At 71.4% G+C, this 55,831-nt stretch carries 55 protein-coding genes and 1 pseudogene (1 of these 56 cut by a window edge); 28 read left to right on the top strand and 28 right to left on the bottom strand.

Features of this window, described 5'->3' with window-relative positions; genetic code table 11:
- From EUA06_RS23440 to EUA06_RS04375, 4 genes and pseudogenes are all read right to left on the bottom strand, one after another.
- A pseudogene (locus EUA06_RS23440) lies at positions 1 to 52 on the bottom strand (DUF402 domain-containing protein); it reaches 472 nt to the left of the window's first position.
- Between the two features lie 28 nt (positions 53 to 80).
- Positions 81 to 1,349, bottom strand: coding sequence for a phosphoribosylamine--glycine ligase (gene purD / locus EUA06_RS04385; protein ID WP_129473822.1), 1,269 nt, complete (start codon positions 1,347 to 1,349; stop codon positions 81 to 83).
- An 11-nt stretch (positions 1,350 to 1,360) separates the two neighbouring features.
- On the bottom strand, positions 1,361 to 2,095 hold the full coding sequence (locus tag EUA06_RS04380; RefSeq protein WP_129473821.1) for a YoaK family protein: 735 nt from the start codon (positions 2,093 to 2,095) through the stop codon (positions 1,361 to 1,363).
- A 19-nt stretch (positions 2,096 to 2,114) separates the two neighbouring features.
- Entirely contained in the window at positions 2,115 to 3,401 is a 1,287-nt protein-coding gene (locus EUA06_RS04375; protein WP_129473820.1) for an adenylosuccinate synthase, read from the bottom strand.
- Positions 3,402 to 3,545: 144 nt separating this feature from the next.
- Here EUA06_RS04375 and EUA06_RS04370 point away from each other — a divergent pair, with 144 nt between their 5' ends.
- On the top strand, positions 3,546 to 4,460 hold the full coding sequence (locus EUA06_RS04370; protein WP_129473819.1) for a diacylglycerol/lipid kinase family protein: 915 nt from the start codon (positions 3,546 to 3,548) through the stop codon (positions 4,458 to 4,460).
- Here EUA06_RS04370 and EUA06_RS04365 read toward each other — a convergent pair.
- Positions 4,455 to 5,444 (bottom strand): helix-turn-helix transcriptional regulator, encoded by a 990-nt coding sequence (locus tag EUA06_RS04365; RefSeq protein WP_129473818.1) that lies wholly within the window; start codon positions 5,442 to 5,444, stop codon positions 4,455 to 4,457. The genes EUA06_RS04370 and EUA06_RS04365 overlap by 6 nt on opposite strands.
- Before the next feature lie 224 nt (positions 5,445 to 5,668).
- Between EUA06_RS04365 and lysS the strand changes: the two genes are divergently transcribed.
- Positions 5,669 to 7,381 carry a lysine--tRNA ligase gene (gene lysS, locus EUA06_RS04360; RefSeq protein ID WP_129473817.1) on the top strand — a complete coding sequence of 571 codons (1,713 nt, stop codon included), beginning with the start codon at positions 5,669 to 5,671 and terminating at the stop codon, positions 7,379 to 7,381.
- Between the two features lie 87 nt (positions 7,382 to 7,468).
- On the opposite strand, the gene EUA06_RS04355 is transcribed toward lysS, so the two are convergent.
- On the bottom strand, positions 7,469 to 7,933 hold the full coding sequence (locus tag EUA06_RS04355) for an acyl-CoA thioesterase (RefSeq protein ID WP_165354250.1): 465 nt from the start codon (positions 7,931 to 7,933) through the stop codon (positions 7,469 to 7,471).
- A 43-nt stretch (positions 7,934 to 7,976) separates the two neighbouring features.
- Between EUA06_RS04355 and EUA06_RS04350 the strand changes: the two genes are divergently transcribed.
- The 3 genes from EUA06_RS04350 (at position 7,977) to mctP (ending at position 10,499) form a co-directional block, all read left to right on the top strand.
- A complete protein-coding gene (locus tag EUA06_RS04350; protein ID WP_129473815.1) occupies positions 7,977 to 8,396 on the top strand; it encodes a DUF3151 domain-containing protein in 420 nt (139 codons plus the stop codon).
- Between the two features lie 148 nt (positions 8,397 to 8,544).
- A complete protein-coding gene (locus EUA06_RS04345; protein ID WP_129473814.1) occupies positions 8,545 to 8,769 on the top strand; it encodes a DUF3311 domain-containing protein in 225 nt (74 codons plus the stop codon).
- A complete protein-coding gene (gene mctP / locus EUA06_RS04340; protein ID WP_129473813.1) occupies positions 8,766 to 10,499 on the top strand; it encodes a monocarboxylate uptake permease MctP in 1,734 nt (577 codons plus the stop codon). The genes EUA06_RS04345 and mctP overlap by 4 nt, the downstream gene beginning before the upstream one ends.
- 65 nt (positions 10,500 to 10,564) lie before the next feature.
- On the opposite strand, the gene fbaA is transcribed toward mctP, so the two are convergent.
- Positions 10,565 to 11,599 (bottom strand): class II fructose-bisphosphate aldolase, encoded by a 1,035-nt coding sequence (gene fbaA / locus EUA06_RS04335; protein WP_129473812.1) that lies wholly within the window; start codon positions 11,597 to 11,599, stop codon positions 10,565 to 10,567.
- A gap of 158 nt (positions 11,600 to 11,757) precedes the next feature.
- On the opposite strand from fbaA, the gene EUA06_RS04330 reads away from it, so the two are divergent.
- Positions 11,758 to 12,672: a hypothetical protein gene (locus EUA06_RS04330; protein ID WP_129473811.1), complete on the top strand. Its 915-nt coding sequence runs from the start codon at positions 11,758 to 11,760 to the stop codon at positions 12,670 to 12,672.
- Positions 12,669 to 13,160 carry a SigE family RNA polymerase sigma factor gene (locus tag EUA06_RS04325; protein WP_129473810.1) on the top strand — a complete coding sequence of 164 codons (492 nt, stop codon included), beginning with the start codon at positions 12,669 to 12,671 and terminating at the stop codon, positions 13,158 to 13,160. The genes EUA06_RS04330 and EUA06_RS04325 overlap by 4 nt, the downstream gene beginning before the upstream one ends.
- 175 nt (positions 13,161 to 13,335) lie before the next feature.
- Here the strand turns inward: EUA06_RS04325 and EUA06_RS04320 are convergent, their stop codons facing one another.
- Positions 13,336 to 14,025, bottom strand: coding sequence for a TrmH family RNA methyltransferase (locus tag EUA06_RS04320; RefSeq protein ID WP_422879744.1), 690 nt, complete (start codon positions 14,023 to 14,025; stop codon positions 13,336 to 13,338).
- Positions 14,026 to 14,062: 37 nt separating this feature from the next.
- Between EUA06_RS04320 and EUA06_RS04315 the strand changes: the two genes are divergently transcribed.
- On the top strand, positions 14,063 to 14,806 hold the full coding sequence (locus EUA06_RS04315; protein ID WP_242497971.1) for a DedA family protein: 744 nt from the start codon (positions 14,063 to 14,065) through the stop codon (positions 14,804 to 14,806).
- Positions 14,807 to 14,824: 18 nt separating this feature from the next.
- Here EUA06_RS04315 and pyrE read toward each other — a convergent pair whose 3' ends face one another.
- Positions 14,825 to 15,358: an orotate phosphoribosyltransferase gene (gene pyrE, locus EUA06_RS04310; RefSeq protein ID WP_129473809.1), complete on the bottom strand. Its 534-nt coding sequence runs from the start codon at positions 15,356 to 15,358 to the stop codon at positions 14,825 to 14,827.
- 39 nt (positions 15,359 to 15,397) lie between these two features.
- Here pyrE and EUA06_RS04305 point away from each other — a divergent pair, with 39 nt between their 5' ends.
- The gene (locus EUA06_RS04305) at positions 15,398 to 16,582 is read left to right on the top strand and encodes a pyridoxal phosphate-dependent aminotransferase (RefSeq protein ID WP_277985653.1); all 1,185 of its coding nucleotides are present in this window, start codon (positions 15,398 to 15,400) and stop codon (positions 16,580 to 16,582) included.
- Here EUA06_RS04305 and EUA06_RS22660 read toward each other — a convergent pair.
- Positions 16,579 to 17,463, bottom strand: a complete 885-nt coding sequence (locus EUA06_RS22660; RefSeq protein ID WP_207208211.1) for a DUF4064 domain-containing protein — start codon at positions 17,461 to 17,463, stop codon at positions 16,579 to 16,581. The genes EUA06_RS04305 and EUA06_RS22660 overlap by 4 nt on opposite strands.
- 47 nt (positions 17,464 to 17,510) lie before the next feature.
- A complete protein-coding gene (locus tag EUA06_RS04295; protein WP_129473808.1) occupies positions 17,511 to 18,563 on the bottom strand; it encodes a hypothetical protein in 1,053 nt (350 codons plus the stop codon).
- Positions 18,564 to 18,707: 144 nt separating this feature from the next.
- Between EUA06_RS04295 and EUA06_RS04290 the strand changes: the two genes are divergently transcribed.
- From EUA06_RS04290 to EUA06_RS04270, 5 genes are all read left to right on the top strand, one after another.
- Entirely contained in the window at positions 18,708 to 19,613 is a 906-nt protein-coding gene (locus EUA06_RS04290; protein ID WP_129473807.1) for an ABC transporter ATP-binding protein, read from the top strand.
- Positions 19,610 to 20,422, top strand: a complete 813-nt coding sequence (locus EUA06_RS04285; RefSeq protein ID WP_129473806.1) for an ABC transporter permease — start codon at positions 19,610 to 19,612, stop codon at positions 20,420 to 20,422. Before EUA06_RS04290 ends, EUA06_RS04285 begins: the two co-directional genes overlap by 4 nt.
- Positions 20,423 to 20,519: 97 nt before the next feature.
- Positions 20,520 to 21,062: a cysteine hydrolase family protein gene (locus tag EUA06_RS04280; protein ID WP_129473805.1), complete on the top strand. Its 543-nt coding sequence runs from the start codon at positions 20,520 to 20,522 to the stop codon at positions 21,060 to 21,062.
- Entirely contained in the window at positions 21,059 to 22,000 is a 942-nt protein-coding gene (locus tag EUA06_RS04275) for a PfkB family carbohydrate kinase (protein ID WP_129473804.1), read from the top strand. The genes EUA06_RS04280 and EUA06_RS04275 overlap by 4 nt, the downstream gene beginning before the upstream one ends.
- Complete coding sequence (locus tag EUA06_RS04270; RefSeq protein WP_129473803.1) at positions 21,993 to 22,799, top strand: Rossmann-fold NAD(P)-binding domain-containing protein; 807 nt, start codon at positions 21,993 to 21,995, stop codon at positions 22,797 to 22,799. The genes EUA06_RS04275 and EUA06_RS04270 overlap by 8 nt, the downstream gene beginning before the upstream one ends.
- Positions 22,800 to 22,804: 5 nt before the next feature.
- Here EUA06_RS04270 and EUA06_RS04265 read toward each other — a convergent pair whose 3' ends face one another.
- The 3 genes from EUA06_RS04265 to EUA06_RS04255 form a co-directional block, all read right to left on the bottom strand.
- Entirely contained in the window at positions 22,805 to 23,713 is a 909-nt protein-coding gene (locus EUA06_RS04265) for a glucose 1-dehydrogenase (protein WP_129473802.1), read from the bottom strand.
- A gap of 128 nt (positions 23,714 to 23,841) precedes the next feature.
- Entirely contained in the window at positions 23,842 to 25,218 is a 1,377-nt protein-coding gene (locus EUA06_RS04260; RefSeq protein ID WP_129473801.1) for an NAD(P)/FAD-dependent oxidoreductase, read from the bottom strand.
- 54 nt (positions 25,219 to 25,272) lie between these two features.
- Positions 25,273 to 25,752, bottom strand: a complete 480-nt coding sequence (locus EUA06_RS04255; RefSeq protein WP_242497970.1) for a hemerythrin domain-containing protein — start codon at positions 25,750 to 25,752, stop codon at positions 25,273 to 25,275.
- A gap of 106 nt (positions 25,753 to 25,858) precedes the next feature.
- On the opposite strand from EUA06_RS04255, the gene EUA06_RS04250 reads away from it, so the two are divergent.
- The gene (locus EUA06_RS04250; RefSeq protein ID WP_207208210.1) at positions 25,859 to 26,317 is read left to right on the top strand and encodes a GNAT family N-acetyltransferase; all 459 of its coding nucleotides are present in this window, start codon (positions 25,859 to 25,861) and stop codon (positions 26,315 to 26,317) included.
- Here the strand turns inward: EUA06_RS04250 and EUA06_RS04245 are convergent.
- A complete protein-coding gene (locus EUA06_RS04245; protein WP_165354249.1) occupies positions 26,295 to 28,010 on the bottom strand; it encodes a sensor histidine kinase in 1,716 nt (571 codons plus the stop codon). The genes EUA06_RS04250 and EUA06_RS04245 overlap by 23 nt on opposite strands.
- A gap of 175 nt (positions 28,011 to 28,185) precedes the next feature.
- Positions 28,186 to 29,121 carry a 2-hydroxyacid dehydrogenase gene (locus tag EUA06_RS04240; RefSeq protein ID WP_242497969.1) on the bottom strand — a complete coding sequence of 312 codons (936 nt, stop codon included), beginning with the start codon at positions 29,119 to 29,121 and terminating at the stop codon, positions 28,186 to 28,188.
- Positions 29,122 to 29,153: 32 nt separating this feature from the next.
- On the opposite strand from EUA06_RS04240, the gene EUA06_RS04235 reads away from it, so the two are divergent.
- Positions 29,154 to 30,560, top strand: coding sequence for an FAD-binding oxidoreductase (locus EUA06_RS04235; RefSeq protein WP_129473798.1), 1,407 nt, complete (start codon positions 29,154 to 29,156; stop codon positions 30,558 to 30,560).
- Here EUA06_RS04235 and EUA06_RS04230 read toward each other — a convergent pair.
- Together EUA06_RS04230 and EUA06_RS04225 are read right to left on the bottom strand one after the other, a co-directional pair.
- Positions 30,552 to 31,619, bottom strand: coding sequence for a hypothetical protein (locus tag EUA06_RS04230; protein ID WP_129473797.1), 1,068 nt, complete (start codon positions 31,617 to 31,619; stop codon positions 30,552 to 30,554). The genes EUA06_RS04235 and EUA06_RS04230 overlap by 9 nt on opposite strands.
- Positions 31,616 to 32,125 carry an RNA polymerase sigma factor gene (locus EUA06_RS04225; protein ID WP_129473796.1) on the bottom strand — a complete coding sequence of 170 codons (510 nt, stop codon included), beginning with the start codon at positions 32,123 to 32,125 and terminating at the stop codon, positions 31,616 to 31,618. Before EUA06_RS04225 ends, EUA06_RS04230 begins: the two co-directional genes overlap by 4 nt.
- Positions 32,126 to 32,230: 105 nt before the next feature.
- Here EUA06_RS04225 and EUA06_RS04220 point away from each other — a divergent pair, with 105 nt between their 5' ends.
- Complete coding sequence (locus EUA06_RS04220) at positions 32,231 to 32,629, top strand: DoxX family protein (RefSeq protein ID WP_207208248.1); 399 nt, start codon at positions 32,231 to 32,233, stop codon at positions 32,627 to 32,629.
- Positions 32,630 to 32,632: 3 nt separating this feature from the next.
- Here the strand turns inward: EUA06_RS04220 and EUA06_RS04215 are convergent, their stop codons facing one another.
- Positions 32,633 to 33,466, bottom strand: coding sequence for a CPBP family intramembrane glutamic endopeptidase (locus EUA06_RS04215; protein ID WP_242497968.1), 834 nt, complete (start codon positions 33,464 to 33,466; stop codon positions 32,633 to 32,635).
- A 127-nt stretch (positions 33,467 to 33,593) separates the two neighbouring features.
- On the opposite strand from EUA06_RS04215, the gene EUA06_RS04210 reads away from it, so the two are divergent.
- Positions 33,594 to 34,049, top strand: a complete 456-nt coding sequence (locus EUA06_RS04210; RefSeq protein WP_129473793.1) for a globin domain-containing protein — start codon at positions 33,594 to 33,596, stop codon at positions 34,047 to 34,049.
- 100 nt (positions 34,050 to 34,149) lie between these two features.
- Here the strand turns inward: EUA06_RS04210 and clpB are convergent, their stop codons facing one another.
- Entirely contained in the window at positions 34,150 to 36,732 is a 2,583-nt protein-coding gene (gene clpB, locus EUA06_RS04205) for an ATP-dependent chaperone ClpB (RefSeq protein WP_129473792.1), read from the bottom strand.
- Positions 36,733 to 37,127: 395 nt separating this feature from the next.
- Between clpB and EUA06_RS04200 the strand changes: the two genes are divergently transcribed.
- Together EUA06_RS04200 and EUA06_RS04195 are read left to right on the top strand one after the other, a co-directional pair.
- Positions 37,128 to 37,856, top strand: a complete 729-nt coding sequence (locus EUA06_RS04200) for a pentapeptide repeat-containing protein (protein ID WP_242497967.1) — start codon at positions 37,128 to 37,130, stop codon at positions 37,854 to 37,856.
- A gap of 48 nt (positions 37,857 to 37,904) precedes the next feature.
- Entirely contained in the window at positions 37,905 to 38,684 is a 780-nt protein-coding gene (locus EUA06_RS04195; RefSeq protein WP_129473790.1) for a lysophospholipid acyltransferase family protein, read from the top strand.
- A gap of 3 nt (positions 38,685 to 38,687) precedes the next feature.
- Here the strand turns inward: EUA06_RS04195 and EUA06_RS04190 are convergent, their stop codons facing one another.
- The 6 genes from EUA06_RS04190 to EUA06_RS04165 all read right to left on the bottom strand — a co-directional run bounded on the left by EUA06_RS04190 (position 38,688) and on the right by EUA06_RS04165 (position 44,157).
- Positions 38,688 to 38,936 (bottom strand): hypothetical protein, encoded by a 249-nt coding sequence (locus EUA06_RS04190; protein WP_129473789.1) that lies wholly within the window; start codon positions 38,934 to 38,936, stop codon positions 38,688 to 38,690.
- Between the two features lie 61 nt (positions 38,937 to 38,997).
- Positions 38,998 to 39,429 carry a heat shock protein transcriptional repressor HspR gene (locus EUA06_RS04185; protein WP_129473788.1) on the bottom strand — a complete coding sequence of 144 codons (432 nt, stop codon included), beginning with the start codon at positions 39,427 to 39,429 and terminating at the stop codon, positions 38,998 to 39,000.
- Positions 39,426 to 40,613, bottom strand: coding sequence for a molecular chaperone DnaJ (gene dnaJ / locus EUA06_RS04180; RefSeq protein WP_129473787.1), 1,188 nt, complete (start codon positions 40,611 to 40,613; stop codon positions 39,426 to 39,428). Before dnaJ ends, EUA06_RS04185 begins: the two co-directional genes overlap by 4 nt.
- 36 nt (positions 40,614 to 40,649) lie before the next feature.
- Positions 40,650 to 41,294: a nucleotide exchange factor GrpE gene (gene grpE, locus EUA06_RS04175; RefSeq protein WP_242497966.1), complete on the bottom strand. Its 645-nt coding sequence runs from the start codon at positions 41,292 to 41,294 to the stop codon at positions 40,650 to 40,652.
- Positions 41,291 to 43,183, bottom strand: a complete 1,893-nt coding sequence (gene dnaK / locus EUA06_RS04170; RefSeq protein ID WP_129473786.1) for a molecular chaperone DnaK — start codon at positions 43,181 to 43,183, stop codon at positions 41,291 to 41,293. The genes grpE and dnaK overlap by 4 nt, the downstream gene beginning before the upstream one ends.
- A 173-nt stretch (positions 43,184 to 43,356) precedes the next feature.
- Positions 43,357 to 44,157, bottom strand: coding sequence for a GNAT family N-acetyltransferase (locus EUA06_RS04165; RefSeq protein WP_242497965.1), 801 nt, complete (start codon positions 44,155 to 44,157; stop codon positions 43,357 to 43,359).
- Between the two features lie 92 nt (positions 44,158 to 44,249).
- Between EUA06_RS04165 and EUA06_RS04160 the strand changes: the two genes are divergently transcribed.
- The 3 genes from EUA06_RS04160 to EUA06_RS04150 all read left to right on the top strand — a co-directional run bounded on the left by EUA06_RS04160 (position 44,250) and on the right by EUA06_RS04150 (position 48,718).
- Entirely contained in the window at positions 44,250 to 44,960 is a 711-nt protein-coding gene (locus tag EUA06_RS04160) for an SGNH/GDSL hydrolase family protein (protein ID WP_165354248.1), read from the top strand.
- A gap of 223 nt (positions 44,961 to 45,183) precedes the next feature.
- Positions 45,184 to 47,199, top strand: a complete 2,016-nt coding sequence (locus EUA06_RS04155; RefSeq protein WP_129473783.1) for a M4 family metallopeptidase — start codon at positions 45,184 to 45,186, stop codon at positions 47,197 to 47,199.
- Between the two features lie 82 nt (positions 47,200 to 47,281).
- A complete protein-coding gene (locus EUA06_RS04150; RefSeq protein WP_129473782.1) occupies positions 47,282 to 48,718 on the top strand; it encodes a M28 family metallopeptidase in 1,437 nt (478 codons plus the stop codon).
- A 112-nt stretch (positions 48,719 to 48,830) separates the two neighbouring features.
- On the opposite strand, the gene EUA06_RS04145 is transcribed toward EUA06_RS04150, so the two are convergent.
- Positions 48,831 to 50,759: a M3 family metallopeptidase gene (locus EUA06_RS04145; protein ID WP_129473781.1), complete on the bottom strand. Its 1,929-nt coding sequence runs from the start codon at positions 50,757 to 50,759 to the stop codon at positions 48,831 to 48,833.
- 74 nt (positions 50,760 to 50,833) lie between these two features.
- Here EUA06_RS04145 and EUA06_RS04140 point away from each other — a divergent pair, with 74 nt between their 5' ends.
- Positions 50,834 to 51,676, top strand: a complete 843-nt coding sequence (locus tag EUA06_RS04140) for an aldo/keto reductase (RefSeq protein WP_129473780.1) — start codon at positions 50,834 to 50,836, stop codon at positions 51,674 to 51,676.
- Between the two features lie 43 nt (positions 51,677 to 51,719).
- Entirely contained in the window at positions 51,720 to 52,937 is a 1,218-nt protein-coding gene (locus tag EUA06_RS04135; RefSeq protein ID WP_242497964.1) for an MFS transporter, read from the top strand.
- Here the strand turns inward: EUA06_RS04135 and EUA06_RS04130 are convergent.
- Positions 52,924 to 53,466: a hypothetical protein gene (locus EUA06_RS04130; RefSeq protein ID WP_129473779.1), complete on the bottom strand. Its 543-nt coding sequence runs from the start codon at positions 53,464 to 53,466 to the stop codon at positions 52,924 to 52,926. The genes EUA06_RS04135 and EUA06_RS04130 overlap by 14 nt on opposite strands.
- A gap of 118 nt (positions 53,467 to 53,584) precedes the next feature.
- On the opposite strand from EUA06_RS04130, the gene EUA06_RS04125 reads away from it, so the two are divergent.
- The 3 genes from EUA06_RS04125 to EUA06_RS04115 all read left to right on the top strand — a co-directional run bounded on the left by EUA06_RS04125 (position 53,585) and on the right by EUA06_RS04115 (position 55,761).
- Positions 53,585 to 54,367: an ATP-binding protein gene (locus EUA06_RS04125; protein ID WP_129473778.1), complete on the top strand. Its 783-nt coding sequence runs from the start codon at positions 53,585 to 53,587 to the stop codon at positions 54,365 to 54,367.
- A 93-nt stretch (positions 54,368 to 54,460) separates the two neighbouring features.
- Complete coding sequence (locus tag EUA06_RS04120) at positions 54,461 to 54,763, top strand: hypothetical protein (RefSeq protein WP_129473777.1); 303 nt, start codon at positions 54,461 to 54,463, stop codon at positions 54,761 to 54,763.
- Positions 54,760 to 55,761: a coiled-coil domain-containing protein gene (locus EUA06_RS04115; protein ID WP_129473776.1), complete on the top strand. Its 1,002-nt coding sequence runs from the start codon at positions 54,760 to 54,762 to the stop codon at positions 55,759 to 55,761. The genes EUA06_RS04120 and EUA06_RS04115 overlap by 4 nt, the downstream gene beginning before the upstream one ends.
- Positions 55,762 to 55,831: the final 70 nt, after the last annotated feature.

The raw sequence follows: 55,831 nt of genomic DNA, 5'->3' as shown, positions 1-55,831 counted from the left end.
CGACGCGCTCGGGCCAGTGGGCCCACAGGGCGTCGTGCAGCACCTCGCGCATCACCAGGTCCGTGCCCGGAACGAACGCATCAGCCACGCGATGCCGCTCCCTCGACGACGCCGAGCGGCTCGGCGGCGATGTCGCGACGCCACTGGGCGCCCGGGAAGCTGATCGACGAGATGCCTTCGTACGCCTTCGCGCGGGCGTCGGCGACGTCGGTGCCGGTCGCGCGCACGGCGAGCACGCGGCCGCCGGCGGTGACCAAACCAGTCTCGGTGCGGGCGGTGCCGGCGTGGATCACGTCCACGTCGGTCTCGACCGCGAGGGTCTCGGTGCCCACGACGACGTCGCCCGTCGACGAGCCCTCGGGGTAGCCCGCGCTGGCCATCACCACCGACACAGCGGCTCCGTCGGCGAACTCCGGCTCCGGGACGTCGGCCAGGTTGCCGACGGCAGCCGCGGCGAGCAGCGCGCCGAGCGGCGAGTCGAGCAGCGCCAGGACGGGCTGGATGTCGGGATCGCCGAAGCGGACGTTGAACTCGATGACCTTGGGGCCGGCCGAGGTCAGGGCGAGACCGACGTAGAGGCAGCCGACGAACGGCGCCTCGCGGCGGCGCATCTCGGCCAGGGTCGGGTCGACGACCTTGGCCATCACGGCCTGCACCATGTCGCTGGGCAGCCACTCGAGCGGCGCGTAGGACCCCATGCCGCCGGTGTTCGGTCCGCGGCCGCCGTCGAAGATCCGCTTGAAGTCCTGGGCCGGCAGGAGCGGCCGGCCGATGGTGCCGTCGCAGACCACGAAGAGCGAGAACTCAGGTCCGTCGAGGAACTCCTCGACGACCACCCGCTCGCACCCGGCAGCGTGGGCGAGCGCCTCGCCACGGTCGTTGGTCACCACCACGCCCTTGCCGGCGGCGAGGGCGTCGTCCTTGACGACGTGGGGCGCACCGAACGCGTCGAGCGCCTGCGCGACCTCGTCGGGAGTGGTGCAGGTGCGGGACCCGGCGGTCGGCACCCCGGCCACGGCCATGACCTCCTTGGCGAACGCCTTGGACCCCTCGAGCCGGGCCGCGGCGAGCGAGGGCCCGAAGCAGGCGATCCCGGCATCGCGGACGACGTCGGCGATCCCGGCGACCAGCGGCGCCTCCGGCCCGACGACCACGAGGTCGGCGCCGATCGACGTCGCGAGGGCGGCCACCGCCGCACCGTCCATCGGGTCGACGTCGTGGAGCGTGGCGACCTCGCCGATCCCCGGGTTGCCGGGAGCGGCATGCACCTCGGTCACTCCGGGGTCGTGCGACAACGCAATGGCCAGTGCGTGCTCACGGCCACCGGTGCCGATGACGAGGGTCTTCACGGGACGCGAGCCTATCGGCGCCAGGCGTGTCGTACGTCGGCCAGCACCGGCGCGCCCGCGGCTGCGAGGAGCACGAGGGCGGCGGGCACGAGGGTGACGAACCCGAACCGCAGGTAGCCCGCGGCACCAAGGACCCCGCCGACGAAGAACAAGGACACCAGGGTCACGAGCAGCGCGAGCTTGGCCAGGTCGGCCTGCACCGGCACCAGTCCCGGCGTCCGCGACACGTAGGTGAGCTTGCCCAGCTCGATGCCGATGTCGGTGATCATCCCGGTGACGTGGGTGGTGCGGATCTGGGCATCGGAGATCTTGGTGATCACCGCGTTCTGCAGGCCCATCGTGAAACAGAGGACGCCGACGAAGAGCAGGTCGTCGTGCGACCACCTCGAGACGTCGGCGACCAGGCCGAAGCAGAGGACCAGCACCGCCTCGACCACCAGGACCAGGGCGTACCTGCCGCGCAACCCGCGGCGGCGTCCCCAGTTGAACACCCACGCGCAGGTCATCGAGCCGAGCACGAACGACGCCAGGGCACAGCCGGCCGTGCCGACCACCCCGGCGCCACCGAGCACCACGTGGTCGGCGAGGCTCGCAGTGATGCCGGTCATGTGGGAGGTGTAGACCGACACGGCCACGAATCCGACCGAGTTGAGGATCCCGGCGACCAGCGCGAGCTGGCCCGCGAGCTGCGCGTTCAGCGCCCGGGTGCGATGCGGTCCCGCGACCCGGAGGAGGTGGTCGCGCACGGACCGGGTCGCGGCACCGTCAGTCCTCGTGGACCACCAGCGTCTGCTCGCGTCCGGGCCCGACACCGACACCCCAGAACTTCGCCCCGGAGATCTCCTCGAGGGCCTGCACGTAGGCCTGGGCGTTCTTGGGCAGGTCGTCGAAGGACCGGCAGCCGGAGATGTCGCTCATCCAGCCGTCGAAGTACTCGTAGACCGGCTTCGCGTGGTGGAACTCGGTCTGCGTCATCGGCATCTCGTCGACGCGCTCGCCGTCGATCTCGTAGGCGACGCACACCGGGATCTGCTCCCACGAGCCGAGGATGTCGAGCTTGGTGAGGAAGAACTCGGTGAGGCCGTTGACCCGGCTGGCGTAGCGGGCGACGACGGCGTCGTACCACCCGCAGCGGCGCGTGCGGCCGGTCGAGACGCCGATCTCGCCGCCGAGCTGCTGGAGCTGGACGCCGTCCTCGTCGAAGAGCTCGGTCGGGAACGGACCCGAGCCGACGCGGGTCGTGTACGCCTTGATCACGCCGACCACCCGGTCGATGCGGGTCGGGCCGATGCCCGCACCCACGCAGACGCCGCCGGCGACCGGGTTGGAGGACGTGACGAACGGATAGGTGCCGTGGTCGACGTCGAGCATCGTCGCCTGGGCGCCCTCGAAGAGCACCGTCTGGCCGGCGTCGAGCGCCTGGTTGAGCAGCAGCGAGGTGTCGCACACCATCGGGCGGAGCCGGTCGGCGTACGCCAGCAGCTCCTCGACGACGGCGTCGACCTCGATCGCGCGGCGGTTGTAGACCTTGGTGAGCAGGTGGTTGCGCACGTCGAGCGCGGCGTCGATCTTCTCGCGCAGGATCTTCTCGTCGAAGAGGTCCGCGATCCGCACGCCGACCCGGTTGATCTTGTCGGCGTAGGCCGGCCCGATGCCGCGGCCCGTGGTGCCGATCTGGTTCTTGCCGAGGAAGCGCTCGGTGACCTTGTCGATGGTCGCGTGATAGCTGGCGATCACGTGGGCGTTGGCGCTGACCTTGAGGTCGGCCACCTCGACGCCGCGGGCGATCAGCCCGTCGAGCTCGCGGAAGAGCGCCTCGGGCGAGACCACGACCCCGTTGGCGATCACCGAGGTGGCGCCGGGGGTCAGGATGCCGCTGGGCAGCAGGTGGGTGGCGTACTTCTCGCCGTTGACCACGATGGTGTGGCCGGCGTTGTGGCCCCCGCTCGTGCGGACGACGAAGTCGATGGGATCCGTGGTGGCCAGCAGGTCGGTGGCCTTCCCCTTGCCCTCGTCGCCCCACTGGGCGCCGAGCACGACGATCGCGGGCATCTCAGCCCTCCTCATGTCATCTGGCAGAAAAGAAACAGCTCCGGCGCAAGGCACCGGAGCTCTTGCGGCGTCACGCTACCGCACCTGCCTCCGGTGCCCCCAAGGGTGGAAAGACGGCGGAACACCGTGGGCTAGTGTCCGGACGTGCGCTCGCTCCTCGTCATCACCAACGCCGACGCCGGCACGTCCGACGAGGAGACCCTCGCCACCGCCCTCGACATCCTGCGGTCCGAGGCGTCGGTCGAGGTGGCCAAGACGTCCAACCCCGGCGAGCTCGACGGCGTGCTGCACCGCGCCGGCGGACGCACCGTCGTCGTCGCCGGCGGCGACGGCAGCATCCATGCCGTGGTCACCGCGCTGCACAAGCGCCACGAGCTGGCCGGGGCGACCCTCGCACTCCTGCCGATGGGCACCGGCAACGACTTCGCGCGCGGCAACGACATCCCGCTCGAGATCGAGGACGCCGCCCGTCTCGTGCTCAGGGGCGAGCCGCGCAAGGTCGACCTGATCATCGACGAGACCGGCACGGTCGTGGTCAACAACGTGCACGTCGGCGTCGGGGCGCAGGCCAGCCGCAAGGGTCACAAGTGGAAGAGCCGGCTCGGCGCCGTGGGCGTCGGGAAGGTCAACCTGGGCAAGCTCGGCTACCCGATCGGCGCCCTGCTCTCCGCCTTCCACCCGCCGAGCTGGCGGATGCGTGTCGAGGTCGACGGCAAGGTCGTCAACGACGTCGACCGGCCGGTGCTGATGGTCGCGATCGGCAACGGCAGCAACGTCGGCGGCGGCACCGAGCTCAACCCCGAGGCCGACACCGAGGACGGCCGGCTCGATGTGATGATCAGCCGTGCAGTGCGTCCGATGGCGAAGCTCGGCTACGTCGCCAAGCTGCGTCGCGGCGACCACGACGACCGCGACGACGTGCTGATGCTGCGCGGGAAGACCGTCAAGGTGAGCGGCGACGAGTTCTGGCTGTCGGCCGACGGCGAGATCACCGGGCCCGAGCGCAGCCGCAGCTGGCGCCTCGAGCCGGCGGCGTACACCATGATCCTGCCCTCATAGCCAGCCGCGCCGGGCTGCCTCCACCCCGGCCTGGAACCGCGTGTCCACCCCGAGATCGCTCATCAGCTCGGCAATGCGCCGCCGCACCGTCCGCAGCCCGATCCCGAGGTTGCGTGCGATCACCTCGTCGGTGGCACCGGCCATCAGCTGCTCGAGGATGAACCGCCGCCCGTCGTGGTGGCCCTTGCCGGCCTCGATGTCCGGGACAGGCATGGCGCGGGACCACAGCAGCTCGAACCCCAAGGTCAGCGCGGCGACGATCGAGCGTTGGCGGATGTGCACGCGCGGCTCGTCGGCGAAGCCGAGCGGCTCGGGCAGCACCGCGTGGGAGTCGCCGAGGATGAACATCCGCGTCGGCACCTCGGAGATCACCCGCACCTGCTCGCCGAGGCGGGCGCGCGTGCGCAGGGCTTCCGGTGCCTCGGTGACCGCCCTGACCGGGTAGATGGCGCGCGAACGACGCCCGGTCGCCATCGCCTCGGCGAGCAGCTCGCTCACGCGGGACTCGCGAGGCATGGCCCAGGCGTCGGGCCGCAGCCAGAGCATGTCTCCCCTGCTGGTTCGCAGCATCAGCTGGAGGAGCTCCACGGGGTTGCCACCAGAGCTGAGCTCCCCGTCCAGGGGGCGCACGTCGGTGACGTCGCCCCGATCGGGACGCGTGGCGGCCGCGACCAGGTGCGGCACCGCCGACGAGAGCTCGGCCAGCTTGGTCGCGGACGCAGCGGCCAGTCGGGCCTCCCGCAGCACGAGGTCCGAGAGCACCTCGGCCAGCGGGGGGACGACGAGCCGCTCGTCGTCGACGACCACGAGGCCGCGATCGACCAGCGGTGCCACCACACGCAGCAGCTGGTCGGGCTGCGTCTGCACCAGCTGGGCCACCCCGACGACGGTGTGGCCAGACACTGGCACGAGCTGGAAGTAGAGCTGTTCCGCGCGTCGGTCCAGCCCGAGCGCGGACAGCACCGAGGACGGGTCGCCAGCCATGCGTGGCAGTTTAGTGCCAGCGGCACTTTTGATCCGCGTGGCACGGAACGGCCAGCCCATACTGACCACGCGAGCCGGGCGCGGGGGTGTACGGCTCGCTTCGCTCCGACGGAGCACAGCGTCGGAGCCGCCGCGGGGGACGGCTCCGACGCCCTCCTCGTTCCGGCGCCCACGTCGTGCGGCCCCGGGAACCACGCCCGGCTGCCACCGATAGCCTTGTCCGCATGGCACGAGGCGGACAGAAGAGCAAGGGCGACCCGGTCGACTGGGTGACGCGCGCGGCGGACGACGCCGTACGCCACGCAGGCGAGGGCAACCTGGTCACCGTCGCATCGGGGGCCTCGCCCAGCGGTCCGATCCACCTCGGCAACCTGCGCGAGTTCATCACCCCGCACTTCGTCGCCGAGGAACTGCGTCGCCGCGGCGTGCCGGTGCGCCACCTGCACTCGTGGGACGACTTCGACCGGTTCCGCAAGGTCCCGGCCGGCGTGCCTGCCGAGTGGGCCGAGCACATCGGCCGTCCGCTCACCGCCGTGCCCGACCCGTGGGAGTGCCACGACTCCTGGGCCGCGCACTTCAAGGCGCCGCTGCAGGAGTCGCTCCGCGAGCTCGGCGTCGAGATGGAGGAGGTCTCCCAGACGGAGATGTACACCTCCGGCGCCTACCGCGAGCAGGTCCTGCTGGCCGTGTCGCGCCGCGACGACATCGAGGCGGTGCTCGCCCAGCACCGCACCAAGAAGGTCGCCCCCACCGACGACGCGTCGGAGCAGGAGGCCGCCGACCTGGCCGACTCCGTCGCCAACGAGGACGACGACGCCGGCGCCGACTCCTCCGACGCGATCGCCCGCTTCCCCTACCGCCCCTTCTGCCGCCAGTGCGGGCGCGACACCGTCACCACCACGGCGTACGACGAGGCCACCACGACACTCAGCTACACCTGCTCCTCCTGCGGCTTCGAGGGCACGACCGACCTGTCGACCGACACCGACGGCAAGCTCGTCTGGAAGGTCGACTGGCCCATGCGGTGGGCCTTCGAGAAGGTGAACTTCGAGCCGGCCGGTCGCGACCACATGACGCCGGGCTCGTCCTACACGGTCGGCACCGAGGTCGTGAAGTCGATCTTCGACTGGCGCGCTCCCGCCCGGGTGATCTACGCCTTCGTCGGCTTCGCGGGCGTGCAGAAGATGTCGTCGTCGGCCGGCGGCGTGCCGACCGCGACCGACGCCCTGCGCATCCTGGAGTCACCGATGCTGCGCTGGCTCTACGTCCGCCGTGCGCCCACCCAGGCCTTCGACATCGACTTCGGTCCCTCCGTGGTGCGGCTGTACGACGAGTGGGACGCGCTGGCCCGCAAGGCATCCGACCCGGAGAAGTCCGACGTCGCGACCCTGGCCTGGCACCGCGCGGCCGAGACCGCGGCCGGTCGCCTCCCGTCACCCGAGGTGCCCGTCCCCTTCCGGCTGCTGTCGTCGGTCGCCGACGTGACCGCCGGCTCCGCCGAGCACATCTCGCGCATCGTCGAGTCCTCGGGCTACCCGCTCGACTCGACGGCCGACCTCGAGCCGCGGCTGTCCAAGGCGATGCAGTGGACGGCCGAGCACGTCCCCGCGTCCGAGCGGACCACCGTGCGGGAGTCGCCCGACACCGACCGGCTTGCCGCGCTGTCGGAGGACGAGGAGCTGTGGCTGCGGATCTTCCTCGACCGGCTGCCGTCCGAGCCCGACCTCGACGCGGTGACGTCCGTCGTCTACGGCGTGCCCAAGGTCGCCCGCGGCCTCGGCTTCGAGGACGCCCCGACCGACCAGGTGAAGGCCGACCAGAAGGACTTCTTCCGGCTGCTCTACCACCTGCTGGTCAGCGCCGACCGTGGCCCGCGCCTGCCGACCCTGGTGCTCGCCCTCGGCCCGGAGAAGGTGCGCCGGCTCCTCGGCGCCTGACCAATGTAGGCAGTTCGCCGCTGCACGTCGGGGCGCCAGCGTGAGCGTGCGCCGACGACCCGCGAACTGCCTTCCCGAGTGCGAGCCTCAGCGGCGGAAGGCCACCGGATCGCCCAGGTAGCGCTCGAGATCGGCGCGTACGGCATCGCTGATCGTCCAGGCCGACTGCGCGTGGTGGTCCCAGAGGACGTTGACGCACTCCCAGACCGCGGCCGGCCCGCCGCCCGCCTCCACCCGCAGCTCGGCGGACACGGTGAAGGACGACCGGCCGATCCGCGACACCCAGAGCGCGGCGACGAACGGCTGGTAGGGGACGAACCTCATCTCGGAGTGGTACTCGATGTTCTGCGAGGCGACCAGCTCGGACACCCCGGCGTCGACGCCGTGCAGCAGCCCGGTCGCACCCTCCGGGAGGCCGGGCAGCCGGGCGAACCGCAGGAACTCGTAGCGCGCCTCGTCGAGCACCCGCACGGCCTCGACGTTGTCGACGTGGCCGGCGAGGTTGATGTCGCGGTAGCGGGCCTGGATCTCGGTCGTGAAGGTCTCGCCCATGGCGCCAGTCTCCCCGACGGCGTCCGGACCTAGGGTTGGGGGCATGACCACCTTCGGCGGCGACCTGATGGCCGGCCCTCCCCCCACCCACCTGCCCGCGGACCCGGCGGACGCCGAGCTCGCCGGTGGCGACGCCCCGGCAGCGGTCGTACGCCGCCACCCGGAGTCCCCGGCTGCCTGGGCCGCCCTGGCACAGCAGGCGCGCGAGGCCGGCGCCGATGCGGTGACGGTCTACGCCTATGCCCGCGTGGGCTACCACCGCTCGCTCGACATGCTGCGCCGCAACGGCTGGAAGGGCCACGGCCCGGTGCCGTGGGAGCACGAGCCCAACCGCGGCTTCCTCCGCTCGCTCGCCCTGCTCGCCCTTGCGGCGCAGGCGATCGGCGAGACGCACGAGTGGGAGCGCTGCTCGACCTTCCTCCGCGACTCGAGCGCGACCGCCGCGGACGAGCTGCTCGCCTGACCGCTCGTCGCGCCAGACCGACCGCTGGTCGCGGGCCCCTCCGCAGTGACGCAGTGACGGCCGTCACCGCGCGAGTAGGTTGCTGGCCATGAATCCCGGGAACACACCTCCACAGTCGCGCCCTGAACATGGCCCACCACCGACCGACATGCGCAAGATGGCCCTCGCCGGCGTCCTGCTCGTCATCCCAGTCGTCGTGCTCCTCTGGGTGCCGCACTACGCCAAGGTCGAGCCGAAGCTCTTCGGCTTCCCCTTCTTCTTCTGGTACCAGTTCCTCTGGGTCTTCATCTGCTCGGCGCTCACCTGGACGGCCTACAAGCTGACCCTCTCGGCGCGCGGCAAGACCACGCACAAGGTGGGTGAGGACCGATGACGCCGCAGCTCACCACCGTGCTGGCCGCCGAGACCGGCGGGATCAACGGCGTCGCCCTGACGGTGCTGATCGTGCTCTTCCTGCTCGTCACCGTCGCGGGCTTCATGGCGTCGCGCTTCAAGCGCGCGGAGTCGCTCGAGTCGCTCGACGAGTGGGGCCTGGGTGGCCGCTCGTTCGGCACGTGGATCACGTGGTTCCTGCTCGGCGGCGACCTCTACACGGCGTACACCTTCGTCGCCGTGCCGGCGGCGATGTTCGCGACCGGCGCCGTGGCCGGCTTCTTCGCAGTGCCCTACACGATCATCCTCTACCCGATCATCTTCATCTTCATGGCGCGACTCTGGTCGGTGAGCCACCGCCACGGCTACGTCACCACCGCCGACTTCGTCCGCGGGAGGTACGACGACCGCACGCTGTCGCTCGCGGTGGCGGTCACCGGCTTCGTGGCGACGATGCCCTACATCGCCCTGCAGCTCGTCGGCATCCAGGCGGTGCTCGAGGTGGCCGGGCTCGGGGGCGGCGACAACATCGTCGCCAAGGACGCCCCGCTCTTCATCGCGTTCGCGCTGCTCGCGGCCTACACCTACTCCAGCGGCCTGCGGGCCCCTGCGGTGATCGCCTTCGTGAAGGACATCCTGATCTACCTCGTGATCATCGTCGCGATCATCTACCTACCCGGCCAGGTCGGCGGGTGGGAGGCGATCTTCGGTGCTGCCGAGGACAAGATGAACGCCAACAACGAGGCGGCGGTCGAGGCCGGGCTCAACCCGACCTCGTCCTTCGTGCCCGGCTCCGGTGCCTTCTGGGCGTACGCCACCCTCGCACTCGGCTCGGCGATGGCGCTGTTCATGTACCCCCACTCGATCACCGCGTCGCTGTCGTCCAACTCGCGCAACACGGTCCGCCGCAACGCCGCCATCCTCCCGGCGTACTCCTTCGTGCTCGGCCTGCTGGCCCTGCTCGGCTGGGTCGCCATCGCGGCCGGGACGCAGCCGATCGGCCTCGACGGCGAGGCGAACGCGCAGCTGGTGATCCCGCAGCTGTTCGAGGACATGTTCCCGGCCTGGTTCGCCGGGGTCGCCTTCGCCGCGATCGCGATCGGTGCGCTGGTGCCGGCCGCGATCATGTCGATCGCCGCGGCCAACACGTTCAGCCGCAACATCTACAAGGAGTGGCTCAAGAAGGACGCCACCCCGGCGCAGGAGGCGAAGGTCTCCAAGCTGATGTCGCTGCTGGTGAAGGCGTTCGCGCTGGTCTTCGTGCTGACGCTCGACAAGCAGAACGCGATCAACTTCCAGCTCCTTGGCGGCATCTGGATGATGCAGACCTTCCCGGTGATCGTGTTCAGCCTCTTCACCCGGTGGTTCCACCGCTACGCCCTGCTGGTGGGCTGGGCGGCCGGCATGGTCTACGGCACGATCGAGGCCTACCAGGTCGTCAACCCGGTGACCGGCAAGCACTTCGGCGGCTCGCTGGCCCTCATCCCGGGGATGGAGAAGATGGGCTACATCGCGGTGACGGCGTTCGTCATCAACGTGGTGCTCGCCGTGGTGCTGACCGCGATCCTCAACGCCCTCAAGGTCTCCAACGGCAAGGACGAGACGATCCCGTTCGACTACTTCGCCGACGCGGACGACCCGCGCGTGCAGAAGGACCTCGCCGAGCACTCCACGCACGACGAGGCGTACGGCGACCCGGACGACATCCCGGGCAACGCGCCGGCGCGCTAGGTCGTACGTCCGCTTCCGTCGAGCGGTGCGTGAGGAGGACCCTCACGCACCGCTCGCGGCAATGATCAGCTGGAGAGCGAGGTCCCCGCGGAGCGCAGGTTCTCGCAGGCCTCGACGATGCGCGCGGCCATGCCGGCCTCGGCCGCCTTGCCCCAGGCACGCGGGTCGTAGAGCTTCTTGTTGCCGACCTCGCCGTCGACCTTGAGCACGCCCTCGTAGTTGGCGAACATGTGGCCGGCGACGGGACGCGTGAAGGCGTACTGCGTGTCGGTGTCGACGTTCATCTTCACCACGCCGAAGTCGACGGCGTCGCTGATCTCCTGCGCGGTGGAGCCCGAGCCGCCGTGGAAGACGAGGTCGAAGGGCCGGGCGTCGGAGCCCAGGCCGAGCTCGGAGGCGGCCGCCTCCTGCGCGAGCTTGAGGATCTCCGGGCGGAGCTTGACGTTGCCGGGCTTGTAGACGCCGTGGACGTTGCCGAAGGTCAGCGCCGTCATGTAGCGGCCGCGCTCGCCGGCGCCGAGCGCCTTGATGGTGGCGATGGCGTCCTCGGGCGTCGTGTAGAGCTGGTCGTTGATCTCGTTGGCGACGCCGTCCTCCTCGCCGCCGACGACGCCGACCTCGATCTCGAGGATGATGTGGGCCGCGGCGCACTTGGCGAGCAGCTCCTCGGCGATCTCGAGGTTCTCGTCCATCGGCACGGCCGAGCCGTCCCACATGTGCGACTGGAAGAGCGGTGCCTCGCCGCGCGCGACGCGCTCGGCGGAGATGTCGAGCAGCGGGCGGACGAAGCCGTCGAGCTTGTCCTTGGGGCAGTGGTCGGTGTGCAGCGCGATGTTGACGGGATAGTTCTTCGCGACCTCGGCGGCGTACGCGGCGAACGCGACGGAGCCGGTGACCATGTCCTTGACCGAGGGGCCGGAGAGGTACTCCGCGCCGCCGGTCGAGACCTGGATGATGCCGTCGGAGCCGGCGTCGGCGAACCCCTTGAGCGCGGCGTTGAGGGTCTGGGACGACGAGACGTTGATGGCGGGGTAGGCGAAGGACTTCTCCTTCGCGGCGTCCAGCATCTGCGCGTAGACCTCGGGGGTGGCGATGGGCATCGGGGTTCTCCTCGGGAACGTTCCAACTGGCGCTCACAACCCTAGTGGCTACCCGCGGGTCGCTTTCGCGGCCGGATTCCGTCTCACCACGTGACAACCGACGCCGACCGCGATCCGTGTCCACCGGTGCAAGACTCCACGTGGGGGAAGGACATCTGATGGGCACCGACGTCGACTGGCAGCACGAGCTGGACAGCTCGTTCGGCACCGGGCACGACCTGCCCCCGGGGCACTACGTCGCTGCCGGGCGGACGGCCGTACGCCGTCGCCGTGCCGCGTCGTTCGCGATCGTCGCCTCGATGGCGGTCGGCGTGGGCGCCGCCTGGGCGAGCAGCCCCGGGACCGCGCCGCGCGGCGACGCCCCCGTGGCGACCCAGGGGCCGTCGCCCACGACGGACGCCCAGCCGACGATGTCGGCGCGCGAGGCGCGGAAGGCCCGGCTCGAGCGGATGCGCGAGGTGACTCGCGAGAAGGCGGAGGAGCAGGGGAACCCCGCGACCCTGACCTATGAGGGCCTGGTGCTCTCGACGGGCGCCGGACCGGTGCTGGAGCGGGTCGCGAACCCCATGGGCTACCCGGCCGGCATGGGCCGCTCGGTCGGCATCCGGGTGATGATGTACGAGACCGAGTACTACTCGTTGTTGACGGCCCACCCCGACGACAGCTCGTCGATGACCACCGTGCGCGCGACCGGCGACTTCGACGGCTGGCTCGACCAGGCGGTCCGGAGCCGGACGACCCTGGACGTCGCCAACGGTGTCACGCCGTCGAGCGGCGACACGAGTGGTCAGCCCTGGCTGGTCCTGGACGGGTCCGGCAACGTCGCGACGGCCCGCCCGGGCGTCGTCATCTCCGAGCAGCGCGCCGACGTCGACCTGGGCGAGAGCTTCGGGGCGGGCGCCACCGAGACCGGTGTCGTACGCCTCGTCGTGGACGGCCGCTCGGAGTTCGCGGCCTACCGGGTGATCGACGGCACGCTCGACGTGATCCCGGCCGGCGGCACCTTCGACTCGATGGCCGCCTTCATCGACTGGGCCCGCGGGCAGTACTCCTCCGGGGCGGGCATGCGATGAGGGACCCCGACCGCGACGCGGCCTTCTCGGAGTTCGTCGCCGCTCGGCAGACACACCTGCGCCGGATCGCGTACGCCCTGTGCGGCGACTGGCACCGCGCCGACGACCTGATGCAGACCGCGCTGACCAAGCTCTACGTCGCGTGGCCGCGGATCCGGCACGAGGGCGGCGAGGAGGCCTACTGCCGCCAGATCATGGTGCGCGCCAACATCGACGAGTCCCGCCGGCCGTGGCGCCGCGAGCGTCCCAGCGACCGGCTGCCGGAGCACGCGGCGGACGAGTCGACACCGCTCGAGGAGCGGTCCGCGCTCTTCGACGCGCTTCAGGACCTGCCCGAGCAGCAGCGCAAGGTCGTCGTCCTGCGGCACTGGCTCGGGCTGTCGGTGCGCGAGACCGCCGGCGAGCTCGGCATCAGCGAGGGCACCGTCAAGAGCCACAGCAGCCGCGGCCTGGCCGCCCTGGAAGCGGTCCTCGCGACACAGCGCTGACCGCTCTGTCCATGGTTGGGGGAGGGTCACTGCACCCTCACGGGTATGGCAGCGACACCCGGTGCGCCCTAACTTGTGCTCATGGCTCCCACCAGCCAACGGGGGGCGGAGCGGTCCGGGATCACGTGGGGTCTTCCCGGGCCGCTTTGCACGTCCCGGGCGGGGGATGGGCTGATCAGCCGCGCCAGGCGTCCGCGCCGCCCAGGTCGGCGTACTCCCTGATCCAGCTGTGCATCGCGATGGCTGCCGCGGAGCTGGCGTTGATGGAGCGGGTCGAGCCGAACTGCGCGATTGAGAAGGTGCCGTCGCAGACCCCGCGCGCCTGCTCGGAGAGCCCGGGACCCTCCTGGCCGAAGAGGAAGCACACGTCGCGCGGCAGCTCCATCGTCTCGAGGTGGGCCGAGCCCGGCAGGTTGTCGATGCCGAGCAGCCGGACGGGTTGCTCGAGCGCGTGGAGGTACGTCGCCAGTGCCGCGGCGTCGTCGTGGTGGCGGACGTGCTGGTAGCGGTCCGTCACCATCGCGCCGCGCCGGTTCCAGCGACGGTTGCCGACGATGTGCACCTCGGCGGCGAGGAAGGCGTTGGCGGTGCGCACGATCGTGCCGATGTTGAAGTCGTGCTGCCAGTTCTCGATCGCGACGTGGAAGCCGTGCCGCCTCGTGTCGAGGTCGGCGACGATCGCGTCGAGGGTCCAGTAGCGGTAACGGTCCACGACGTTGCGGCGGTCACCGTCGCGCAGCAGCTCGGGGTCCCAGTGCTCGCCCTCGGGCCACTCCCCCTCCCACGGACCCACGCCGACCTCCGGCCGGCCGTGGGGCATCGGGTCGTAGGGCGCCCGGCCGACGTCGTACGAGTCCTCGTGCATGCGAGAACAATAGGAAGCGCTGGTTAGGGTGACGCGCGTGAACCTCCCCGACCTGGCCGGCATCGTCACCCCGCTGCTGCTGGGCATCGACTGGATGGACCCGAACTACCTGCTCGACCGCTTCGGCGCGGAGCTGTTCTGGATCAGCCTGCTGATCGTCTTCGTGGAGTGCGGGCTGTTCTTCCCGATCCTCCCGGGCGACACGCTGCTCTTCGCGCTCGGGCTGTTCATCGTCACCGGCCAGCTCGACCTGTTCCCGGGGCCGCCCCTCGTGGAGCTGCTCATCGCGATGGCACTCCTCACCGTGGCCGCCTTCCTCGGCAACGTCGTCGGCTACGAGATCGGCCGCAAGATCGGCCCGCCGCTCTACGAGCGCGACGGGCGGATCATCAAGCGCAAGTACTTCGACCAGACCACCGCGTTCTTCGACCGCCACGGCAACAAGGCCCTCGTCATCGGGCGCTTCGTGCCCTTCGTGCGGACCTACATCACGGTGGTCGCCGGCGTGACCCGGATGGACCGGGCCCGCTTCTTCCTCTGGAGCCTCGTCGGCGCCGTGCTGTGGGTCGTGTCGGTCATGCTGCTCGGCTACTTCCTCGGCGACGCGTTCCCGACGCTCGGCGAGAGCATCGACAAGCTCGTCATCGTCATCGTGGCGTTCTCGCTCATCCCGATCGTCGTCGAGTGGTGGCGCCACCGCCGCACCGACGCCCCCGGCGCCGAGGTCGGCCCCCACGACGGCGGCCCGGACCGCGACATCACCGGTCGCGACCTCGACTGACGGTCGTACGCCGTCGGCTCAGGTCGAGGAGGCGGCGTCGAGCTGGGCGCGGGTCAGGACCGACCTGATCTCGAGACCGACGTCGGCGAGCGGGTTCTCGTCGGCGGGTGAGCGGTCGATCGCGCAGACGACCACCTCGACGACGGCACCGAGCTCGCGCAGCGCGTTGGTGGCGTCGCGCACGGCGCCGCCGGTGGTGATGACGTCCTCGATGATGGTGATCCGGCGACCGGCGACGTCCGGACCCTCGGCGAGCTTGGCGGTGCCGTACTCCTTGGCCTTCTTGCGCACGAAGAGGGCCGGCAGACGGGTGCGCGAGCTGACCATCGTGGCGATCGGGATGCCGCCGAGCTCGAGGCCGCCGAGCAGCTCGGTGTCCTCGGGCAGCAGGTCAACCATCTGCGCCGCCACGCGGTCGAGCAGGTCGGGCTGGGCCTCGAAGAGGTACTTGTCGAAGTAGGTGTCGGCGACCTGGCCCGAGCGGAGCGTGAACTGTCCGGTGAGGCGGCAGGCGGCGTCGATGTCGGCGGCGAGGTGTGGGTCCGTGGTCACGGGTCCGACCTTAGTGAGGCGGATGGGTAGCGTGGTCGCGTGCCCACCGCCGATCAGTCCAGCAGGCCCCTGGCGACCCGCCTGGCCCACATCCCGCCCACCGTCTTCAGCGAGATGTCGGCGCTGGCGCTGCGGACCGGCGCGCTCAACCTGGGGCAGGGCTTCCCCGACGTCGACGGGCCGGCCTCGGTGGTTCGGGCCGCCCGGGCAGCGCTGGAGTCGGGCGCCAACCAGTACGCACCCGGCATCGGCATCCCGGCCCTGCGTCAGGCGATCGCGCGACACCAGCAGCGCCACTACGGCCTCGAGGTCGACCCCGACCGAGAGGTCGTCGTCACCACGGGGTGCACCGAGGCCGTCGCCGCCGCCCTCCTCGGCCTCGTCGACCCGGGCGACGAGGTCGTCGTGCTGGAGCCCTACTACGACTCGTACGTCGCCATGCTCGACATGTGCGGCGCCCGGCGCCGGCCCGTCACGCTGCGCGCGCCACACTTCCGCCCCGACCCCGACGACCTCCGGGCCGCCATCACCGACCGCACCAAGCTGGTCCTGCTCAACACGCCGCACAACCCGACGGGCACGGTGCTGACCCGTGAGGAGCTGCAGGTCGTCGCGGACCTCGCCATCGAGCACGACGTCCTGGTGGTGACCGACGAGGTCTACGAGCACCTGGTCTTCGACGGTCGCACGCACGTGCCGATCGCGACCCTCCCAGGCATGTGGGAGCGCACGCTGACGCTGTCCAGCGCGGGCAAGTCGTACTCCTTCACCGGTTGGAAGGTCGGCTGGGCCACCGGCCCGGCACCCCTCGTGCAGGCCGTGCTGGCCGCCAAGCAGTGGCTGACCTTCACGTCCGGGTCACCGCTGCAGCCCGCAGTGGCGCACGCCCTCGACCACGAGCCCGACTGGCCCGGCGAGCTGGCCCGCGACCTCCAGTCCCGGCGGGACCTGCTGTGTGAGGGGCTCGTCGCGGCCGGTCTCGAGCCCCGCGTGCCGGAGGGCACCTACTTCGCGACCACCGACGTCTCGCACCTCGGCTGGGCCGACGGCCGCGAGCTGTGCCTGGCGCTCCCCGAACGCGCCGGCGTCGTCGCGATCCCGACGCAGGGGTTCTACGACGACGCCGAGGCCGGGCGCCAGCTGGTGCGGTGGGCCTTCTGCAAGCAGCCCGACGTCATCGCGGAGGGCGTACGCCGTCTCGCCGCAGCCGACCTCACGGCCTAACGACCCGGGTAGTCCTTCGGCGGGTGGTCCGCCTCGCCCTGGGCGGGCGGCTGGCCGTAGGGGTTCTCGCTCGGCGGCGGATACTGCGGAGCCGAGTCCGCCCCCTGCTCCGAGCCGTAGGGGTTGCCGTAGGGCGACGACTGCTGGGGCGAGGAGTGGCCGTAGGGACCGGCCTGCGGGGCGCCGTAGGCGTCGCCCGGGTAGCCGCCGTAGCCGCCGGCGTTGGCGGGCAGGCGCTTGAACCAGTCGCCCGCACCGCCGGAGAACAGCAGCACGATCACCGCGACCGCGGCGATGAGCGGCAGCGCCGACAGGACGCTCATGATCAGGACCAGTGAGAGCAGGGCCGTCACCGACGCCGAGATGACGAGGAGGATCCGGGCCGCGTTGGAGCGCCTGAGCACGAAGACGGCCAGCACGATGGCGATCAGCGACCAGACGGCGAAGACACCGAGGAAGGCCACGACGAGTCCGGCAGCCGACTCGGCGCTGATGCCCGGATCCACGGTCCCGGAGTCGCGCATGGCCTCGTCGAACCCGTCGACGAACTCGTCGCGCGCGACGACGAACGCCAGGGCGAGCAGGCCGAAGCCGACCGCGACGAGGCCGGAGAAGACGATCGTGATCCAGGCGGCCGCGGTGACCGTGCCGGGGCGGCGGTCTCCGCTCGGGCCGTAGGCCTGGCCGTACTGCGGCTGGCCGTACTGCTGCCCGTACTGCGGCTGCTGGCCGTACGACTGCTGGTCGTACTGCGGCTGCTGGCCATAGGGCTGTCCCGTCGGCGGCGGGCCGTAGGGGCTGTCCTGCCCCGAGGGGTCGGGCTGTCCCGACGGCTGGCCGTAGGGCGTGTGCGTCGGGCCGGGCTCCTGAGGATCACTCATGCCGATATTCCATCACGCCGGGCAATCAGGTCCCGGCAGACGAGGCGTCAGCGCGACTCGAGCGCGAACCAGCGGCGTACCTCTACCCGCCGCAGGCAGATGACAGTCGCCACGCCCGCCATCGCCGGGAACACGACGAGGGGGCTCTCGAGCACGAAGAACATGCAGCCCACGGCACTGAACGCGGCGATCACCATCAGTCCGCGTCGCGCCCAGTCGCGCCGGGCCATCGCGAAGCCGGCCAGGACGAGCGCGACGACGCACCAGACGATGAAGGCGCCGGCGAAGGCCAGCACGGTGTCGCGCACCTGGTCGAAGGTGAGGCCCTGGTCGACCAGCTCGGGCTGCTCCTCGAGGACGCTCCGGAGGAAGTCCGGCGACAGTCCGGCGACCGCCACCCACAGCAGCGACATCGTCAGCAGCCCGCCGGCCATCACGACGGTGATGACGAACGCGGCGACCATCGCGGCGGGTCGGGCGTGGAGCTGCTGGTGCTGCGCCTGCTGCCACGAGGGAGGGGGCGAGGGAGGGGAGCCGTACGCCGACCCGGACGGAGGCGGCGGCAGTTGGCCGGCCGGCCCCTGCGGCGGCGGGGGCGAGGCGGGAGGCGGCGTACGACGGAGTGCGGATTCGCGGACCGACGGCTCCGGTCGGGGTGCCGGGGGCGTCCACCTCCCCGTGGCGAACCACTCGCGCCCGGGCGCCAGCCAGAGCATGGCCGCGCCGGCCGCGACGAAGGACCCGGCCAGACCGCCGACGGTCATGCCGCTGAGGAAGACCGGCACGGCGAAGATCGTCAGGGCGAGGCGCGCGGAGCGGTCGGGCTTGCGGACGTACCACCCGAGGATCGCGGTGGCGCACGCCGACGCGGCGGCGACCATCATGACCACGCGCAGCACGCCGGTCGCGGACTGCACGTCGAGGCCGAGCGAGGTGAACGGCGCCTCGGCCAGGGCGGTCCGGATCGCGTCCTGGGTCTCGAGCGAGCCGAGGGCGGAGACACTCTCCCAGGCGGTGAGCAGCACCAGGATCGAGGCGAACATGACGATGCCCGACGCCAGGGTGACCTGGGGCGGACGCTGCTCGGTGGGCTGGCTCACGGGTCCAGTGTCCCAAGTGGCCCCCAACACGCGCGCATCCCCGCCCGGACGGCCGGCACCGGGGTCTTCTCAGGGTCGAGCTCAGGGGGCTTCTCGGCACTCTCCCCGATGTGCGCGAGCACCTGCCCCCGCGAGGGTTGACCCATGATCAGCGTCGAGTCCCTCACCAAGCACTACGGCCCCTTCACGGCCGTCGACCACGTGTCCTTCACGGCCGCGACGGGCCGGGTCACCGGCTTCCTCGGCCCCAACGGTGCCGGCAAGTCCACCAGCATGCGCGTCATGGTCGGCCTCACCCGGGCCAGCTCCGGCCGCGTCACCATCGGCGGCCGCGACTACCGCGAGCTCGTCAACCCGGGCCTCGAGGTCGGCGTCCTGCTGGACGCGTCGGCACAGCACGCCGGACGCACCGGCCGCGAGATCCTCACGATCGCCCAGCAGACGATGGGCCTGCCGAAGGCGCAGGTCGCGGAGACCCTCGCCCGTGTCGGCCTCACCGACGATGAGGCCGGCCGCCGGGTGCGCGACTACTCCCTCGGGATGCGCCAGCGCCTCGGCATCGCCACCGCCCTCATCGGCGACCCGGAGGTCCTCATCCTCGACGAGCCGGCCAACGGCCTCGACCCGGCCGGCATCCGCTGGATGCGCGACCTGCTGCGCGGCTTCGCCAACGACGGTGGCACCGTGCTGCTCTCCTCGCACCTGCTCCACGAGATCGAGGTCATCGCCGACGACATCGTCGTCATCGGCCAGGGCCGCATCGTGGCCCAGGGCAGCAAGACCGAGCTGCTCGCCGCGGCCGGCACCCTCGTGCGTACGTCCGACCCCGCCCAGACGGATCGCCTCGCCCGTGCCCTGCACGAGGCGTCCGTCGTCACCACCCCGATCGACGGCGGCCTGCGCGTCGACGCCGAACCGGAGCTCGTGGGCGAGACCGCCCACCGCGCAGGCGTCGTCCTGCGCGAGCTCCGCCCCGCCGACGGCGCGGGCCTGGAGGAGATGTTCCTCGAGCTCACCGCCGACACAGCCCGTGAAGGAGCAGCAGCATGACCACCGCAACCGCCCTCCCGCGTCCGACGACCGAGGTGGCCACGCCCGCCCGCGTCGTACGCCCCATCCCCACCACCCGGCTGACGACGGTCGAGCTGCGCAAGATGTTCGACACCCGCGCCGGCTTCTGGCTGATGGCGAGCGTCGGCATCATCTCCGTGCTCGCCACGGCCGCCGTGATCATCTGGGCGCCGGACGAGGCGATCACCCAGAACACGTTCTCCACCGCGATCGGGATGCCGCTGTCGGTGGTCCTGCCGATCATCGCGATCCTGTCGGTGACGGGTGAGTACAGCCAGCGCACCGGCCTGACGACGTACACGCTCGTGCCGTGGCGCGGCCGGGTGCTCTCCGCCAAGGTCGTCGCCACGCTGCTCGTCGGCGTGGTCGCGATGTTCGTCGCCCTCGCGGTCGGCGCGCTCGGCAACCTCCTCGGCTCCGCGATCACCAGGCTGGACGCGACCTGGGACATCACGCTGTCGCAGTTCGGCAACATCGTCCTGGCCAACGTGCTCGGGATGCTGATGGGCTTCATGCTCGGCGTGCTGTTCCGCAGCTCGGCCGCGGCGATCGTCGGCTACTTCGTCTACTCCTTCGTCCTGCCCGTCGCCTTCGGCACCCTCGCGGCCTTCCAGGAGTGGTTCCGCGACCTGCAGCCGTGGGTCGACGTGCAGTTCGCGATCACCCGGCTCTTCGACAACTCGATGACCGCCGAGTACTGGCAGCAGCTCGGCGTCACGACGCTCGTCTGGCTCTGGATCCCGCTGGCCCTCGGGCTGCGCGCGGTCCTGCGTGCCGAGGTGAAGTAGTCCCCCTACTTCTCTCGTGCGACTCAGCGGCTGCCGGTCGGGGGACCGGTGGCCGCTGACGTCTGTCCGGGACTTGAGGCTCTGACAAGGTGGTCGCATGCACCCCGACGCCTGGCTGGTCGTCATCGACCCGCAGCGGATCTTCGCCTCGCCCGACAGCCAGTGGGGCTCGCCCATGTTCCCGGACATCGTCGAGCCCGTACGCCGACTCGCGTCCGCAGCCGGCGACCGCACCGTCGTCACGCGCTGGGTGCCCGCGCCCGACCCGCGGGGCAGCTGGGCTGCCTACATGGAAGCCTGGCCCTTCGCCGCCGTCGCCGAGGGCGACCCGCTGCTGTCGCTGGTCCCCGAGATGGACGGGGTCGGGAGCCACGTCGTCTCGGTGCCGACCTTCGGCAAGTGGGGGCCGGCCCTCGAGGCGATCACCGGCCCGACGCCGCACCTCGTGCTGGCAGGCGTCTCGACCGACTGCTGCGTCGTCTCCACCGCGCTGGCCGCCGCCGACGCGGGCGCGACGATCACGGTCGTCACCGATGCCTGTGCCGGGTCGACCCCGGAGAACCACCGGTCGGCACTCGACGTGATGGCGCTCTACCCGCCGCAGATCACCCTCGCCACCGCGGCTGACGTGCTGGCATGAGCCGGGTCATCCACACCGGCCAGGCGCTGGTCGACGTCGTCGTCGAGGTGCCCGACCTGCCCGCGCGGGGCCAGAACGTGATGGCCTCCTCGGCGACCGACTACGCCGGCGGCGCGGTGACCGTGCTCGTCGCCGCCGCCCGCTTCGGAGCCGAGTGCGTGCAGGCCGGCGCGATCGGCACCGGACCCCATGGCGACCTCATCCGCGCGGCGCTGGAGATAGAGGGCATCGCCGCCTCCGCTCCCCCGGTCGCCGACCGCGACACCGGCATCTGCGTGGTGATGGTCGAGCCGAGCGCCGAGCGCACGTTCGTCACCACCCTCGGCGCCGAGCGCCAGATCTCCGTATCGTCGCTGGCGACGTCCGAGCCACGGCCGGGCGACCTGGTCTGCGTGACCGGCTTCTCGTTCGCCCTCGAGTCCACCGGCGAGCCGCTTCTCGCGTGGCTGCCGACCCTGGACCCGGAGGTGGTCCTCGTGCTCGACCCCGGCGCGGCCTTCGCCACCCTCAGCAAGCACGTGCGCGCCGCGATGCTCGAGCTGACCGACGTCTGGTCGAGCAACGCCGAGGAGGCCGAGGAGCTGCTCCGCGCCGTCGGCCAGGAGCCGCCCACCGACCTCGCCGAGCTCACCACCGCGGTCGCTCCCCTGCTGCGCGGCGACGCGGTCGCGATCGTGCGCGACGGGCCGGAGGGCTGCGCGGTGCACGTCGGTGGCGAGACGACGTACGTCCCCGGGTTTCCGCAGACGCCGGTCGACACCAACGGCGCCGGCGACACCCACACCGGCGCGCTGCTGGCGGAGGTGGCGGCCGGTACGCCCTGGGTCGAGGGCTGTCGGCGGGCCAATGCTGCGGCCGCGATCAAGGTGACGCGGCGCGGCCCGCAGTCGGCGCCGAAGGCCGCAGAGGTCGACGAGTTCCTGGCGAACCATGGCTGACGTCCTGCTGATCGGTGCCGGCGACCTCGGCGCGGCCGTCGGGCTGCGACTGGCCCCGCTCGGCCAGTCCGTCCTGGCGCTGCGGCGCAACGCCTCGCTTGTGCCGGCTCCCCTCGTCGGCCGATCGGTCGACCTGACCAGTGAGTCACCCGACCTCTCGGGCGTGCGCCCGCGCTTCGTGGTCGTCGCGCTCACTGCGCGGCCGCGCACCGAGGAGGCCTACCGGGCGACATACGTCGACGGGATGGCGAGGGCGCTCGACGCCCTGGAGGTGCCGCCCGAGCGCGCCGTGCTGGTCTCGTCGACCGCCGTCATGCCGAGCGGCGACCAGCCTCCGCTGGACGACGAGTCTGTTGCTGCTGCCCCGAGCGACGGCCCTGGCCGTCAGCTCGTCGCTGCGGAGGAGGCGTTCCACGAGCGGATCCCGCACGGCACCGTGCTCCGCCTCTCGGGGTTGTACGGCGGCTCGAGCACGCGGCTGCTCGACCAGGTCCGCGACGGCCGGATCGACGACCCCCACCGGTGGACCAACCGGATCCACCGGGAGGACGCGGTTGTCGCGGTCGTGCACCTGCTGACGATGGACGCATCGCCGGCCGGCCTCTACCTCGGCACCGACGACGAGCCCGCGCAGCTCGGGGACGTGGCGGCGTACCTCGCCGAGAGGCTGGGCGCACCCGCTCCCCCGACCGCCGACCCGCAGCAGGGGCACGGCAAGCGGCTCTCCAACGCGAGGCTCCGCGCGACGGGCTGGGCGCCGACGTACGCCAGCTATCGCGAGGGCTACGCCCGGGTGTGACCGCCTCACATGGTGACCGGGTTGCCGCCCGTGACGGCGAGGACCTCGCCGGTGATGTAGCTGGACTCGGGCGAGGCGAGGTAGACGAACGCCGTCGCGACCTCGGCCGGCTGCCCGGCGCGGCCCAGCGGGGTGTCCTCGCCGAAGGACGCGACCTTGTCGTCCGGCATCGTGGCCGGGATCAGCGGCGTCCAGATGGGGCCGGGTGCCACGGAGTTGACCCGGATGCCCTTCTCGGCGACCGCGCGGGCCAGGCCTCGCGTGAAGTTCACGATGCCGGCCTTGGTCGTGGCGTAGTCGAGCAGGGCGGGCGAGGGCTGCGACGACTGGATCGACGAGGTGTTGATGATCGTCGATCCCGGCCTCATGTGCGGCAGCGCCATCCTGCACAGCCAGAACATCGCGTAGATGTTGGTGCGCATCACCCGGTCGAGCTGCTCGGTGGTGATGTCGGCGAGACCCCCGGGCTGCGCCATCTGGTAGGCCGCGTTGTTGACGAGGATGTCGATGCGGCCGAGCTCCTGCACCGCCCGGTCGACCAGTGCCTGGCAGGCCTCCTCCTGCACGAGGTCGGTCGGCACGAGCACCGCGCGCCGCCCGGCGTCCTCGACGATGCGCGCGGTCATCCTCGCGTCCTCGTCCTCCCCCTCGAGGTAGGCGATGACCACGTCGGCGCCCTCGCGCGCGAAGGCGAGGGCGACGGCCCGGCCGATCCCGGAGTCGCCTCCGGTGATGACCGCGACCTGGTCGCGCAGGCGGTCGTGGCCGACGTACGTCTCCTCGCCGTGGTCGGGCTCCGCGTCCATCTCGCCCGTCACTGACGACTCGTCGCCAGGCTTCGGGAGCTCCTCGCCCTCGGTGTCGGGCTGCTCGTGCAGCTCGGTGGGGTCCTGGCGGCTCTGGTCTGCGCTCATCGGTCTGCCTCCGTCTCGGGTCGGTTCGACAGGCTGTACCCGAGCTTCGACACACGATGCGAGACCGCCGCCGCCGGACGTCATACAGACGGGGCAAGCGGTTGCCCCTTCCGTATGACGTCCCGAGCTCAGCCGGACACCATCAGCCGCTCGAGCGCGGCGATGCCGGGCGTGGTCACCGCCGCCAGACGCTCGCGGACGGCGTCCAGGGCCGGGGACGAGTACCCCGCAGGGATCCGCGCGGGATTCACCGCAACCGTGTTGGCCCAGGCCGCGATGTCGGGCTCGGCGCCGAAGGCCATCGCGGCGCGGGCGCCGCGGACGTTCATCTCCGCCCACTGCGCGAGGGAGTTGCCGAAGCGCGAGGGCGGGCACAGGCGGTTCTTCTCGCCGTCGTCGCGCCGGGTCGCCTCGACGTAGCCGGTGATGGCGGCGCCGAAGCACGGGAAGCCCGCGCGCACGGGCTGGATGGTGATGGTCGGGCCGTCCCAGATCGGCACCAGCGGCGGGTTCTTCAGCCCGTCGGCCGCGCAGTGCACGACCACCGCGTCGTCCGCGACCTTCACCGACGAGCCGTCGGCGAAGGACAGCAGACCGCGCGAGACCGACCGCAGGTGCCCGTGGCGTACGACGTCCTCGATCGATCGCAGCAGCTCGAGCTCCCACTCGCCGAGGGTCGGCGACTTGGCCATCGTCGGAGTGATGGACCGGTCGATCCGCATCATCACGCCGGCCTCCTCGAGCCGGAGGAAGACCTCGTCGAGCGACGACGACGCGATGGCCGCCTCGTACATCGTCGCCGGGACGCCGAGGTACACCGACGGGTCCGGCTGGATCAGCGCCCGGTTGAGCATCCACGGCTCACGCGGCCGCACCCAGCAGATCGCGCCCGGGTCGACGCCCTGGCCCAGCAGCCACACGCAGGCGTCGGTGGCGGTCTTCCCCGAGCCGACGACGACGTACTGGCTCGGCGCCTCTTCCAGCCGGACGACGTCGTTGACCGTGACCACGCGCGCGTCGTCGGCAACGGCGAAGGGCGGGGACGACTCGGCCGGGATGCTCGGCGCGAGGTAGTGCGCGTTCACGATCCGGCACGAGTCGGGAACCCGCCACGTCTGCCCGGAGATCCGCGACACGACGGTCCGGTCGGAGTACGAGGTGCCGGTGAGCACCTCGACCCGGCCGGTCTGGCGGAGCCGCTCGACCTGCTCCGCGTAGTAGGCGACGATCTCCGGCTGCGACGCCCGCACCTGGAGGCCCGCCTCGGGTCCGCGCTCCTGCACTCGACCTCCGGAGAGCACCGACGACGCGACGCCGTAGAACGTCGACGACTGGTGGAGCCGGACGAAGGGATAGTCCTCCAGCCAGTGGCCGCCGGCCGCGTGCCGCCGGTCCACCACCGCCACGTGCGCGGACGGGGAGTGGTCGACGAGCGTGTCGACGAACCCCATCCCCATCGCGCCGGCACCCACCACGAGGTAGTCAACGTCGAGCCGGCGAGTCATGGACCCACCGTGGCACCTGCCCGGGTGCGCGTCCATGCAGGACGCGGCACAGGATCAGGACAGGACGGCGTCGACCGTCTTCTTGAGGGCGCTCGGCTGCGAGGGCTTCTTCGGCGCCTTCTTCTTCGCGGCCACCATCTCCTCGCCGATCTCCTGCAGCTGCTTGCGCCCCAGCCCCGCACGGACCTTGGGGAACCAGTCCTGCTCCTCCTCGTCCATGTGGTGCTCGACGTTCTCGATGAGCACAGTCGTCTTCGCGTCGAAGCGCTCGTCGGTGGCCTTCATCGCCGAGAGCTCCATGACGAGGACGTCCGCGACGTGGTGCTCTTCATAGGACTCGAGAACGTCGTCCTCGAGGTCAGGCAGCAGGGCGCGAACCCGGGGATACATCACTTCGTTCTCGATGTAGGTGTGCTGAGTGAGCAGCTGGATCATCGTGTCGACCAGCTTGCCCTTGCGGACCGCGGCCCCGTCGCCCGCTGCCTGGAAGTCGCGGAAGACCTTGCGGATCTGCTTGTGGTCGTCCTTGAGCATGACGATGGCGTCAGTGGAAATGGGGTGCCTCCTGGTCGAGTGGACGTGTGCACGTCCCGTACCCCAACCCTGCGACGGCAACGCGGGGTCGGACAGAATCGGACCCGTGCAGATCACCCGCGCCGACTTCGCCGACCCGGCGCTGGCAGCGTTCCTCCAGGCGCACCTCGACGACATGGAGCCGACGGCCCCGCCCGAGAGCCGGCACGCGCTCGACCTCGGCGCGCTGCAGGGAGAGCAGGTACGCCTCTGGGTGGCGACGGCGGACGACACGATCGTCGGCACCGCGGCCCTCGCGGCGATCGACGACCGGCACGAGGAGCTCAAGAGCATGCGCACCGATCCGGCGCGCCGCGGCACCGGCGTCGCAGGCCGCATGCTCACCCACGTCCTGGCCGATGCGCGCGAGCGGGGTGTCGAGCGGGTGTCGCTGGAGACCGGCAGCATGGACTTCTTCGTGCCGGCGCGCAGGTTCTACGCCGCGGCCGGCTTCGTGGCTTGCGAGCCGTTCGGGTCCTACGTCGTCGACCCGAACAGCACCTTCATGACGATGGTCCTCCGCTGAGGGCGGCGTCGAAGGCGGGCAGGGTCACCGACACCGTGGTCCCCTGACCGAGCTGCGACGCCACGTCGATCTGCCCGGAGTGGCGTCGCACGATGCGATCCACGATCGCGAGCCCCATGCCGGTCCCGGGCCGGGCGAGGGCGTGGGGGTTGGTGGAGCGGAAGAACTCGCGGAACAGGTCCCGCTGGTCGCGCTCGGAGATCCCGATGCCCGAGTCGGCGAAGGCGACCCGGACGACGTCGTCGGTCGCCGTGAGGCGTACGTCGATCGCCGCGCCCTCGGGCGAGTACTTGATCGCGTTGCTCGCGAGGTTGGCGAGCATGCGGTGCAGCTCGTCGGACCTGCCGGCGACCAGGATGGGCTCCTCAGGGGCCTCCACGCGGCAGTCCTGCGACTTCGCGGCCGCGGCGTGGTGGCACTCCTCGGCGACGTCGAGGAGGACCTGGCGCAGGTCGACCATCTCGGGAACGAACTCGCGCTGCGGGTCGGCGACCTGCGCCATCGTCAGCAGGTCCTCGATCACGGCCCGCATCCGCTCGGCGCCGCGGCTCGCCGCAGCGACGGAGCGCTGGTCCTCGGGACCGAGGTTGTCCACGTCGAGCAGCTCGAGGTTCGCCGTCATCGAGAAGAGCGGGGTGCGCAGCTCGTGGCCGAGGGTGTTGACCATCTCCATGCGATAGCCGTCGATGCGTCGCAGGTGGTCGGCGACCGCCCGTTCCTGTGCGAGCTGCCGGGCGTTGGCGACCGCGCGGCCCAGGTCGCGGCCGATGTCGAGCGCGGCCTCGCGCTCGACGGTCGTCCACTCGGGGGTGTCCCTGATCCGGGTCAGCACGAGGAAGCCGAGGCACTCCGGCCCGGCGCCGAGCGGCACGAACAGCACCGACCCGATCCCGATCCGGTCGAGGAAGACGAGGAGCCGCTCCGCGTCCGCCGCGGGCAGTCCGGGCTGGTCGGCGTGCGAGTGCGAGAAGTGCGCGACGTACTGGTCCGTCCAGTAGCGGTGGGCCAGCCGGATCACGACGTCGTCGATCTCGGAGAAGGGTGGCGTCTCGTCGCTGCCCACGGCGTACGACGTCATGGCGTGCTCGCCGTCCTCGACGAACGCCGTCAGCCACATGCCGATCGCGCCGAAGCACTCCGTGACCGCTGCCCGGCATGCCTCCAGCACCAGCTCGAGCGAGGGCTCGCCGAGCGCGCGGCGCACGATCTGGCGCGCCTCGCCGGTGATCCGAACCTGCTCGGCCAGGCTCTCGCGCTCCAGCGCGAGCAGCACCAGGGTGCGCGCCACACCGGCGTACTGGGTGAGCACGGCAAGCTGCTCGGGGCCGGGCTTGCGACCGTTGCGGGGGCTGTCGACCGACAGCAGCCCGCGCAGCACACCGTCGTCGTCGTGGAGCGGCGCGAACAACATGTCGAGCGGGTGCCAGGCGTCCTCGACGTCGAGCGGGACCGTGTCGGGGATGTGGCTGTAGGCCAGCACCTCCGCGCTCGCGCGCTCGTGCGGGACGTAGCGCCACGCGCCCCAGTCGTCGGCGCGCGACATCTCCTCCTCCATGGCCTCCAGCGGCACGCGGGTGCCGACGAAGCCCTCCTCGACGCCGGCGGCAACGAGGATCAGGTAGTCGCGGCACCGCCGCAGGGTGATGGCGGACTGCTCGAAGCCGGCCAGGGTCGCGACGCTCTCGACGAGCACCTGGAGATGCTGTCGTGTCTGCTCGTCCATCCACGGAGCGACGTCCTGCTGCTCCGTACCTGCTGCTTCTGCCACTGAACCCCCTGCCGTCCGTCGCGGCGTCTGCCCCACCCAAACAGATGAGCGGGCGCAGGGGAACGAATCGCGCGAACTCGCAGGCCTCGAGTCGCAGTCGTCAGCCGTCCACCCGCGTGATGAGCTCCCCCCGCTGGAGGAAGGCATCGACGTTGTCGAGCACGACCCGGCCCATTCCTTCTCGCGTCTGCCTGGTCGCGCTCCCCACGTGCGGCAGCAGCACCACGTCGTCCCGGGCCAGCAGCGCGTCGGGCACGTGCGGCTCGTCGGCGAAGACGTCCAGCCCGGCGCCGGCGAGGCGCCCCTCCTCCAGCGCGGCGACCAGCGCGTCCTCGTCCACGACCGAGCCGCGGGCGACGTTGACCAGGTAGCCGTCCGGCCCGAGCGCATCGAGGACGGCGGCGTCGACGAGGCCCTCGGTGCCGGCGCCACCCGGTGTGAGCACCACGAGCACGTCGCTCGCAGCCGCGAGCTCGACCGCGCTCGCGTGGTAGGTCCAGGCCACGTCCTTGAGGTTGCGCGAGTGGTAGTGCACCTCGGCCCCGAAGGACTCCAGCCGCTCCGCCGCTGCGGTGCCGATGCGGCCGAGCCCCAGGATCCCAACCACCGCCCCGCGCACGTCGCGGGTCAGCGGGAACCTCTCGCCGCGACCCCACGCACCGCTCCGGACGAAGCGGTCCGCGGCCGTGAGCCCGCGCAGCACGTCGACGACCAGGAAGACGGCGAGGTCGGCGACCGCGTCGGTCAGCACGTCGGGGGTGTTCGACACGACGATCCCGCGACGCGAGGCCTCGGCCACGTCGACGTTGTCGTAGCCGACGCCGAAGTTCACGATCGCCCGCAGGTCGGGCAGCGCGTCCATCTCGGCCACGCCTGCCGGGGCGCCGCCACCGACGACCGCAACCTCGATCCCGGACGGATCCGCGAGCTCGTCGAGCACCGGGGCGGCGTACCGCTCCACGAGCCACTCGCGCACGAAGGGCATCAGCCCGCCGAGCTGGACGACACGGACCGGGTGCGGGGCGTCGGAGGTCACCGGGCCATCATGGCCTCGACGAAGGAGAACCCGTGACCGACCTGCTCGACCACCTGCGCACGGCCGTCGGCGCCGACCAGGTCCTGACCGACGACGCCGACACCGGCGCGTACGTCGTCGACTGGACGGGCGTCCACGCCGGCCGGGCCCTGGCCGTGGTGCGGCCCGGCTCGACGGACGAGGTGGCCGCCGTGGTGACCGCGTGCCACGAGGCCGGGGTCGCGATCGTGCCGCAGGGCGGCAACACCGGCCTCGTCGGCGGTGGCGTCCCGGACGGATCCGGCGACCAGGTCGTGGTGTCGCTGGGCCGGATGCGCAGGGTGCGAGACGTGGACCCGGTCGCCGGCACCATCACCGTCGACGCGGGCGTCGTGCTCGCCGACGTGCAGGCCGCGGCCTCGGACGCAGGGCGGCTCTTCCCGATGTCGCTAGGGTCGGAGGGCAGCTGCACGATCGGCGGCAACCTCGCCACCAACGCCGGCGGCACGGCGGTCCTGCGCTACGGGATGACCCGCGAGCTGGTGCTCGGCCTGGAGGTCGTCCTGCCCGACGGCCGGGTCTGGGACGGCCTGCGTGCGCTGCGCAAGGACAACACCGGCTACGACCTCACCCAGCTCTTCGTCGGCTCGGAGGGCACGCTCGGCGTGATCACCGGCGCTGTCCTGCGGCTCTTCCCCGCCACCCCTCGCCACGCCACGGCCTGGGTCGCCGTCCCGTCGGTCGACGCCGCGGTGTCGCTGCTCGGGACCGCCCAGCAGCACGCGGGGGCCCACCTCGCCACCTTCGAGATCGCCAACCGCCAGGCCCTCGACCTCGTCCTCGCCCACCTGCCCGGTGCGAGCGATCCGCTGGCCGAGCCGAGCGAGTGGTACGTCCTCGTCGAGCTCGCCGGAGCCTCGTCCGACGGTGGTCTCGACGACGCCCTCGAGGCGATCCTCGGCTCCGCCGTGGACGAGGGCCTCGCCACCGACGCGGCGATCGCCGGCAGCCCCGCCCAGCGGTCCGCGCTGTGGGCGCTGCGCGAGGGGATCTCGGAGGCGCAGAAGGTCGAGGGCGCGACCCTCAAGCACGACGTCACCCTGCCGATCGCCGACCTCGCGGCCTGGGCGACCTCGATCGGGGCGACGCTCGACAGGATCCTCCCGGGCGTCCGTCCGGTGACCTACGGCCACGTCGGCGACGGCAACCTGCACTACAACCTGAGCGCCCCCGTCGGCCTTGACGACGACCTCCGCGCGGCGGCCGCCGACCTCACGACGGCGATCTACGACTCGGTCGCCGCCGGCCACGGCTCCATCAGCGCCGAGCACGGCCTCGGTCGGACGAAGGCCGTCGCGGGGGCGTCGTACAAGTCCGGGGTGGAGGTCGACCTGATGCGGGCCCTCAAGGCCGCGCTCGACCCCGCGGGCCTGATGAACCCGGGCGTTCTCCTACCCTGACCCTCCGGAACCCGGCAGCGGCGGGGCGAAGGACAGCGGCGCGATGCCATCGCCGTTCCACCTGCCGGTCCCGACGTACGTCGTGCCGCGCAGGTCGAAGGCGACCCGCACGTCGACCGGGGTGCTGCTGAGGACCAGCCGCTGCTGGCCGGACCCGAGCGGCTCGTCCAGCAGCTGGTAGTAGAAGGACCCGCGGTAGCCGCGCTGCCCACAGGCGAGCGACTCCGTGACCAGCGGCACGCTGACCCGGTGCTCGCGCCGCGCAGGAGGTGTGAGCCCCACCTCCGCGACAGGCGAGAGGTCACCCGCCGTCGGCTGGAAGGGGAGGTCGGCCAGCATCAGCTCGAGGGAGTAGCTGCCCTGCCCGAGGGATGTCGGGGAGACGCCGAGATTGCCCGTCGGAGGATCCACCGGACCGTCCGCGGTGGTGGTCCAGGTGAAGCGGGTCGAGGTCGAGCCCTCAGGCCCGGAGCCGACGAGGTCCACCTCGTAGGTTCCGGCCTGGTCGGCAGGTGACAGCCGGAACCACTGCGGCCCGGTGCGCACCGCCTCCACCGTCGTGGCCCGCGGACACGTCTGACCCGCCGCGTAGAAGGTCGCGGCGAAGGTCCACCCGGGACGCGCGAACCAGAAGATGAGCCCGTCCTGCTCACCGAGGTCGGGACCGCCGCTGGAGTAGAGCAGCAGCCCTCTGCGGCAGTCCTCCTGCGCGCGCCAGCAGCTCGTGTCCGCAGGCAGCGCGATGTCGCGATCGGGCAGCCGGGCGACCAGGCCCGAGGGGAAGGGTTCGGTGGGGTCGAAGCTGGGATCCGGGCGCGCCGTCGTGGGCGAGGTCGTCACTGAGATGGTCGGCGCGGACGGCCCGGGCGCGTGACTCGCGGGTACCAGCACCCAGGCGCCGACTGCGACACCCGCGGCGGCGACGATGCTCGCCGCCACGGTCAGGACGGCGCGGCGGCGGGTGCGAGCAGTGCGGCGTATGCCCTCGAACGACGGGATGCTGGGCGGTGTGGCGGCGGTGACGCGGTCATCGAGCCACTGCTTGATGGGATCGGTCACGAGATCCTCCGGGGGTCGTCGAGGAGCGGCATCAGGGCCGCCCGGGCGCGGGCCAAGCGGGACTTCACGGTGCCCTCGGCGAGGTCGAGGACGCGGGCAACGTCGGCGACGGAAAGGTCGTGGAGGTGGTGGAGGAGCAGGACGGCGCGGTGCTCGGGAGTCAGGCTCGCCATCGCTTGGTCAAGGTCGAGGTCGAGGTTGTCATCCCCGCCACCAGACGTGTCGTGCTCGCGCACGCCTGCCTGCAGCCGCACCAGTCCGCGCCGGGCTACCTGGCTACGACGGCCGCGGCTGATCGCCAGCCGGGTCGCCACGCGGTAGAGCCACGCGGTGGGGTCGTCGTACGCACGAATGCGCCGCCAGTGGCGCAGCGCCTGGACGAACGTCTCCTGGGCGACCTCCTCCGCGTCGGCCGGGTTGCCGATCAGGACGGTCAGGTAGCCGACGAGGCGCGGACAGGCGGTGGCGTACAGCTCTGCCAGCTGGTCCTCCGGTCCCTGACCCATGCCACTCACACGCAGCAGCCCCCTACCCGGTTCCGTCCGATCTCCCCCGCCTAGTCTGGTGGTGTGAAGGCGCAGACGCTCGGACGTGTCCTGCTCGGCTCGGCGATGGTCGGCGCTGGCGTGCTCCACCTGACCACGCAGCGCGCGGAGTTCCAGGCGCAGGTGCCCGACTGGTTCCCCCTCGACGAGGACCTCACCGTCGTCGGCTCTGGCGTGGTCGAGATCGCCCTCGGCGGTGCGTTCGTCGCGCTGCCGAAGCACCGGCGCATGATCGGAGCGCTGCTCGCGGCGTTCTTCGTCGCGATCTTCCCGGGCAACATCGCGCAGTACGTCGAGGGCACCGACGCGTTCGGCCTCGACACCGACCGCGCCCGATTCGTCCGGCTGTTCTTCCAGCCCGTGCTGGTGCTCTGGGCGCTGTGGGCCGGAGGGCTGCTCGGTCGTCGGGCTGAGAAGAAGCGCGCGGAGGAGCTCGCGACCGAGGAGGTCGACGTCCACGAATAGGGCTCAGAGGGTCGGCAGCCAGTCGACCCGGCCCGCGAGGGCGGCGTACCCGACGAAGGCGCCGATGTCGAGCAGCGTGTGCGCGACGACGAACGGCATCACGCGACCCCAGCGGCGGAACAGGTAGCCGAAGAGCAGCCCCATCGCGAAGTTTCCGACGAAGCCACCCAGCCCCTGGTAGAGGTGGTACGACCCGCGCAGCAGCGCCGCCAGGCCGATCGCCGCCGTGTCGCCGAAGCCGATCTGGCGCAGCCGCACGATCACGAATCCGAGGACGATGTACTCCTCGACCACGGCAGCCTCGACCGCTGCCAGCACGAGCACCGGCACCTGCCACCACTCGCCCGGCAGCGACTGCGCGACGACCGTGAGGTTGGTGCCGAGCGCGTAGGTCGCGAGGTAGAACACCACCCCCACCGATCCGACGGCGAGGGCGAGCAGTGCCCCGCGGCCGAGGTCGCCGAAGGATGCCCAGCCACCCTCGCGCGCCCACACCTCGCGCACCCGGGTGCCCGAGCGCACCAGGAGGTACGCCGCCAGCGCCGCGGGCACCAGCCCGAATGCGATCCGCAGCAGCTGGTAGGTGAGGTCGAGCCAGGGCCGGTCGGGGGCGAGCGAGTTGTTGAGGTTCGCCCCCTGCGCCGACAACGGCCCCGGTGCGGTGAGGGCCGCGATGAGGTTGACGACGGAGTAGACCGCCGAGCGCCCGAGCGAGATCAGCAGGACCAACGCCAGCTCGGCCCAGAGCAGGGCCTTCGCGAGCTCCGGCACACCGCCGGGCACGGGCGTGTCGGGAAGTCGCCACCAGGGACGGGCGGGCGCGGTCGGCGTACTCACACGGGACAGCATCCCCCAGCCGGCTGAGGGCCGGCTGAGGAGGCCGACGTGTCGAGTGCGCTCGCGGTAGCAGTCCCTGCGGCAGTGCGCACTCGACTCAGCACGGCAGACGTACGACGATCGAGCGGTGACCACCATCTACGAAGCCGCCGGCGGGATGGAGGTCCTCGTGCGCCTGGCGGAGGCGACCCACGAGCGCTGCCTGGCCGACGACCTGCTCAACCACCCCTTCTCCCACGCGGACAACCACCCCGAGCACACGACGCGGCTGGCGGCCTACTGGGCCGAGGCGCTGGGTGGGCCGGCGACGTACACCGAGGCCATGGACGGCAGCGAGACCCACGTGCAGCGGCTCCACGCCGCCGAGGGCAGCTACATGGAGGAGGCCAGCCCGCGCTTCGTCGCCTGCGTCGTGGACTCGTACGACGACGCGGGCGTGCCCGACGACCCGCGGGTCCGGCAGGCGATCACCGACTACGTCAGGTGGGCCGCGCTGGGGCCGTTCCGGGCGTGGCCGAGCTCGGCCGACGACGTGCCCGCCGACCTCCCGATGCCCCGCTGGGGCTGGGACGGCCCGACATAACCGCCAACTGAGTGGGCGAGTCCGACACTTGGAGGCCGTTACAACCCCCCTCCAACAGTCGGAGTCCCCGCACGTGCGGGGACTCCGACGAGCCCCGCGACTAGCGGAGCACCAGCCCGTCCTCACCCACGTCGACCGTCACCGAGCCACCGTCGGTCACCTCGCCCGCGATGAGCTTGCGCGCGAGCGGGTCGCCGATCGCGGACTGGATCAGCCGCCGGAGCGGCCGTGCGCCGTACGCCGGGTCGTAGCCGGTCTCGGCGAGCCAGGCCCGTGCCGCGTCGGTCACCGAGATGGTGATCCGCCGGACGGCGAGCCGCTTCTCGAGCAGGGCGAGCTGGAGGTCGACGATGTGGGCCAGGTCGTCCTTCGACAGGGCCTCGAACATCACGACCTCGTCGAGCCGGTTGAGGAACTCGGGCTTGAAGTGCGAGCGCACGACGCCCATCACCGACTCGTGCTTCACCTCCGGGCTCAGCGACGGGTCGACCAGGAAGTTCGAGCCGAGGTTGGACGTGAGGATCAGCAGCGTGTTGCGGAAGTCGACCGTGCGGCCCTGCCCGTCGGTGAGCCGGCCGTCGTCGAGCACCTGAAGCAGGATGTCGAACACCTCGGGGTGCGCCTTCTCGACCTCGTCCAGCAGGACGACGCTGTAGGGCCGGCGGCGCACCGCCTCGGTGAGCTGACCGCCCTCGTCGTAGCCGACGTAGCCGGGAGGCGCGCCGACGAGCCGTGACACCGAGTGCTTCTCGCTGTACTCGCTCATGTCGATGCGCACGATCGCGCGCTCGTCGTCGAAGAGGAAGTCGGCGAGCGACTTGGCCAGCTCGGTCTTGCCGGTGCCGGTGGGCCCGAGGAAGAGGAACGACCCGGTCGGCCGGTTGGGGTCGGCGATGCCGGCACGCGAACGGCGTACGGCATCGCTGACCGCGGTGACGGCGGCGCGCTGCCCGATGAGCCGCTCGCCGATCACCGACTCCATCTCGAGGAGCTTCGCGGTCTCGCCCTGGAGCATCTTGCCGGTGGGGATGCCGGTCCACGCCTCGACGACGTCGGCGATCTGCTCGGCGCCGACCTCCTCGCCGACGAGGGGCTCGAGGTCCACGGCCTCGGCCTTCTCGACCTCGGCGATCTGCTTCTCGAGCTCGGGGATCTTGCCGTACTGGATCTCCGAGGCACCCGCGAGGTCGCCCTCGCGCAGCTTCTTCTCGGCCTCGATCTTGAGCTGGTCGAGCTGACGGCGCAGCTCGCCCTCGCCCTGGAGCTGGTCCTTCTCGCGCTCCCACCGCACCTCGAGCCCGCGCAGCTCCTCCTCGCGGTCGGCGAGGTCGCGGCGCAGCACGTCGAGCCGCTCGACCGACGCGTCGTCGGTCTCCTTGGCGAGCGCGAACTCCTCCATCTTGAGCCGCTCGACCTGCCGGCGGAGCTGGTCGATCTCCTCCGGCGAGGACTCGTGCTCCATCCGCAGCCGCGAGGACGCCTCGTCGATGAGGTCGATCGCCTTGTCGGGCAGCTGGCGGCCGGTGATGTAACGGTCGGACAGGGTCGCGGCGGCGACGAGCGCGGCGTCGGTGATCCGGACGCCGTGGTGCGCCTCGTACTTCTCCTGGATGCCGCGCAGGATCTGGATGGTGTCCTCGACCGTGGGCTCACCGACGAAGACCTGCTGGAAGCGTCGCTCCAGCGCGGGGTCCTTCTCGATGCGCTCGCGGTACTCGTCGAGCGTCGTCGCTCCGATCATGTGCAGCTCGCCGCGGGCGAGCATCGGCTTGAGCATGTTGCCGGCGTCCATCGCGGAGTCGCCTCCGGCACCCGCGCCGACGACCGTGTGCAGCTCGTCGATGAACGTGATGACCTGCCCGCCGGCGTCCTTGATCTCCTCGAGCACGGCCTTGAGCCGCTCCTCGAACTCACCGCGATACTTCGCGCCGGCCACCATCGCGGCCAGGTCGAGGCTGAGCACACGCCGGCCCTTGAGCGAGTCGGGCACGTCGCCGGCGACCACGCGCTGGGCGAGTCCCTCGACGACGGCGGTCTTGCCGACGCCGGGCTCGCCGATCAGGACGGGGTTGTTCTTCGTGCGGCGCGACAGCACCTGCACCACGCGACGGATCTCGGCGTCGCGGCCGATCACGGGGTCGAGCCTGCCGTCCTCGGCCTGCCGGGTGAGGTCGACGGAGTACTTCTCCAGGGACTCGTACGACGCCTCGGCGGCCTCGCTCGTCACCCGGCGGTTGCCGCGGACGGCCGTGATCGCCTCCCGCAGCCCGGCCGCCGTGAGGCCGGCGTCGGTGAGCACCTTCTGCGCCGACGACTCGACGGTCGCGAGCGCGACGAGCAGGTGGTCGGTGGCGACGTAGTCGTCCTTCATCGAGCCGGCGAGGTCGAGCGCGGAGGCCAGCACGCGCGTGAGCGCGGGCGACGCACTCGGCTGCTGGACGGTCGAGCCGGTGGCGCTCGGCAGGGCGCGCTGGGCGGCCACCGCCTTGGCCTGCAGGTCACCCGGGTCGACGCCGGCCTTCATCACCATGCTGCGGGTGGCCCCCTCCTCCTGCTGGAGGAGGGCGACGAGCAGGTGGATCGCGTCGGTGTGGGTGTTGCCGCCGGTGGTGGCAGCGAGCTGGGCTGCCTCGATCACCTCGCGGCTGCGCGTGGTGAACTTCTCGGCACCGAACTGACTCAACTCTGGCTCCTTCGGGATCTCCGCTGGTCGAGGTCGCGCTTGCGACCGTCACGAGGCCACTCTGGTCTCGCTGGGTTCAACGCGCCACAAGTTGAGTCGATTCCCCTCAACTCTGGAAACCTTTGCTCAGGGCCGGAAGACTTTACTTTTCAATTGTTTGATTCTTGGGACAGCGGGGCACTCTTGATCTATGGACCAGTTCCCGATGCCGAAGTATCTCGCCGACAACCGCATCATCGTCGCGATCTTCATGCTCCTGACGCTGGTCAACGCCTTCGCCATCCAGAACCAGTGGTACGCCTGAGCCCAGCCTGACGGCTGCGTGACACGATCCCCCGGTGGCACCACCGCCGGCCCTGAGATCTGACTGCTCGAGCTGCTTCGCCCTGTGCTGCGTGGTGCTCCCCTTCTCCGCCGACTCGGGTTTCGGCGTCGACAAGCCCGGTGGCCGACCGTGCCTCAACCTCCTCGAGGACGACCGCTGCGGCATCCACGCCACCCTGCGTGAGGACGGCTGGCCGGGGTGCACCGTCTTCGAGTGCTTCGGCGCCGGCCAGCAGGTCTCGCAGGTGACGTACGCCGGTCTGTCCTGGCGCGACGGGGGCAACCTCGGCGAGATGGGTGCCGTGCTCACCGTGATGCGCCAGCTCCACGAGATGCTCGTGCACCTCGACGAGGTCGCGCGCCGCTCCCCCGATGACGGCGCCGCTGCCGCACGCGGTCGGATCGAGGACCTCACCGCCGCCGATCCCGAGACCCTGCTCACGAGCGACGTCGACGAGCTCCACGCGCACGTCGGCAGGCTGCTCGCCGAGGCCAGTGCGCGCGTACGACGTGGCTGGCCCGACGCGGCCGACCACTCCCGTCGCGACCTGGCCGGGCAGCGCATGACGGGAGACCTCCGCGGCTGCTCGCTGCGCGGCGCACTCCTGATCGGGGCGGACCTCAGCGGCGCCGACCTCACCGACGCGGACCTGCTCGGCGCCGACCTCCGGGGCACCGACGTCCGCGGGGCCGACCTCTCGACGGCCCTCTTCCTCACCCAGCCGCAGGCCAACGCGGCCGTCGGCGACACCGCAACGCTGCTCCCCGACGGTCTGGCCCACCCGGGCCACTGGACCTGAACCCGGATACTCACGCGCGCCGCACGGTCGGTGACCCACACTCGGCCCATGCCTTCTCGTCCGGAACCCAGCACGTGGCAGCGTCCCGGCCTCCGCGCGGCCCTCCTCTACGCCGTCGCCGCCAGCCTCCTCGGCACCGTCGTCTCCGCGGTCAGCCGCCTCGAGCTCACCCGCCGCGCGGTCCCCGACGCCGCGCTCCCCGAAGGCCCGGTCATCGTGGTCGCCAACCACACCAGCTTCGCCGACGGCATCCTGCTCGCCCTCGTCGGCCGGCGGCTGGGTCGCTCGCTGCGGCTGATGGCGACCGGCGGCGTCTTCCGCTCCGGCCTGGTCGGCCCGCTCGCCCGCCGGCTCGGCTTCATCCCGGTGCTGCGCGGCACCGGCTCGGCGGCCGGCTCCCTCGACGCGGCCGCGACCGCGCTCGCCGCCGGCGAGGCGGTCGGCCTCTTCCCCGAGGGTCGCATCACCCGAGACCCGCAGCACTGGCCCGAGCGCGCGAAGACCGGTGCCGTCCGGCTCGCGCTCCGCACCGGTGCTCCCGTCGTCCCCGTCGCCCTCGTCGGCGCCCAGCAGGTCGTCGGCAGGACCGGCATCGTGAGCCGCCTGCTCCGCAACACGGTCCTGCGACCGCGCGTGACGGTCGCGGTCGGCGAGCCCATCGACGTACGACGTCTCGCCGGCGTCCGCGGCGACCAGCCCGTCGACGACGCGACCGTGCGCCGGGTGGCGGACGAGGTGATGGCGGTGCTGGTCGCCCAGGTCGCCGAGCTCCGCCAGGAGCCCGCGCCCCACCCGACCGGTGTGCCGGAGGAGGCGCTCAGCGCCTGAGCATCACGAGTAGCGGTGGCTCTTGGCCGAGTGGCCCTTCTCGCGCGTGCAGGTGCGGCCGCTCATGTTGCGGTGCCCGCAGAGCTCCTCGTCGGTCGAGGCTGCGGCCTCGGCCAGCGGGTCCCCTGCCGTCTTCGCCGGAGCCGGCGGCGCCACAGGCGCCTTCGGACGTGCCGGGGCTGAGCCCGCACGCTTCTGCGACTCGGCGTACTTCGCCTCGCGCATCGCGCGGAGGTTGTCCATCTTGCTCATCGACCCATCACACCCACGAACCTACGCGGTCGCACCGACAGCACCGCTCGCGGCACGCGCGTCAGGTGCCCCGGCGCCAGACCACGACGGACTGGCCGACGGACTGGTGCAGCACCGGCAGCTTGTTGGCCGGGGCGGCCGACTGCGCCGCGGCGCGGGCGGCGAGCCCGTGGCGTACGGCCTCCAGCTCGGCGAGCAGCTCCTCGTTGCGGGCGCGCAGCGCGTCGACCTGGAGCTCGAGGGCCATGATCCGGCGGACGCCCTCGATCCCGATCCCGGCACTCGTGAGGTCGGCGATCTGGCGCAGCCGCTCGAGGTCGCGGTGGGAGTAGCGCCGGCCACCACCGCCGGTGCGGCCGGGCGCGATGAGGCCCATCCGCTCGTAGGCCCGCAGGGTCTGCGGGTGCAGCCCGGTCAGCTCGGCGGCGACGCTGATGACGTAGACCGCTGCGTCGGGAGACGGAGGGCCGAAGGGGCCGAGCGGACTGCTCATGACTCGAAGAGTCCTGCGCGCAGCGGCGTGCCGGCCATGGCCGCGCGATAGGCCTCGAGGGCCTCGCGAGCGGTCTGGTCGAGGGTCGCCGGCACCTGCACCTGGACGGTCGCGAGCAGGTCGCCCTTCGAGCCGTCCTTCTTGGTCGCGCCCTTGCCGCGCACCCGGAAGGTGCGGCCGTTGGGCGTGCCCGGCGGCAGCTTGAGCGTGACCGGCGGACCACCGAGGGTCGGGATCTTCACCTCGGCGCCGAGCGCGGCCTCGTCGAAGGCGACGGGCACGTCGAGGGTCAGGTTGTCGCCGGAGCGCCCGAAGACGCGGTGCGGCGAGACCTTCACCGTCACGAAGAGGTCGCCCGCTGGGCCGCCCTGCTCGCCCGGTGCACCCTTGCCCTTGAGCCGGATCTTCGCGCCGTCCTTCACCCCGGCCGGGACCCGCGCCTGGATGGTCCGGGCGGACGTGCCGCGGCCGCTGCCGTGGCAGGTGGGGCACGCCTCGTCGTACACGAGCTGCCGTCCGCCACACGCTGGGCAGGTCTCGTTGATCGAGAACGCGCCACCGGTGCCGGACACGACGAATCCCGCACCCTCGCACTGCGGGCAGATGTGCGGGCGGGTGCCGGGCTTGCCGCCGGTGCCCTGGCAGGTGGGGCACGCGGTGTCGGACGTCAGCCGCAGCGAGACCGTGACGCCGTCGAGCGCCTCGGTGAACCCGATGGTCGCCGTGCTCTCGACGTCGGCGCCGCGACGCGGTCGTGGCTGCGAGGACGTACGCGTGCGCTGCCCGCCGCCGAAGAGGTCGCCGAACATGTCGCCGAGGCCCCCGCCGCCACCCCGCTCGCGGAGGAGGTCGTCGATGTTGAAGCCACCGCCGGGGCCACCGCCGCCGAAGCCACCGCCACCGCCACCCATGCCCGGGCCGAAGCCGCCGCGGGACTGCAGCGAGCGGAACTCGTCGTACTTCTTGCGCTTGGCCTCGTCGCCGACGACGTCGTAGGCCTCGGCGATCGCCTTGAACTTCTCGTGCTTGGCGTCGTTGCCGGGGTTGGAGTCGGGGTGGTTCTCCCGGGCGAGCTTGCGGTAGGCCTTCTTGACGTCGGCCGCGCTGGCGTCCTGGGCGATGCCGAGGACCTGGTAGAAGTCCTTGGTCGCCCAGTCGTTGCGGAAGCCTTCGGTGTCAGCCATGGGTGAACCCCCTCTCTGTCGGCTGCGGGTCGGTGGTCACCCCTCGACGGGGTCGACCACGAGCACCTGGGCGGCGCGCACGACGCGGTCGCCCATCGTGTAGCCGCTCTTGGCGACGTGCTTGATGGTCGTCACCTCGACCTCGTCGTCGGTGCCGAGGTGGCTCAGCGCCTCGTGGAGCGTCGGGTCGAACGCATCTCCGGGAGCGCCGAAACGCACCAGGCCGGAGGCGGCGACGACCCGCTCGAGCTGGTCGGCGACGGCCTTGAAGCCGCCGTCGAGCTCGTCGTGCTCCTTGGCGCGGTCGATCGTGTCGAGCACCTCGATCACCGGGACCAGCGCCTTGTAGGACGCCGAGTCCGCGATCAGCTGGCGGTCACGGTCGACACGCTTGCGGTAGTTGGCGTACTCCGCCTGCAACCGCTGGAGGTCGTTGGTCAGGCTGGCGACGTTGCCGCGCAGGGCGAACACCTCGTCCTGCTCCTGACCCGGCTCCACCCCGGGATCGTCGGCCGTCCCCGGGTCGCTACCGGCGACGGCGTCACCCTCGACCTGGGCCTCCACCTCGGTGGCATCGGTGATCTCGCCCGCCGCGTCGCCGAAGCCGTCGGGGGCCGCGCCCTCCGGAGAGGGAGCCTCGGTGGGCTCCCCCTCCGGGAGGTCGCTGGGGCGATCGGTCACTTCGCGTCACCCTCAGTGGTGTCGGTGGTGTCGTTGCCTTCGGCGGACTCGCCCTCGGCCGTCTCGTCGACGATCTCGGCGTCGACGACGTCGTCGTCCGACTCGCCCGTGGCGCCGGTGCCACCGCCCGCGGCCGACTGCTCGGCCTCCGCGGCGGCGTACATCGCAGCGCCCATCTTCTGGCTGGACTCACCGAGCTTGGTGACGGCCGCGGTGATCTCCTCCGACGACGCGTCCTCCTTGGCGAGCGTCTCCTTGAGGGCGTCGACGTCGGCGCGGACCTCGGTCTTCACGTCCTCGGGGAGCTTGTCGTCGTTGTCGGTGAGGAACTTCTCGGTCGTGTAGACGAGCTGGTCGCCCTGGTTGCGGGCCTCCACGGCCTCGCGACGCTTGGCGTCCTCCTCGGCGTACTGCTCCGCCTCCTTGACCATCCGGTCGATCTCGTCCTTGCCGAGCGCCGATCCGCCGGAGATCGTCATCGACTGCTCGCGGCCGGACGCCTGGTCCTTCGCCGAGACGTGCACGATGCCGTTGGCGTCGATGTCGAAGGTGACCTCGATCTTCGGTACGCCGCGGGGTGCGGGCGGCAGGCCGGTCAGCTCGAAGTTGCCGAGCGGCTGGTTCTGCGACCACATCTGGCGCTCGCCCTGCGCGACCTTGATCTCGACCGACGGCTGGTTGTCGTCGGCGGTCGTGAAGATCTCCGAGCGCTTGGTCGGGATCGTGGTGTTGCGCTCGATGAGCGTGGTCATCACGCCGCCCTTGGTCTCGATGCCGAGGGACAGCGGGGTGACGTCGAGGAGCAGCACGTCCTTGACCTCGCCCTTGAGGACACCGGCCTGGAGCGCGGCGCCGACGGCGACGACCTCGTCGGGGTTGACGCCCTTGTTGGGCTGCTTGCCGCCGAGGAGCTCGGTGACGACCTCGCTGACGGCGGGCATCCGGGTGGAGCCGCCGACGAGCACGACGTGGTCGATCTTGTCGACCGCGACGCCGCCGTCCTTGAGCACCGACTGGAACGGCGCCTTGGTGCGGTCGAGCAGGTCGGCCGTCAGCTTCTGGAACTCGCTGCGGGTCAGCTTCTCCTCGAAGTGGAGCGGGCCGCCCTCGCTGTGGGTGATGTAGGGCAGGTGGATCGTGGTCTCGGAGCTCGAGGACAGCTCGATCTTCGCCTTCTCGGCGGCCTCCTGGAGGCGCTGCTTGGCGATCTTGTCGGCGCCGAGGTCGACACCGTTGTTGTCCTTGAACTTCTTGATCATCCAGTCGACGACACGGTTGTCCCAGTCGTCGCCACCGAGGTTGTTGTCACCGGAGGTCGCCTTGACCTCGACGACGCCCTCGCCGATCTCGAGCAGGGACACGTCGAACGTGCCGCCACCGAGGTCGAAGACGAGGATGGTCTGGTCCTCGCCCTTGTCGAGGCCGTAGGCCAGGGCCGCGGCGGTGGGCTCGTTGACGATGCGACTCACGTTGAGGCCCGCGATCTCGCCGGCCTCCTTGGTGGCCTGGCGCTGCGCGTCGGAGAAGTACGCCGGGACCGTGATGACCGCGTCGGTCACGGTCTCGCCGAGGTAGGCCTCGGCGTCGCGCTTGAGCTTCTGCAGCACGAACGCGCTGATCTGCTGGGGGGTGAAGGTCTTGTCGTCGATGTCGACCTTCCAGTCCTCGCCCATGTGGCGCTTGACGGACCGGATCGTGCGGTCGACGTTGGTGACCGCCTGTCGCTTGGCGACCTCGCCGACGAGGACCTCGCCGGACTTGGTGAAGGCGACGACGGACGGGGTGGTCCGGGCGCCCTCGGCGTTGGCGATGACGGTGGGTTCGCCACCTTCGAGGACGGCGACGACGGAGTTCGTCGTGCCGAGGTCGATGCCGACCGCTCGAGCCATGGTTGTTACCTCCTGCGTTGGTGCTGCCTTGGTGGTGCCTGGGAATGTGGCCATCCTGCCGCGGTGCGGTCGAGGAGGCAAAACAGTTGAGTCGATCTCACTCAAGTCTGTTCATGTGGTTCAACGCATGGCAGCGCGAGGTGTTCCCGGATCGGCGAACTATTTCGGGGCGGTCAGCGGGACCAGACGTAGGGCGTCGTGCTGGTGACGGCCCGCAGGCCCGAGCGCTCTAGGATCGGGCGCGACATGTCGGTGCAGTCGGAGTGGATGAAGCGGACGCCGCGCTCCATCGCCGATGCCGCGCGGGCGGAGACGAGGGCGCGGTAGATCCCGCGCCCGCGGTGGTCGGGCAGGGTCGAGCCACCCCAGATGCCGGCGAACTCGGTGCCTGCGACCGGAGTCAGGCGCCCGCCCGCGACGACCCGGCCGCCCACCTCCGCGACCCAGAACTCCGAGCCACCCGACGCGAGCTCGGCCATCGACGAGGCCACCGACGGTCCGCGCCCGGTGCCGAAGATCGACTCCTGGGCCTCGAGCATCCGGGTGATGTCGCCCTCGGCGTCGGGTCCGGGCTCGATCCGGCGTACGACGACGGGGCCAGCCGGGGTCTCGTCGAGCGGGACGTCGACCGCCAGCAGCGACGCCTCGCCGATCATCACGGTCTCGACCGGCTCGGCCTCGAAGCCGTGGGCGACCAGCCGGTCGCCGAGGTCGGCAGGCAGGTCGTGGCCGCGCGACTTCCACTCGAAGGACGCGACGTCGGTGTCGTCGCGGTAGTGCGCGACCGCCCGCTCGATGAGGTCGTCGAGCTCGTCGCCCTCGACCCCGCCGAGGTCGTGGTAGCTGACGAAGCCGCCGTGGTCGAAGACCGCGCAGAGCAGCGGTCCGATGCGGGTGACCTCGCGCGCGCGGGCCATCTCGGCGTCGGTGCGGAGCTGGTCGTCGTACGCCGTCAGGAGCTCGTCGGGGGTCACGGCGCACACCCTAGGTCTGACGAACCCTGACATTCCCCCTACTTTCGGCGAATCGACTGCGTGATCCGGCGATGGCACCGCACACTTCTGGCGTGCTCCATCGGGGGAACCTGCGCCGGCTGACCGGCGCCTCAGCCGTCGTGCTGCTGCTGGCTGCCCTGATGGCCTTCTACGCAGCCGACCGCGCAGGCGCCGGCGCGACCCGCTGCCAGCAGCACCGCATCGACTCCCGCGACCGGGCGGCCATCGTCACCGGCGACGGCGAGCGCGTCCTGGTGATCGGCGACTCGTGGTCCGTCGGCCTCGGCCAGGACGGCCTCGACCAGTCCTGGGCCGCGCGGCTTCCCGGCGAGGTGCACGTCGCCGGGTTCTCCGGCTCCGGCTTCAGCGCGCACGCGAGCATGTGCGGCCGCGTCTCCTTCCACGACCGCGCCCCCACCGCCCTGTCGATGCGGCCGTCGCTGGTCGTTGTCGAGGGCGGGCTCAACGACTACGACCAGCCCGCCACCGCGATCGACCGCGGCTTCCGCGACCTGATGGCGGACCTGGCCGGACAACGGGTCGTCATCGTCGGTCCCGCCGACGCCCCCTCGCGCTCGCGGGCGGTGCCACGGGTCGACGCCCTCCTGGCCCGCCTGGCCGCGGAGTACGGCGTCCCCTACGTGCGCACCAGCGACCTCGACCTGACCTACCTGGAGGATCGCCTCCACCCGACCGCCGACGGTCACGACGAATTCGGCGACGCCGTCGCCGACCGCATCGCGGCGCTGACTCCGGCGCGTCCGGCCGTCCTCGGCCGCTGATCCGCTCGTCCATCCGCTGACGGGGGCCGGGAAACCGCCCCGTCCGATGATCGGACAGTTGTGCCGATCATCGACCGAACGATGCAGGTTCTCGCGCTGCACGAACCTGCAGTTCTAGGTCCATTGACGGCGATCCGCCTGATTGCGAACTTGTGCAGTGGTCGCAGCACCCAATCCCTCCTCGCGCCCGCCGGGCTCGAACTCCTGATTGGACAACTCTCACGTGAAGACACCTCGTCTGGCCGCACTGGCCGGTATCGCAGCGACAGCCGTCGCTGCGTCGTTCCTGGCACCGACCGCCACCCCGGCCGATGCCGCACCCTCGACGGGCAACCCCCGCGCAGAGGCCCAGCAGGCAGCCGCTGCCTGGGTGAAGGGTCACGGCAACGCGCTCGAGCGCGCCTCGCAGGACGCCTTCGTCCGCACCGGCACCTTCGAGGGCACCGGCTCGGTCTACTCCGTGGCCTACGAGCGGACCCATGAAGGCCTGCGCGTGGTCGGTGGCGACTTCGTCGTCCTCGCCAACTCCGCAGGCCAGGTCGTCGGCTCGTCGGTCGCCCAGGAGGCGCCCGTCGAGATCGGCAGCACCACGGCGAAGATCGACGCCGCCCGCGCGACGGCCGCCGCGAAGGCGCTGGCCGACCAGGGCGCGGAGGCCACTGCGCCCGAGCTCGTCATCTGGCACCGCGACGCCGGCACCAAGCTGGCCTACGAGGTCGAGGTGCGCGGCACCGACGCCGGCGAGGTCTCCTGGCAGAAGGTCTGGGTCGACGCCACCACCGGCGACGTCCTCGAGTCGCGCGAGCAGATCGCGCACGGCTCCGGCACCGCGGCGTACTCCGGCCCGAACCCGCTCCCGATCGCGACCAGCGGCTCGGGCAGCAGCTACTCGATGACCGACCCGACCGCGACCACGCTGCGCTGCCAGGACTCGGCCACCAACACCACGTTCACCGGCACCGACGACCTGTGGGGCAACGGCAACGGCACCAACAAGGAGACCGGCTGCGTCGACGGCCTCTACGCCGCCCAGCAGATGAAGGCGATGATGTCGTCCTGGCTCGGCCGCAACGGCATGGACGGCAACGGCGGCTGGGTCCCGATGCGGGTCGGCCTCAACGACCAGAACGCCTACTACGACGGCACGCAGACCCAGTTCGGCAAGAACACCGTCGGCCAGTGGATCACCTCGATCGACGTCGTGGCCCACGAGTTCGGCCACGGCGTGGACGACCGCACTCCCGGTGGCATCTCCGGCGGCGGCACCCAGGAGTTCATCGGTGACGCGCTCGCGACGGCCACCGAGTACTACGACAACCAGTCGGCGACCTACGACGGTCCGGACCACACCATCGGCGAGGAGATCAACCTCGTCGGCCAGGGCCCGATCCGTGACGGCTCCAACCCGGCCAACGCCGGCGACCCGTCGTGCTACACCAGCTCGACCGCGACCCTGCCCGTGCACACCGCGGCCGGCGTCGGCGACCACTGGTTCTACCTGCTGTCGCGTGGCGGTGTCTCGAAGTGCGACGGCACCTCGACCACCGGCATCGGCGAGCAGGCGGCCATCAAGGTCCTCTACAACGCGATGCTGATGAAGACCTCGTCGTCGAACTACCTCAAGTACCGCACCTGGACCCTCACCGCTGCCAAGAACATCGACAGCACCTGCGCCCAGTTCAACGCGGTCAAGAACGCCTGGGACGCGGTCAACGTGCCGGCCCAGACCGCCGACCCGACGTGCGGTGGCACCACCACGCCGCCCACCACGCCGCCCACCGGCGGCAACGTCCTCGCCAACCCGGGCTTCGAGTCCGGGCCCACCGTGTGGACCGGCAACACCGGCCTGATCACCACCAACACCGGTCGCCCTGCTCGGACCGGCTCGTACAAGGCGTGGCTCGGCGGCAACGGCACCACCAGCACCGAGACGATCAACCAGTCGGTGACCATCCCCTCCAGCGCGACGGCGGCGACGCTGTCGTACTGGATCCGGACGGACACCGCCGAGAGCGGCTCGACGGTGTACGACCGGATGCGGGTGCAGGTGGTGGACGGTTCGACCGTCACCACGCTCCGCACGTTCACCAACGTCGGCACCAACGCGACCTACACCCAGTTCTCGCACGCCCTCACCGCGTACAGGGGCAGGACGGTCACGATCCGCTTCACCATGACCGAGGACTCGTCGCTCCAGACGAGCTTCGTGGTCGACGACACCGCGCTGAACGGCTCCTGACGCATCTCGCACCCTGACGGGGCGGGGCAGCCTGGCTGCCCCGCCCCGTTCTCGTCCCAGTCCCTACCTCTCGGGAGTCCCCATGCGCACCCTTCGCACGACCGCACTCTCCTTGGTGGCGGCCGGCGCCCTCGCCGCCTCGACACTCGTCGGCGGCAGCACCCCCGCCACCGCGGCCGCCTCGCCCGACCTGAGCATCACCAACGTGACCGCCCACCTCCAGCAGCTGCAGTCGATCGCGACCGCCAACGGCGGCAACCGCGCGACCGGGCGACCCGGCTACAAGGCCTCGCTCGACTGGGTGAAGGCCAAGCTCGACGCAGTCGGCTACACCACGCAGGTCCAGTCGTTCTCGACCTCGTCGGGGACGTCGTACAACCTCATCGCCGACTGGCCGGGCGGCGACCCCGAGCACGTGGTGATGACCGGCGCGCACCTCGACAGCGTCTCGTCGGGCCCGGGCATCAACGACAACGGCACCGGGTCGGCCGCGATCCTCGAGGCCGCACTGGCCTGGGCAGGCAGCGGCAACACCTCGCGCAACCACCTCCGCTTCGCGTGGTGGGGTGCGGAGGAGCAGGGCCTCCTCGGCTCGAACCGCTACATGTCGACGCTGCCGACGGCCGACAAGGACCGGATCGACCTCTACCTGAACTTCGACATGGTCGGCTCGCCGAACCCGGGCTACTTCGTCTACAACGACAACGCCGTCGGCAACTTCGCGCGCGACGCGATGACCGGCTACTACGCGTCTGAGGGCATCCCCTGGGAGTACATCGACGTGCAGGGTCGCTCCGACCACGCGTCGTTCCGCAGCTACGGCATCGCCACGACCGGCATGTACTCCGGTGGCGAGACCACCAAGACGTCGGCGCAGGCGCAGAAGTGGGGCGGCACGGCCGGGCAGCAGTTCGACCCCTGCTACCACCGCTCGTGCGACACGATCTCCAACGTCAACACCACCGCGCTCGACCGCAACCTCGACATGATCGGCCACATGGTGTGGCTCTACGCCGACAAGGACTTCGGCACCACGCCGCCACCGACCACGCCGCCCGCCGGCGGCAACCTCCTCGCCAACCCGGGCTTCGAGTCCGGTGCGGTCAGCTGGGCGGGGACGTCGGGTCCGATCACGAACAACACGGGCCGTCCTGCGCGGACGGGGTCGTGGAAGGCGTGGCTCGGCGGCAACGGCAGCACGTCGTCGGAGACCATCTCGCAGCAGGTGACCATCCCGTCCACCGCGACCGCGGCGTCGCTCGGCTACTGGATCCGCACCGACACCGCCGAGTCCGGGTCGACGGCGTACGACACCCTGAAGGTGCAGGTGGTCCGCGGCACCACGACCACCACGTTGAGGACCTTCAGCAACGTCGGGACCAGCGCGACGTACGCCCAGTTCACCCACAGCCTGCTGGCCTACAAGGGGCAGACGGTCACCGTGAAGTTCCTGATGAACGAGGACTCGTCGCTCCAGACGAGCTTCGTGCTCGACGACACCTCGGTGTCGACGAGCTAGTTGGTCGAGTAGGCCGCGAGCGCCAGCGAGCGCGCGTATCGAGACCCCCCGGATGTCCGAGGTCTCGATACGCCTCGCTCGTTCCTCGCTCGGCTACTCGACCACCTATGCGCTACTCGACCAACCAGGACGCCCAGCTGTCGAAGGAGTAGGGCCGGCCCAGGAAGTCCTCGACCAGGTCGGCGGCGTCCTTGCGGCCGCCCATGCCGAGCACCTTGTCGCGGTAGGCGTGGGCGACGTCGGGGGCGAACATGTCGCCGGCGTCGAAGGCCGAGAACAGGTCCTTCGCGATCACGAGCGACCACATGTAGGTGTAGTAGCCCGACGAGTAGCCGTCGAGGTGGCCGAAGGCGCAGTGCATGTGGGCACCCTCGAGCGGCGGGAAGACCGAGTAGCGGCGCTGGAGCTCGTCGCCGTACGCGGTCAGGTCGTCGTGCTGGCCGGCGTGGAAGAAGTAGGACCGGGCGGCGTAGGACATCTGGTGCACGGCGTAGATGCCCTTGCCGAACTGGTCGGCGCGGCGCATCGCCGCGACCAGCTCGGCCGGGATCGTCTCGCCCGCGGCGTTGCGGGCGAAGGTCGCGAGCACGTCGGCGTCCCAGGCCCACTCCTCGAGCATCTGGCTGGGCGCCTCGACGAAGTCCCACTCGGTGGCGACGCCCGAGAACCGCAGCCACTGGCCCTGGCCGCCGAGCACGTGGTGGACGAGGTGCCCGAACTCGTGGAACAGGGTGACGACCTCGTCGTGCTCCATCAGGCCGCGGGCGAAGTTGCAGACCAGCACGCCCTCGGGGAGCTGGTCGCCGGCGACGCCCTTGACCATGTCGAACTGGGCGGCGTGCTTGAACTTGCCCTCGCGCGGGTGGAGGTCGAGGTGGATCCGACCGATCCGCACGCCGTCGAGGCCGACGTCGTAGCTCGCGACCTCGTCGTGCCAGGTGCCGGCGTCCTCGCGGGGGACGGGCGTCCACTCCAGGCCGAACAGCCGGCTGGTGACGTCGAGGAGGCCCTGGCGGACCTGCTCGAACGGGAAGTAGGTGCGCACGACCTGGCCGTCGACGTCGTACTGCTCGCGGCGGACGAGCTCGGCGTAGTAGCGCGAGTCGTAGGTCGCCACCGTGTCGGCGGCGGGGTCGTCGGCGCGCTTGCGCTCGAGCAGGACGGCGACCTCCTCCTTCGCGCGCTCGACGGCCGCGGCGCTGATCCGCTCGATGAAGTCGGCGATGGCCTGGCCGGAGCCGATCATCTTGACCTCGGTGTCGTAGTCGGGCCACGACTCGTAGCCGAGGAGCGCGGCGGTCTCGCGGCGTACGGCGAGGAGGTCCTGCAGCACCTGGTCGTTGGCCGGCCAGGCGACGTTGTTCTGCGCCAGAGCCAGCTCGTGGCGGGCCTCGCCGTCGGCCCCGAAGGTGGTGAACGGAACGAGGTCGGGGTAGTCGGTGGTGATGGTGACGAGCCCGTCGTCGCCGACCGGGTGGGCCTCGCGGTAGTCGTCGGGCAGGCCGGCCAGCCGCTCGGGTGCGAGGCGGATGGAGCGGACGTCGTCGCGGATGTTGCGACCGAAGTCCTGGGAGAGCTTGACGCCGGTCTCGCTGAGCTCGCGGAGACGGTCGCGGGTCGCGTCGTCGCGGTCGACGCCGGCGCGGCGGAAGTCGCGGAGCGTGTGCTCGAGGACCCGGCTGGCGTCGTCGTCGAGGCCGTCGGAGGGAAGCGCCGCGAAGACCGCGAAGAGCTCCTTGTCCTGGCCCAGCTCGGTGACGTACTTCTGCACCTCCTGGCTCAGCTCGTCGGCCCGGTCGCGCACGGCGGGGTCGGGGTGCACCTCGGACCAGAGGTGCGCGACCTCGGCGTTGGCGATCGCAGTCTCGGCGCGGTTCCACGCTGCGAGCACCTCGTCGGGAGTGCCGGTCTTCACCTGCTCGACGTGCCGCTTCGCCTCGGCGAGCTGGCCCTCGGTCCGCTCGGCCACCCAGGCGAGCCAGTCGTCGGAGCCGGGGAGCCGGAGGGGAACGGGTGCGGACGCGGTGGTGTCGTGGGTCACGCAACGAGCCTAGAACGAGGCGACGGCACCGCGTCCAGCGGAATACCTGGAGGAGCCGGCGGGTAGAGACAGGTATGACTGTTCCGACCCTGACGCTCCACGACGGCACGTCCATCCCCCAGCTCGGCTTCGGTGTGTTCCAGGTGCCGCCGCCCGAGACCGCGGCCACGGTCGCGAAGGCGCTCGATGCGGGCTACCGCCACATCGACACCGCACAGATGTACGGCAACGAGGCCGGTGTCGGCGACGCGATCCGCGAGTCCGGGCTCGACCGCGACGACCTCTACGTCACGACGAAGCTCAACAACACCTTCCACCTCCCCGACGACGCGCGTCGCGAGATCGACGCCTCGCTCGAGCGGCTCGGCCTGGAGCAGGTCGACCTGTTCCTCATCCACTGGCCGCTGCCCACCCGCTACGACGGCGACTTCGTGCAGACCTGGCGTGCCCTCATCGAGGCGCAGGAAGCCGGGAAGACCCGCAGCATCGGTGTCTCCAACTTCCAGCCGGCCCACCTCGACCGCATCGTCGAGGAGACCGGCGTCGTGCCGGTCGTCAACCAGGTCGAGGTCCACCCGTTCTTCGCCAACGAGGACGTGCGCGCGGCCAACCGGAGGCACGGCGTGCTCACCGAGGCGTGGTCGCCGATCGCGAAGGGCACGGTCGTCGACGACGACACCATCGGCGAGATCGCCTCCCTGGTGGGTCGTACGCCGGCCCAGGTCGCGCTGCGGTGGCACGTGCAGCGCGGCGACATCGTCTTCCCGAAGTCGATGAACGCCGACCGGATGCGGCAGAACTTCGAGATCTTCGACTTCGAGCTCGAGCCGACCCACATGTCCGCCATCGACGAGCTCGACGGCGGCGAATCCGGCCGGATGGGCCCCAACCCCGACACCTTCGACTGGATCCCCTGATCCGTCGCGCCACCGCTCGGCGGGCGGCTGAGAGGATGAGGCGGTGAGCTCGGGGGCGCAGGACTTCAGGTTCCGCGACATCTGGCTCGTGGCGTACGGCCCCTCGATCGTCTCCGCGATCGGGCACGGCGCGATGATGCCGGTGCTCGCGCTGCGTGCCCGCGACCTCGGCGCCGACGTCAGCACGGCGGCCGCGATCGTCGCGCTGACCGGTGTCGGGATGCTCCTTGCGAGCCTGCCGGCCGGCGCGCTGGTGGCGCGGATCGGCGAACGCCGGGCGCTCGTGGCGGCCGGGTTCGCCGACGCCGGCGCGATGGCGCTTGCCGCCGTCACGGACTCGGTGGCGTGGCTGGCGATCGCCGTGGTGCTGAGCGGCGTGTGCTGGACGATGTTCCTGATCGCCCGGCAGGGCTTCATGATCGACGTCGTCCCGGCCACGCACCGGGCGCGGGCGATGTCGTTCCTCGGCGGTTCCTACCGCGTCGGCGTCCTCATCGGCCCGCTGATCGGCGCCGGCCTGATCGAGCTGAGCGGACTGAGCAGCGTCTTCTGGCTGGGCGCCGCCATGTCGGTCTGTGCGGCACTGCTCGCCGCGACCATGCCGGACCTCGGCGAGGAGAAGCGCGCCGCCGCGAAGGAGACCGGGCACGTCGGCGTGTGGACCGTCATCGCCGCGCACCGGCGGGTGCTGGTCACCCTCGGCAGCGCGGTCGTGATCCTCGGCATGAGCCGCTCGCTGCGGCTCAGCCTGCTGCCGCTGTGGGCCGACCACATCGGGCTCTCGGCCTCCACGACCTCACTCATCTTCGCCTTCGCCGCCGCCCTCGACGTGGCACTGATGTGGCCGGGCGGCTTCCTGATGGACACCCGCGGACGCCGGGTCGTGGCGGTGCCGGTGGTCCTGTCGATGGCCATCGCCTGCCTGGTCCTGCCGCTCGCGACCGGTGCCGTCTCCGTCGCCCTCGTGATGGCGCTCATCGCGGCCGGCAACGGGCTCGGCGCCGGCATCGTGATGACGCTCGGCGCGGACGCGTCGCCCGTCGAGGGTCGCTCGCAGTTCCTCGGCGCCTGGCGCCTCTGCGGCGACATCGGCAACTCCGGTGGCCCGCTGCTGGTCAGTGCGGTCGCCGCCGTCGCTCCGCTGGCCGTCGCCTGCCTCACGCTCGGCGTCCTCGGCCTGGCCGGCGCCGGGTGGGTCGGCTACTGGACCGGCCGCGTCGACCGCGAACGGCGTACGACGAGCGAGGTCAGCCGACGGTGACGGTGACCTCGTTGGAGATCGCCTCGGAGTCGGTGTCGATGACGCGGAACCGGTTGGGTCCGACGTTGCCGGTCTGCACGTAGGTGCCGAACGTCCCGCCTGACACGGACGCGGTGACCGGGAAGTCGGACCACGCCCCGCCCTCGAACCGTTGCACCTGGAGGACCGCGCCCTCGCCGCCCTGGTAGGTGCCCGTGAGGTCGATCTGCTGCATCGGGCTGACGGACTGCTGCACCACGGTCAGCGAGATCGCCTCCGCGGGCGCCTCGGAGGTCTCCTCGCCGGGACTCGGCTCGAGCGTCTCCTCCGGCGGCGGGATCGAGCTGCCGGTGTCGCTGGGCTTCGGGAGGGTGAACCTCGACGGGCTGGCGCTCTCGTCGGTCGCGGTCGTGGTGCCGTCGAGGCCGGTGGCCTTCACGCCCACCATCACCGCGAGCCCGCCGAGGAGCCCGATCACCACGGCCACGCCCACGAGGGCGAGCAGCCCGGCGAGCACGGGGCGGTCCTTCTCGGGACGACGGGGGGCCATGGCGCCCATTGTCCAAGATGGCTGGCTGCCTTGGCGAACCGGCGGCCCGGTCGCCCCAGTTCACCGTGCACCGGTCGGGGTGGGCCCTCCCGCGCAGCGGGCAGGCAGGATGGGGCCCATGCAGTCACCGTTGCGACACGGCAGGGCGGCCCTCGGCACCACGATCGCCACCGGTGCGCTCGCCGCGCTCTCCCAGGCGCCCGAGCGCGCGTCCCGCCTGTTCAGGCACCGCTTCCCGACGGTCGCGGTCACCGGGATGACCGGCGTCGGCAAGACCCGGCTGGCCGACCGGCTCTCGCGCCGCGCGAGCGCCGAGGGCACCCAGGACGTGGGCTCCGCGGTGATGGAGAGGCGTACGCGCCGGGACCCGCGGATGCGCGGCTACCGGTTCCGGGTGGTGCCGGGCGAGAACGCCGCGACCCGCCTCGGCGCGCTCGACGAGGTCTTCCACGACGAGCCGGTCGACGGCGTGCTGCACGTCGTCGCCTACGGTCACGCCACCCCGCGGCGTACGGCCGGCACGAGCGGTGCCGGAGCGGCGACCCGCGAGGAGCAGCTGGCCGCCGAGCTGGAGGACTGGTCGATCACGGCGCACCGGATCGCCGGCATGGCCGTGCGGCGCGACCGCCCGACGTGGCTGGTCATCGCGGTGACGAAGGCCGACCTCTTCGCCGACGACATCGACGCGGCGGTGGACTACTACTCCCCCGGCAGCGGGTCACCCTTCGCCGACAAGCTCGACGAGCTGCGGGCACTCGCGGGCGGCGCCAAGCTCTCGATCGACGTGCTCCCCGTCTGCGCCCAGGGCGGCGGCCGGAAGTCGTCGATGCCCGAGAAGGCCGCCACCGAGCTGCTCAACCGGCTCGAGCTCCGGCTGGCCCAGCTCAGCGGCCACGTCTGAGCCCGGTCCGGGCCGGTCTGGACCGCCCGGTGAAGTGATTCACAACTTCACGACTCCGGGTTTCGCGTGCGTCCACCGGGGCAGAAGATCGCCATGAGGCCGATCGCCATCAACCAGCGGGCGCTGCGCGGCGCCAAGGCAGAGCTGGACTCCGCTCGCGAGGACCTGCGGTCCGCGCTCGGCGACGTCGACCATCCCGCCGACGACTTCCCGTGGCGCGACCTCATGGTCGAGGGCGTACGCAGCCTCGTCGAGGACGCCGAGCAGATCGCCACCCGCTGCCGCAACATCGCCCAGGCGATCGACGACTCGGTCATCGACTTCGACGAGCTCGACTCGATGGTCGAGCAGGCCGCTGTCGTCGCGCTCCAGCTCGACCAGGTGCGGCCCTCATGACCAAGGTGCTCGTCGACCGGATCGAGACCCAGCAGGACGGGCTGAGGTTCGGCGACCCGATCGGTTGCCACTACCACTGGACCGAGCCCGGCGAGGTCGACACCTACGGCGACTCCGTGCGCCGCCTCGCCACCAAGGTCGAGCTCGCCGTCGACGCCTTCGAGCGCACCGCCGGGCTCTCCGAGGAGGTGTTCGCCGGGGAGGCGGCCGACACCCTGCGCGAGCGCGCCGGTCGCCGCCACGAGGAGTCGGCCACCGTCCGCGACAACCTGCGCGGCCTCGGTCGCGCCATCAACGCCTACTCCGAGGTGCTCCGCCGCCACCGCGAGGGACTCCAGGAGCTGCGGGCCTACGCCGCCAGCAACGGCCTGGAGGTCCGCGACAACCGCATCTGGCCCCCGGTCGAGACCATCGCCGGCGACGCTTCCGAGAAGGAGCTGAACGCCTGGGAGCGCGACTGGAAGACCTACCGGGCGTGCTTCGACCTCAAGATCGAGCTGCGCGACGCCCGCCGGGCCAGCACCCGCGACCTGGTGAGGGCGCTGGCCGACTACGCCGACGTGCACCCCGACAAGGACAAGACGAAGCTCGTCGCCGCCAACGCCCACCAGGTGAAGTTCGGCGACCTCCGGCGGGAGGCCGCCGAGGAGGCGATGGAGGCCGTGCAGGCAGGCGACGCCGCCGACGCCGCACGACGGACGGTCGACGGGCTCAAGCGACGCGAGCAGGGCGCCCTCGACGACCTCGAGAAGATGGTCCTCGCCGAGAAGTCACCGGAAGAGATCCAGGCCCAGTCGGCCAAGGTGCAGGCGCTGCACCGCGAGCTCGTCGAGGCCCGCGTGGAGGCGCGCGACGCCGACAAGGTCGCCGACCGCGAGCAGGCGCAGGCCAACCGTGCCGCGCGCGACCTCGAGGCCGCCGAGCAGGGCAGGCCTCGCCTCGTCGCCGAGCAGACGGACTGGCAGCCGGTGACGAACCTCCGCGACCGCCTCGGCTGATATAGGTCGGGGTTAGTCCTTCACGGGACACCTCCGGAGGTGCTTGGAAGGGACCGACAGGTTCCATTCA

This window comes from Nocardioides glacieisoli (assembly GCF_004137245.1).
GTDB lineage: Bacteria > Actinomycetota > Actinomycetes > Propionibacteriales > Nocardioidaceae > Nocardioides > Nocardioides glacieisoli.
The sequence above is the reverse complement of the archived record's forward strand: the minus strand, read 5'-3'. Positions and strand labels throughout refer to the sequence as shown.

What these genes read in the sequence shown, in the direction of transcription:
- EUA06_RS04375 (WP_129473820.1), bottom strand. Translation starts at nt 3,401, where the DNA reads ATGCCCGCGATCGTCGTGCTCGGCGCCCAGTGGGGCGACGAGGGCAAG.
- EUA06_RS04365 (WP_129473818.1), bottom strand. Translation starts at nt 5,444, where the DNA reads ATGGCTGGCGACCCGTCCTCGGTGCTGTCCGCGCTCGGGCTGGACCGA.
- lysS (WP_129473817.1), top strand. Translation starts at nt 5,669, where the DNA reads ATGGCACGAGGCGGACAGAAGAGCAAGGGCGACCCGGTCGACTGGGTG.
- EUA06_RS04355 (WP_165354250.1), bottom strand. Translation starts at nt 7,933, where the DNA reads ATGGGCGAGACCTTCACGACCGAGATCCAGGCCCGCTACCGCGACATC.
- EUA06_RS04350 (WP_129473815.1), top strand. Translation starts at nt 7,977, where the DNA reads ATGACCACCTTCGGCGGCGACCTGATGGCCGGCCCTCCCCCCACCCAC.
- EUA06_RS04345 (WP_129473814.1), top strand. Translation starts at nt 8,545, where the DNA reads ATGCGCAAGATGGCCCTCGCCGGCGTCCTGCTCGTCATCCCAGTCGTC.
- mctP (WP_129473813.1), top strand. Translation starts at nt 8,766, where the DNA reads ATGACGCCGCAGCTCACCACCGTGCTGGCCGCCGAGACCGGCGGGATC.
- fbaA (WP_129473812.1), bottom strand. Translation starts at nt 11,599, where the DNA reads ATGCCCATCGCCACCCCCGAGGTCTACGCGCAGATGCTGGACGCCGCG.
- EUA06_RS04330 (WP_129473811.1), top strand. Translation starts at nt 11,758, where the DNA reads ATGGGCACCGACGTCGACTGGCAGCACGAGCTGGACAGCTCGTTCGGC.
- EUA06_RS04325 (WP_129473810.1), top strand. Translation starts at nt 12,669, where the DNA reads ATGAGGGACCCCGACCGCGACGCGGCCTTCTCGGAGTTCGTCGCCGCT.
- EUA06_RS04320 (WP_422879744.1), bottom strand. Translation starts at nt 14,025, where the DNA reads ATGCACGAGGACTCGTACGACGTCGGCCGGGCGCCCTACGACCCGATG.
- EUA06_RS22660 (WP_207208211.1), bottom strand. Translation starts at nt 17,463, where the DNA reads ATGAGTGATCCTCAGGAGCCCGGCCCGACGCACACGCCCTACGGCCAG.
- EUA06_RS04290 (WP_129473807.1), top strand. Translation starts at nt 18,708, where the DNA reads ATGATCAGCGTCGAGTCCCTCACCAAGCACTACGGCCCCTTCACGGCC.
- EUA06_RS04285 (WP_129473806.1), top strand. Translation starts at nt 19,610, where the DNA reads ATGACCACCGCAACCGCCCTCCCGCGTCCGACGACCGAGGTGGCCACG.
- EUA06_RS04280 (WP_129473805.1), top strand. Translation starts at nt 20,520, where the DNA reads ATGCACCCCGACGCCTGGCTGGTCGTCATCGACCCGCAGCGGATCTTC.
- EUA06_RS04275 (WP_129473804.1), top strand. Translation starts at nt 21,059, where the DNA reads ATGAGCCGGGTCATCCACACCGGCCAGGCGCTGGTCGACGTCGTCGTC.
- EUA06_RS04270 (WP_129473803.1), top strand. Translation starts at nt 21,993, where the DNA reads ATGGCTGACGTCCTGCTGATCGGTGCCGGCGACCTCGGCGCGGCCGTC.
- EUA06_RS04265 (WP_129473802.1), bottom strand. Translation starts at nt 23,713, where the DNA reads ATGAGCGCAGACCAGAGCCGCCAGGACCCCACCGAGCTGCACGAGCAG.
- EUA06_RS04260 (WP_129473801.1), bottom strand. Translation starts at nt 25,218, where the DNA reads ATGACTCGCCGGCTCGACGTTGACTACCTCGTGGTGGGTGCCGGCGCG.
- EUA06_RS04255 (WP_242497970.1), bottom strand. Translation starts at nt 25,752, where the DNA reads ATGCTCAAGGACGACCACAAGCAGATCCGCAAGGTCTTCCGCGACTTC.
- EUA06_RS04225 (WP_129473796.1), bottom strand. Translation starts at nt 32,125, where the DNA reads ATGGGTCAGGGACCGGAGGACCAGCTGGCAGAGCTGTACGCCACCGCC.
- EUA06_RS04220 (WP_207208248.1), top strand. Translation starts at nt 32,231, where the DNA reads ATGGTCGGCGCTGGCGTGCTCCACCTGACCACGCAGCGCGCGGAGTTC.
- EUA06_RS04195 (WP_129473790.1), top strand. Translation starts at nt 37,905, where the DNA reads ATGCCTTCTCGTCCGGAACCCAGCACGTGGCAGCGTCCCGGCCTCCGC.
- EUA06_RS04190 (WP_129473789.1), bottom strand. Translation starts at nt 38,936, where the DNA reads ATGAGCAAGATGGACAACCTCCGCGCGATGCGCGAGGCGAAGTACGCC.
- EUA06_RS04185 (WP_129473788.1), bottom strand. Translation starts at nt 39,429, where the DNA reads ATGAGCAGTCCGCTCGGCCCCTTCGGCCCTCCGTCTCCCGACGCAGCG.
- dnaJ (WP_129473787.1), bottom strand. Translation starts at nt 40,613, where the DNA reads ATGGCTGACACCGAAGGCTTCCGCAACGACTGGGCGACCAAGGACTTC.
- dnaK (WP_129473786.1), bottom strand. Translation starts at nt 43,183, where the DNA reads ATGGCTCGAGCGGTCGGCATCGACCTCGGCACGACGAACTCCGTCGTC.
- EUA06_RS04150 (WP_129473782.1), top strand. Translation starts at nt 47,282, where the DNA reads ATGCGCACCCTTCGCACGACCGCACTCTCCTTGGTGGCGGCCGGCGCC.
- EUA06_RS04140 (WP_129473780.1), top strand. Translation starts at nt 50,834, where the DNA reads ATGACTGTTCCGACCCTGACGCTCCACGACGGCACGTCCATCCCCCAG.
- EUA06_RS04130 (WP_129473779.1), bottom strand. Translation starts at nt 53,466, where the DNA reads ATGGCCCCCCGTCGTCCCGAGAAGGACCGCCCCGTGCTCGCCGGGCTG.
- EUA06_RS04125 (WP_129473778.1), top strand. Translation starts at nt 53,585, where the DNA reads ATGCAGTCACCGTTGCGACACGGCAGGGCGGCCCTCGGCACCACGATC.
- EUA06_RS04120 (WP_129473777.1), top strand. Translation starts at nt 54,461, where the DNA reads ATGAGGCCGATCGCCATCAACCAGCGGGCGCTGCGCGGCGCCAAGGCA.
- EUA06_RS04115 (WP_129473776.1), top strand. Translation starts at nt 54,760, where the DNA reads ATGACCAAGGTGCTCGTCGACCGGATCGAGACCCAGCAGGACGGGCTG.